51 protein-coding genes and 3 pseudogenes (1 of these 54 running past the window's edge) are annotated in these 57,671 nt (G+C 47.1%); 31 read left to right on the forward strand and 23 right to left on the reverse strand.

Annotated features, from left to right (window positions below; genetic code table 11):
* On the forward strand, positions 1-2,888 hold a 2,888-nt coding region (locus tag IQ257_RS07120), incomplete at its 5' end, for a DEAD/DEAH box helicase (protein ID WP_322744229.1).
* Positions 2,889-3,067: 179 nt separating this feature from the next.
* Here the strand turns inward: IQ257_RS07120 and IQ257_RS07125 are convergent.
* The 9 genes from IQ257_RS07125 to psb29 form a co-directional block, all read right to left on the reverse strand.
* A complete protein-coding gene (locus tag IQ257_RS07125; protein ID WP_193878937.1) occupies positions 3,068-3,223 on the reverse strand; it encodes a hypothetical protein in 156 nt (51 codons plus the stop codon).
* 121 nt (positions 3,224-3,344) lie between these two features.
* Positions 3,345-4,238, reverse strand: a complete 894-nt coding sequence (locus tag IQ257_RS07130; protein WP_193878935.1) for a carbohydrate ABC transporter permease — start codon at positions 4,236-4,238, stop codon at positions 3,345-3,347.
* The gene (locus IQ257_RS07135; protein WP_193878932.1) at positions 4,235-5,200 is read right to left on the reverse strand and encodes a carbohydrate ABC transporter permease; all 966 of its coding nucleotides are present in this window, start codon (positions 5,198-5,200) and stop codon (positions 4,235-4,237) included. The genes IQ257_RS07130 and IQ257_RS07135 overlap by 4 nt, the downstream gene beginning before the upstream one ends.
* Entirely contained in the window at positions 5,197-5,889 is a 693-nt protein-coding gene (locus tag IQ257_RS07140; protein ID WP_193878930.1) for a class I SAM-dependent methyltransferase, read from the reverse strand. The genes IQ257_RS07135 and IQ257_RS07140 overlap by 4 nt, the downstream gene beginning before the upstream one ends.
* Before the next feature lie 139 nt (positions 5,890-6,028).
* Positions 6,029-7,309: an ABC transporter substrate-binding protein gene (locus IQ257_RS07145; RefSeq protein ID WP_193878928.1), complete on the reverse strand. Its 1,281-nt coding sequence runs from the start codon at positions 7,307-7,309 to the stop codon at positions 6,029-6,031.
* A gap of 127 nt (positions 7,310-7,436) precedes the next feature.
* On the reverse strand, positions 7,437-8,717 hold the full coding sequence (locus IQ257_RS07150) for an ABC transporter substrate-binding protein (protein WP_193878926.1): 1,281 nt from the start codon (positions 8,715-8,717) through the stop codon (positions 7,437-7,439).
* A gap of 380 nt (positions 8,718-9,097) precedes the next feature.
* Positions 9,098-10,573: a family 10 glycosylhydrolase gene (locus IQ257_RS07155; protein WP_193878924.1), complete on the reverse strand. Its 1,476-nt coding sequence runs from the start codon at positions 10,571-10,573 to the stop codon at positions 9,098-9,100.
* A 301-nt stretch (positions 10,574-10,874) separates the two neighbouring features.
* Complete coding sequence (gene psb27 / locus IQ257_RS07160; RefSeq protein WP_193878922.1) at positions 10,875-11,276, reverse strand: photosystem II protein Psb27; 402 nt, start codon at positions 11,274-11,276, stop codon at positions 10,875-10,877.
* 758 nt (positions 11,277-12,034) lie between these two features.
* On the reverse strand, positions 12,035-12,760 hold the full coding sequence (gene psb29, locus IQ257_RS07165) for a photosystem II biogenesis protein Psp29 (protein ID WP_193878920.1): 726 nt from the start codon (positions 12,758-12,760) through the stop codon (positions 12,035-12,037).
* A gap of 217 nt (positions 12,761-12,977) precedes the next feature.
* Between psb29 and IQ257_RS07170 the strand changes: the two genes are divergently transcribed.
* A complete protein-coding gene (locus IQ257_RS07170) occupies positions 12,978-13,592 on the forward strand; it encodes a chromophore lyase CpcT/CpeT (protein ID WP_193878918.1) in 615 nt (204 codons plus the stop codon).
* A gap of 92 nt (positions 13,593-13,684) precedes the next feature.
* Here the strand turns inward: IQ257_RS07170 and IQ257_RS07175 are convergent, their stop codons facing one another.
* A complete protein-coding gene (locus IQ257_RS07175) occupies positions 13,685-14,053 on the reverse strand; it encodes an STAS domain-containing protein (protein ID WP_193878916.1) in 369 nt (122 codons plus the stop codon).
* A 369-nt stretch (positions 14,054-14,422) separates the two neighbouring features.
* Positions 14,423-15,469 (reverse strand): oxygen-dependent coproporphyrinogen oxidase, encoded by a 1,047-nt coding sequence (hemF, locus tag IQ257_RS07180; RefSeq protein ID WP_193878914.1) that lies wholly within the window; start codon positions 15,467-15,469, stop codon positions 14,423-14,425.
* Between the two features lie 109 nt (positions 15,470-15,578).
* Between hemF and IQ257_RS07185 the strand changes: the two genes are divergently transcribed.
* The 3 genes and pseudogenes from IQ257_RS07185 to IQ257_RS07195 all read left to right on the forward strand — a co-directional run bounded on the left by IQ257_RS07185 (position 15,579) and on the right by IQ257_RS07195 (position 16,463).
* Positions 15,579-15,722, forward strand: coding sequence for a hypothetical protein (locus IQ257_RS07185; protein WP_193932984.1), 144 nt, complete (start codon positions 15,579-15,581; stop codon positions 15,720-15,722).
* Positions 15,661-15,879, forward strand: a pseudogene (locus tag IQ257_RS07190) (zinc ribbon domain-containing protein); the annotation flags it as partial. The gene IQ257_RS07185 and the pseudogene IQ257_RS07190, both read left to right, overlap by 62 nt.
* Positions 15,880-15,980: 101 nt before the next feature.
* Positions 15,981-16,463, forward strand: a complete 483-nt coding sequence (locus IQ257_RS07195) for an SRPBCC family protein (protein ID WP_193932982.1) — start codon at positions 15,981-15,983, stop codon at positions 16,461-16,463.
* 52 nt (positions 16,464-16,515) lie between these two features.
* Here the strand turns inward: IQ257_RS07195 and IQ257_RS07200 are convergent.
* Positions 16,516-16,860 (reverse strand): annotated as a pseudogene (locus IQ257_RS07200) (zinc ribbon domain-containing protein); the annotation flags it as partial.
* A gap of 134 nt (positions 16,861-16,994) precedes the next feature.
* Between IQ257_RS07200 and IQ257_RS07205 the strand changes: the two are divergent.
* The 5 genes and pseudogenes from IQ257_RS07205 to IQ257_RS07225 form a co-directional block, all read left to right on the forward strand.
* Entirely contained in the window at positions 16,995-18,062 is a 1,068-nt protein-coding gene (locus IQ257_RS07205) for an Mrp/NBP35 family ATP-binding protein (protein ID WP_193873311.1), read from the forward strand.
* 93 nt (positions 18,063-18,155) lie between these two features.
* Positions 18,156-19,409, forward strand: a complete 1,254-nt coding sequence (gene rodA, locus IQ257_RS07210) for a rod shape-determining protein RodA (protein WP_193873312.1) — start codon at positions 18,156-18,158, stop codon at positions 19,407-19,409.
* Between the two features lie 113 nt (positions 19,410-19,522).
* On the forward strand, positions 19,523-19,717 hold the full coding sequence (locus IQ257_RS07215; protein WP_193873313.1) for an NAD(P)H dehydrogenase subunit NdhS: 195 nt from the start codon (positions 19,523-19,525) through the stop codon (positions 19,715-19,717).
* 70 nt (positions 19,718-19,787) lie between these two features.
* Complete coding sequence (locus tag IQ257_RS07220) at positions 19,788-20,456, forward strand: HAS-barrel domain-containing protein (RefSeq protein WP_193873314.1); 669 nt, start codon at positions 19,788-19,790, stop codon at positions 20,454-20,456.
* A 60-nt stretch (positions 20,457-20,516) separates the two neighbouring features.
* A pseudogene (locus IQ257_RS07225) lies at positions 20,517-20,693 on the forward strand (DNA cytosine methyltransferase); the annotation flags it as partial.
* Between the two features lie 7 nt (positions 20,694-20,700).
* Here the strand turns inward: IQ257_RS07225 and IQ257_RS07230 are convergent.
* The gene (locus tag IQ257_RS07230) at positions 20,701-21,042 is read right to left on the reverse strand and encodes a histidine triad nucleotide-binding protein (RefSeq protein WP_193873315.1); all 342 of its coding nucleotides are present in this window, start codon (positions 21,040-21,042) and stop codon (positions 20,701-20,703) included.
* A 208-nt stretch (positions 21,043-21,250) separates the two neighbouring features.
* On the opposite strand from IQ257_RS07230, the gene ebsA reads away from it, so the two are divergent.
* The 6 genes from ebsA to IQ257_RS07260 all read left to right on the forward strand — a co-directional run bounded on the left by ebsA (position 21,251) and on the right by IQ257_RS07260 (position 27,216).
* Positions 21,251-21,625 (forward strand): type IV pilus biogenesis protein EbsA, encoded by a 375-nt coding sequence (ebsA, locus tag IQ257_RS07235; protein WP_193873316.1) that lies wholly within the window; start codon positions 21,251-21,253, stop codon positions 21,623-21,625.
* A gap of 35 nt (positions 21,626-21,660) precedes the next feature.
* On the forward strand, positions 21,661-22,752 hold the full coding sequence (locus IQ257_RS07240; protein ID WP_193873317.1) for a phosphotransacetylase family protein: 1,092 nt from the start codon (positions 21,661-21,663) through the stop codon (positions 22,750-22,752).
* Positions 22,753-22,953: 201 nt separating this feature from the next.
* Complete coding sequence (locus tag IQ257_RS07245) at positions 22,954-23,889, forward strand: lysylphosphatidylglycerol synthase domain-containing protein (RefSeq protein ID WP_193873318.1); 936 nt, start codon at positions 22,954-22,956, stop codon at positions 23,887-23,889.
* Positions 23,890-24,094: 205 nt separating this feature from the next.
* Positions 24,095-24,250 (forward strand): hypothetical protein, encoded by a 156-nt coding sequence (locus IQ257_RS07250; RefSeq protein ID WP_193873348.1) that lies wholly within the window; start codon positions 24,095-24,097, stop codon positions 24,248-24,250.
* Between the two features lie 39 nt (positions 24,251-24,289).
* Positions 24,290-25,774 carry a glycogen synthase GlgA gene (glgA, locus tag IQ257_RS07255; RefSeq protein ID WP_193873319.1) on the forward strand — a complete coding sequence of 495 codons (1,485 nt, stop codon included), beginning with the start codon at positions 24,290-24,292 and terminating at the stop codon, positions 25,772-25,774.
* Between the two features lie 191 nt (positions 25,775-25,965).
* Positions 25,966-27,216 (forward strand): pentapeptide repeat-containing protein, encoded by a 1,251-nt coding sequence (locus IQ257_RS07260; RefSeq protein WP_193873320.1) that lies wholly within the window; start codon positions 25,966-25,968, stop codon positions 27,214-27,216.
* A 13-nt stretch (positions 27,217-27,229) separates the two neighbouring features.
* Here IQ257_RS07260 and IQ257_RS30680 read toward each other — a convergent pair whose 3' ends face one another.
* The 3 genes from IQ257_RS30680 to IQ257_RS07275 all read right to left on the reverse strand — a co-directional run bounded on the left by IQ257_RS30680 (position 27,230) and on the right by IQ257_RS07275 (position 29,265).
* Entirely contained in the window at positions 27,230-27,355 is a 126-nt protein-coding gene (locus IQ257_RS30680) for a hypothetical protein (RefSeq protein ID WP_265584459.1), read from the reverse strand.
* Positions 27,356-27,585: 230 nt separating this feature from the next.
* The gene (locus tag IQ257_RS07270; protein WP_193873321.1) at positions 27,586-27,807 is read right to left on the reverse strand and encodes a hypothetical protein; all 222 of its coding nucleotides are present in this window, start codon (positions 27,805-27,807) and stop codon (positions 27,586-27,588) included.
* Positions 27,808-28,194: 387 nt separating this feature from the next.
* Entirely contained in the window at positions 28,195-29,265 is a 1,071-nt protein-coding gene (locus IQ257_RS07275) for a PDDEXK nuclease domain-containing protein (protein ID WP_193873322.1), read from the reverse strand.
* Between the two features lie 367 nt (positions 29,266-29,632).
* On the opposite strand from IQ257_RS07275, the gene clpB reads away from it, so the two are divergent.
* The 4 genes from clpB to IQ257_RS07295 all read left to right on the forward strand — a co-directional run bounded on the left by clpB (position 29,633) and on the right by IQ257_RS07295 (position 33,841).
* Complete coding sequence (gene clpB, locus IQ257_RS07280) at positions 29,633-32,260, forward strand: ATP-dependent chaperone ClpB (RefSeq protein WP_193873323.1); 2,628 nt, start codon at positions 29,633-29,635, stop codon at positions 32,258-32,260.
* Positions 32,261-32,431: 171 nt separating this feature from the next.
* On the forward strand, positions 32,432-32,635 hold the full coding sequence (locus tag IQ257_RS07285) for a hypothetical protein (protein ID WP_193873324.1): 204 nt from the start codon (positions 32,432-32,434) through the stop codon (positions 32,633-32,635).
* A 111-nt stretch (positions 32,636-32,746) separates the two neighbouring features.
* The gene (locus IQ257_RS07290; protein ID WP_193873325.1) at positions 32,747-32,944 is read left to right on the forward strand and encodes a hypothetical protein; all 198 of its coding nucleotides are present in this window, start codon (positions 32,747-32,749) and stop codon (positions 32,942-32,944) included.
* Between the two features lie 129 nt (positions 32,945-33,073).
* Entirely contained in the window at positions 33,074-33,841 is a 768-nt protein-coding gene (locus IQ257_RS07295; RefSeq protein ID WP_193873326.1) for a ChaB family protein, read from the forward strand.
* Here the strand turns inward: IQ257_RS07295 and IQ257_RS07300 are convergent.
* Genes IQ257_RS07300 through IQ257_RS07310 form a run of 3 tightly spaced genes read right to left on the reverse strand, consistent with a single transcriptional unit; the run spans position 33,838 to position 37,967 of the window.
* On the reverse strand, positions 33,838-34,029 hold the full coding sequence (locus IQ257_RS07300) for a hypothetical protein (protein WP_193873327.1): 192 nt from the start codon (positions 34,027-34,029) through the stop codon (positions 33,838-33,840). The genes IQ257_RS07295 and IQ257_RS07300 overlap by 4 nt on opposite strands.
* A 7-nt stretch (positions 34,030-34,036) precedes the next feature.
* A complete protein-coding gene (locus IQ257_RS07305; RefSeq protein ID WP_322744232.1) occupies positions 34,037-34,795 on the reverse strand; it encodes a hypothetical protein in 759 nt (252 codons plus the stop codon).
* Position 34,796: 1 nt separating this feature from the next.
* Positions 34,797-37,967, reverse strand: a complete 3,171-nt coding sequence (locus IQ257_RS07310; protein WP_193873328.1) for an HsdM family class I SAM-dependent methyltransferase — start codon at positions 37,965-37,967, stop codon at positions 34,797-34,799.
* A 149-nt stretch (positions 37,968-38,116) separates the two neighbouring features.
* Here IQ257_RS07310 and IQ257_RS07315 point away from each other — a divergent pair, with 149 nt between their 5' ends.
* The 4 genes from IQ257_RS07315 (at position 38,117) to IQ257_RS07330 (ending at position 41,084) form a co-directional block, all read left to right on the forward strand.
* Positions 38,117-38,299 carry a hypothetical protein gene (locus IQ257_RS07315; RefSeq protein WP_228060496.1) on the forward strand — a complete coding sequence of 61 codons (183 nt, stop codon included), beginning with the start codon at positions 38,117-38,119 and terminating at the stop codon, positions 38,297-38,299.
* 235 nt (positions 38,300-38,534) lie between these two features.
* On the forward strand, positions 38,535-38,852 hold the full coding sequence (locus tag IQ257_RS07320; RefSeq protein WP_193873329.1) for a hypothetical protein: 318 nt from the start codon (positions 38,535-38,537) through the stop codon (positions 38,850-38,852).
* Between the two features lie 335 nt (positions 38,853-39,187).
* Positions 39,188-39,850: a response regulator gene (locus IQ257_RS07325; RefSeq protein ID WP_193873330.1), complete on the forward strand. Its 663-nt coding sequence runs from the start codon at positions 39,188-39,190 to the stop codon at positions 39,848-39,850.
* A gap of 94 nt (positions 39,851-39,944) precedes the next feature.
* The gene (locus tag IQ257_RS07330; RefSeq protein WP_193873331.1) at positions 39,945-41,084 is read left to right on the forward strand and encodes a sensor histidine kinase KdpD; all 1,140 of its coding nucleotides are present in this window, start codon (positions 39,945-39,947) and stop codon (positions 41,082-41,084) included.
* Between the two features lie 514 nt (positions 41,085-41,598).
* Here IQ257_RS07330 and IQ257_RS07340 read toward each other — a convergent pair.
* The gene (locus tag IQ257_RS07340; protein WP_193873333.1) at positions 41,599-46,524 is read right to left on the reverse strand and encodes a glutamate synthase-related protein; all 4,926 of its coding nucleotides are present in this window, start codon (positions 46,522-46,524) and stop codon (positions 41,599-41,601) included.
* Positions 46,525-47,269: 745 nt separating this feature from the next.
* On the opposite strand from IQ257_RS07340, the gene IQ257_RS07345 reads away from it, so the two are divergent.
* Positions 47,270-49,294 (forward strand): phosphodiester glycosidase family protein, encoded by a 2,025-nt coding sequence (locus IQ257_RS07345; RefSeq protein ID WP_193873334.1) that lies wholly within the window; start codon positions 47,270-47,272, stop codon positions 49,292-49,294.
* A gap of 223 nt (positions 49,295-49,517) precedes the next feature.
* Positions 49,518-49,946, forward strand: coding sequence for a phosphomannose isomerase type II C-terminal cupin domain (locus IQ257_RS07350; RefSeq protein ID WP_193873335.1), 429 nt, complete (start codon positions 49,518-49,520; stop codon positions 49,944-49,946).
* A 265-nt stretch (positions 49,947-50,211) separates the two neighbouring features.
* Here IQ257_RS07350 and guaA read toward each other — a convergent pair whose 3' ends face one another.
* The 3 genes from guaA to IQ257_RS07365 form a co-directional block, all read right to left on the reverse strand.
* On the reverse strand, positions 50,212-51,840 hold the full coding sequence (gene guaA, locus IQ257_RS07355; protein ID WP_322744234.1) for a glutamine-hydrolyzing GMP synthase: 1,629 nt from the start codon (positions 51,838-51,840) through the stop codon (positions 50,212-50,214).
* Positions 51,841-51,987: 147 nt separating this feature from the next.
* Positions 51,988-53,109: a cobalt-precorrin-5B (C(1))-methyltransferase CbiD gene (cbiD, locus tag IQ257_RS07360; protein WP_193873336.1), complete on the reverse strand. Its 1,122-nt coding sequence runs from the start codon at positions 53,107-53,109 to the stop codon at positions 51,988-51,990.
* Between the two features lie 48 nt (positions 53,110-53,157).
* Complete coding sequence (locus IQ257_RS07365) at positions 53,158-53,331, reverse strand: hypothetical protein (RefSeq protein WP_193873337.1); 174 nt, start codon at positions 53,329-53,331, stop codon at positions 53,158-53,160.
* A 340-nt stretch (positions 53,332-53,671) separates the two neighbouring features.
* Here IQ257_RS07365 and IQ257_RS07370 point away from each other — a divergent pair, with 340 nt between their 5' ends.
* The 5 genes from IQ257_RS07370 to tuf form a co-directional block, all read left to right on the forward strand.
* Complete coding sequence (locus IQ257_RS07370) at positions 53,672-53,998, forward strand: HesB/IscA family protein (protein WP_193873338.1); 327 nt, start codon at positions 53,672-53,674, stop codon at positions 53,996-53,998.
* A 92-nt stretch (positions 53,999-54,090) separates the two neighbouring features.
* Positions 54,091-54,462, forward strand: a complete 372-nt coding sequence (gene rpsL / locus IQ257_RS07375) for a 30S ribosomal protein S12 (protein ID WP_193873339.1) — start codon at positions 54,091-54,093, stop codon at positions 54,460-54,462.
* Between the two features lie 288 nt (positions 54,463-54,750).
* The gene (rpsG, locus tag IQ257_RS07380; RefSeq protein WP_193873340.1) at positions 54,751-55,221 is read left to right on the forward strand and encodes a 30S ribosomal protein S7; all 471 of its coding nucleotides are present in this window, start codon (positions 54,751-54,753) and stop codon (positions 55,219-55,221) included.
* 111 nt (positions 55,222-55,332) lie between these two features.
* Positions 55,333-57,408, forward strand: coding sequence for an elongation factor G (gene fusA, locus IQ257_RS07385; protein ID WP_193873341.1), 2,076 nt, complete (start codon positions 55,333-55,335; stop codon positions 57,406-57,408).
* 23 nt (positions 57,409-57,431) lie between these two features.
* A protein-coding gene (gene tuf / locus IQ257_RS07390) for an elongation factor Tu (protein ID WP_193873342.1) crosses the window boundary here: on the forward strand, positions 57,432-57,671 show its 5' end (the start). It continues 990 nt past the right edge of the window; the window shows 240 of its 1,230 coding nt (coding positions 1-240); the start codon lies at positions 57,432-57,434; the stop codon falls past the right edge of the window.

Raw genomic sequence — 57,671 nt, forward strand, 5'->3', positions numbered from 1 at the left:
TTCTATCCCCTTGTCCCCTTGTCCCCTTGTCCCCACTCCCCAATATACAGGTGACTCAACTCCAACCCACCGACTACGCCGCTATTATTCGCGCCGCAAAAAAAGCCAGTCAACAACCTCCTGATTTCCTTGCGCCTGGGAAACCCATTCGTTCCCGATGCTACGGTACGGGAAATGTTGTCGCTCTTCTAGGCAACCGCCTGATTGTCCAATTTAGTGCCTACTCCAATCCCGTCCATTTTTCCGATTGGCAGCAAGCAGTGGAGTCAGGAGAACTAATGCTGCTTGAGGCGTCGATAACTCCTGCGAGTGTTACCAATGACTTGTCCCAACCCTCAACGGAGATTAGTTTAGAAAAAATCCAAGAGATTGACAAGCCGGAATTTCGGGAAGTGGCGACGGAGTTAGCGTCCATTATTACTGATATCAGTATTATTCCCGCCGCTCCGGGTCAGTTGTACCCTATTCCAGAGGATGTACCTCCAGCGTTGAAGCGATCGCTCCAGCAAGTCGGGATTACTGGATTATACGGGCATCAAGTAGAAGCGTTACTGCAACTCAGAAGCGGCAGAGATTTATCCCTAGCCACACCCACAGCTTCAGGCAAAACCCTCTGCTATAATCTAGCGGTTCTAGAATCCTGCCTCAATCAACCCAGAAACTGCGCTCTCTATATTTTTCCCCTCAAAGCGCTGGCGTATGACCAATTGCGGAAACTTCAGCGTATCGTTGCCACCCTTCCTTCTTCTCAACGGCTAAAAGTTGGGCAGATAACGGGGGATACTCCCTATAGCGATCGCAAACAACTCTTTCTCCCCCACCCTCCCCATATTCTGGCAGTTAGTCCTGACTTACTCCACTACCAACTTGAAAAAGTGCGGCGACTGGAGGAATGGCAACCTTGGCGGGAGTTTCTGTTGCGCCTGCATTGGGTAGTCATTGACGAAGCCCATACCTATATTGGTGCATTTGGCGCTCACTTTGCTAATTTAATGCGCCGCTTGCGTCGTGCGGTTGATAGTGTCGGTGGAAATAGCGATCGCCTTCAGTTTATTTGCTCCTCTGCCACCATTGGCAATCCAGCAGAAATGGCACGGCGTTTTAGTGGCAGAACTCACCAACCCGAACGACTGCATTTAATAGACACAAGTGAGGCGACGGCTTCCGAACAAACCATTCTCTGGGCAACCCCCAGTCAAACTGCCAATCCCGATGCTTGTAAGATAATCCTATCGCTGTTGCACCATTCCTTAAGCGGGATTGTCTTCTGCAATTCTAGAGCGGCTGTTAAAAATTTAATTGAATTGGTGCAACGAGAGACGAGCAGGCAAGGGGTTGGCTATTTAGCTAAAAAGGTAGCACCGTTTTATGGTTCTCTCAAAGGCGATCGCCGTCGCCGTTTGATTCAGCAGTTGGGAACGGGGGAGGTTAACGTCATTGTTTCTACGTCAGCGCTGGAAGCAGGGATTGACTTACCGGAACTCGACTGCTGTGTCATTCGCGGTTATCCCGGTTCAATTATGTCATTTCGCCAGCGCTTAGGACGGGTGGGACGGCAGAATCCAGGATTAATTATCTTCCTCCCCGTCGCTCAGAATCCCCTCGATTACTATTACGGACAGTACCCGCAACAGTTACTCTCAGAAACGGTGGAAAGTGCCGCTTTCAATCCTGATTATCCCACGATTTTAAGTAAGCATTTAGAGTGCTGCTGTGTTGAAAGCGGTTTACCTCTAGTTGAGGTAGAACTTAACTTTGGCACAGCCGGCGGTATTGTGGCATCTGGACTGCTGGAACAGCGGAAACTGTTTCTATCATCCCATCACTGCTTATGGGCGTCGGGATATCCCCACCGAGGTGTCAATCTCAGAGGGAATGCACTTTCCAGCGTTGAGTTGGTAGATATTAGTACAGGCGAAACCTTTGAGGAAATGTCCTTAGAGATAGCCTATCGAGAAGTTTTTCCCGGTGCGATTTATACCGCTAGTGATGAGGGGGGGAATTTAGTTACCTATCGCTGTGAAAGCTTGAATTTAGAAAGCAATAAGGCACTGTTGCAACCGCTTCCTTCCAATCCAGGAATTTTCACTCAGGCAGAGACTAGTTTAGAAATTCAATGTTTGGGAAGACTGGAGGAACCTAAGATTATCGCTACCGACTTTCCGGAAGGAAGATTGCGGTTGCGGTTGAATTGGGGGGAAATTACTACTGTTGTGAAAGGATATAAGATATTGAGCCGAGACTATCGGCTGACTTGTACAAATGTTACCTGTCTAAACTATCATCAACCGCTATCGGGGAAAGCTTGCTCAGTTTGCCGCCGTCAACTGTACTATGCAGAAGTAACGCAGGTGAAGGAGGAGGTTCCATTTCAGCAGCCTTATCGCAGTAATTATCAAGCGCCTGTGGTGAAGGTGGAGATTAATCCTGGGGTAGTTGAAGCGGTAGTTGAGAAGGTTAATGTCCTTAAGTCTGAAATTAAAGCAGAATACGGTAATGCGATTCCTGATGTTTTAAAAGAGCTTTGGACGAGTAGTCCTGATTGGGTAGCGTTGCATAGTTTAGGGCATCAAATTATTTTTGCACTGCCGATGGTGGTTCTTTCATCGAGTCAGGATGTTAACTGTGTAGTGGAGAAAGAGGACAAGCGGGTGGTTGGCTATTTCTTCGATACCTGTGATGGGGGAAATGGTGCAGCCGAGGCAATTTTTCAGCAGTTACCTGTATTGGCGGCTAAAGCGAAGTCTTTGGCAAGTATTTGTGATTGTGCTGATGGTTGTCCAAGGTGTCTAACTCAGTCAGGGTGTCCACAACAGAATGCAGGGTTGCATAAGGAGGTGGGGTTGTTTTTGTTGAGAGCTATTGGTTCTGAAGTCGAATCAGCTTGAATACCTGTAATTCAGCTATTCCGCATTTAAATTGCACCAGTGGCAACAACCCGTCAGTGGTTAAAACCACTGTCTCATAGCTTGCATTCGTCTTGCATAGGACTGGATAAGACTTGTAGTCCATTTCAATGGACTTAAGCTATTAGCCCAGAGTTAAAACTCCGGGCTAGTTTTCGGGTTTACTGACAATGGTGCAAGATGTGAGCATAGCGATCGCGTTTCTCGTTCTCCTTGCATCTCACATCATAATCTAAGCGATCGCTCCTTACAGCAGTTCCCGATGTTATGAAGTACAGTTGTCTGAGTTTGCCAGCGCTGGCAGATGGCGTTAGCAATATCTGAGGGTGAAGACAAATGTGCTGAACTCACTGCACCCCCCAATTCCCGCCAGAGAGTGTTGATAGTTCATTGGGTGAGAACCGTGAACCATGGCTACATCAGCGATTGTTGCAACCATCACCCCTTAACCGAACCCGCCAAAATCCCCCGCACAAAATACCGTTGAAGCGCAAAAAATACAATGAGCGGCACAATCATCGTAATAAATGCACTCGCGGTCAGCAAGTGCCAATCCTCCCCGCGAGAACCCACCAATGTAGTTAAACGCATCGTTAAAGGTGCAACGTCTGGTGTCCCTCCCAAGTAAACTAAAGCTACCAACAAATCATTCCACACCCATAAAAACTGAAACACGGCAAACGAAGCGATCGCAGGTAGAGAAAGGGGTATAATTAACCGAGTAAATGTTGTCAAATGAGACGCCCCATCTACGGCGGCGGCTTCAATTAAATCCTTTGGTAACGCACCAATATAATTGCGCAGTAAATAAATTCCCAGAGGCATTCCGTAACCCGTATGGGCTAACCAAATTCCTAAAAACGAGCCTGATAATCCAAACAGATTGTAAGCTCGCAACACTGGAATTAAGGTCATTTGTAATGGTACGACTAATAAACCTACTACCGTAATAAATAATACCTGACGACCCGGAAACTTCATCCAGGCAAAGGCATAGGCAGCAAAGGTAGCAATGGCAATAGGAATTATCGTAGCGGGAATGGCAATGGTAAGACTGTTAAGAAACGCTTGCCCCATCCCTTCGGCAGTGAATACTTCGATATAATTCCCTAACTGATACTGAGTGAAATCAAAGGGGTGTTGAAACACCGTCCACCAACCACTATTCAATAGGTCATCTCGGTATCGTAAGGAACTAATAAATAACCCCATAGTAGGTAATGTCCAGATTAAAGAGATGACAACTACAGCTAAATGAACCGGGACGCTGTTGCAGAATTTCTGAAGACGTTTCACTGAACTATCTTTACGAGAATGTTTCTTAGGCTTCATCGAGTTGCCTCCTGCTGACGGAAGCGGCGGATATTACTAATCATCACGGGAATAATAGCCAGTAACAAGATAACCGCGATCGCACTCCCCCGTCCAAAGTCCCGATAATTGAACATTTCTTTAATCATGCGGCTCGCAACCACTTCTGTACCTTGATTGCCAGCAGTCATCACGTATACAATATCAAAAACTTTCAGTACCATAATCACTACCGTCGTTGCCACCACAGCCAGGGTAGAACGAATCATAGGGATGGTAATGCGCCAGAAAATTTGCCATTCATTCGCACCATCCATCCGTGCAGCCTCGATAATATCGTTGGGAATACCTTTAACCGCAGCGGAGAGTAAAATTAAGCAAAATCCTGTTTGCAACCATATCATAATCGCAATCAGGGCAAAGTTATTAATGGAGCGCTCCACTAACCAACCTACTGGTTCAAATCCCAGACTAGTAACAATACCATTGAGTAACCCAATTTGCTCTGAACCAGATGGACGAAAGGCGTAAACAAATCGCCAAATCACGCTAGCGCCGACAAAGGAGATTGCCATCGGCAAAAAGATTAGAGACTTAGAAATGGGTTCGTAGCGTACCCGATCCATCAGCACGGCTAAAATTAAGCCCAAACCCACACTAAAACCCGTTACGAGAACTAGCCATAGCAAATTGTTACGAAAAGCAACTAGCATGGTGTCGCTGGTAAAGGCAAAAATGTAGTTATCCAGTCCGATAAAATTTTGCGATCGCCTGTCAAAAAAGCTGATGTAAATCGTATTTATAGTAGGGAAAACTAGGTAAGCCGTTAATACAATGAGGGCAGGGGCTAAGTATACCCACGGCAGAATACGCGATCGCCATTTATCAGGCAGGAAATTTACGAGGTAATTCATGCCATAAAATAAGGCGATAATCCCCCCACAACCGAGAATGACGGCAAGGATGACACTAAAAATTTTCATAATTTATAATTCATAATTGCCTGATATTCAATCCGAAGCTGTGTAATCGATGGGTTCTCTTCCTCAATAAAAGTATCCCGGCGGATTTCAGAGAATCCCAATTCCTTAAACTGGGCAAGTTCAGACTCTGACAGGTGCCAGGGAGGACCATCGGGTTCGGCATCGGTATCACGAAAGCGAGTAATCACTAACAGTGTTCCTCCTTTCGTCACCCAAGACGCGATCGCTTCGATCACCTCAGATCGCACATTCAAGGGTAACGCTTGGATGTTGCGCGATTCCACAACCAAATCGAAGGCACGATGCCATTCCGGATTGGGGGCAAACAAATTAGCAACAAGGTAGTTTACTGAAGAATCTGGGAATCGTTTCTGGCACCAAGCGATCGCAGTTGGAGAAATATCAAATGCTGTCACCTTGAAGCCTAACCTAGCCAAGGCTTCAGCGTCATCCCCCAACCCACAGCCGATGACAAGTACACAGCGATTGTCACCCTGGATTTGATAACGATCAAGCCAATCTTGCAGGTAGGGATGAGGCGTCAACTTCGCCCATGGCACTTGTTCTGGATTCTCATTCGCTTCGGAATATAAGACTTCAAACCATCCCGATGGATCAGATTTATCAAGCGCTTCCGTCGCTAACGACTTAACCTTCTGCCGCAAGTTTTCCGGTTGTTGTTCAAACATAGATGTTAGTGGGTAGGGGCGGGTTTAACCAAGCTATTGGTTTTCTCACCTAGATATCGGTAAACCCGCCCTCACGAAATGTGACATATATAGATTCAAAAAAGGGGTTAGGGAGGATCGAACCGATGACATTTTAACCTTAATCAGCAGCCGACCAACTCTCTTCAATATCCTTCAACACCCTATCGACATCCTTCCCGCCAACATAATCAACAATACCCGTCCAAAATGCCCCCGTCCCCACTGCCCCTGGCATCATATCCGAAGCGTCATAGCGTATGATTTCAGCCTCAGCTAAAAGTTTCGCCTGACGCTTAGTGACTGCATTCGGGTAAGCCTCTAAACTCACCTGTTTGTGCGGGGAGATGTAACCCTTAATTCCTGCCAAAATTTCATGGGGTTTGACAGTTGTCAGATACTCGATCAACTGCTGTGCCTCTGGGGTATCGTTGAACATTGCAACCACCTCCCCCCCCACCAACATTGGCACGCCGAACTCTTTTTTAATCCCCGGTAGCGGAAAAACATCAACATCTTTACCCAACATCACAGTTTCGGGGAAAAACGAAGCGATAAACGTAGCTTGGCGATGCATATAACAGCCCGGTGTCTTGTCAAAAAGTGGCTTAGGTGAATCGCCGAAGGGAATGCTAATCGCTCCTGTTGTTCCACCTACTATATAGTTAGGATTAAGGGCAATCTTGCCAAACTCCTCGAAGGCATTTTTAACGGCTGAGTCGTTAAATGGAATTTTGTGGGTCATCCATTGGTCATAAATTTTGGCTCCAGCCGTGCGCAGCATGATATCTTCTACCCAATCTGTCCCTACCCACCCTGTCGCATCACCGCTTGCCATACCCAGACACCAAGGAACACCGCCATCTGCCACAATTTTGTCTGAGAGTGCCATCATTTCATCCCAGGTTGTGGGGACTTTATACCCCTTTGCCGCAAATGCTTCTGGACTATACCAAACCAGACTCTTGGCAAATACCCGATACCAGATGCCGTAGAGTTTGCCATCCACAGTACCTAAGTCAAGCCAGTTTTGAGAAAATGCCTCCGATAGTTGCGATCGCTTCAGAACGGTATCAAGGGGTACTAACTGGCTATCTCTGGCAAAGTCAGCCATCAATCCCGGTTGCGGGAACATGGCAATATCCGGTGGATTCCCAGAGTCAACGCGCACAGGTAGGAGGGTAGCAAAAGCATCCGTTCCCTCATACACGACTTTGATACCCGTTTCTTCTGTAAAAGGCGCTAATACCTGTTTGAGTTCTTCTTCACCTTTGCCGGTTACTGAACCCATAATCGTCACCGTGGGGCTGTCAGAACTTCCGCCAGAGGAGTTGCAAGCAACTAAAAGTATCGATAAACCGAGTAGTAAAGAGAGTAGCTTACCGATTTTTCGTTTGAGCATCTGGATACCGTTTTAATAGATATCGATTATAAACCAGGCAGTTAGGGCAACAAGAAATCCTGTAGAGACGTTGAAAACAACATCTCTACTCTGGGCTAATTGCTCCTCCTCATCCCCTCTATCTCCTCTACTTTTGAGTCCAACTCTCCTCAATATCTTCCAAAACGCGATCGAGTTCTTGCCCCCCCACATAATCAACAATACCCGTCCAGAATGTACCCGTACCTACCGCCCCTGGCATCATATCCGAACCATCGAAGCGCAAAACTTTTGCATTCGTTAAAATTTCTGCCTGCTGCTTGGTAACATCATCCGGGTAAGCCGCTAAACTCACCTGTTTGTGAGGTGAGAGATACCCTCCAAAACCTGCCCAGATTTCATGGGCTTTGGGTGTCACCAAATACTCCATCAACTTCCGCGCCTCTGGGGTGTCGTTAAACATACCAACCACTTCACCGGATACCAGTACTGGCGCACCTACCTCTTTTTTAATAGCTGGTAGCGGAAAAATATCAATATCCTGACCCATCACTACATTATCAGGGAGGAAGGCGGCGATAAAGCTACCTTGGTGGTGCATATAACAACTGGGTGGCTTATCAAAAAGTCCCTTGGGTGAGTCACCAAAGGGCGTACTAATTACCCCAGTTGTGCCACCCACAACATACTTGGGATTGAGGGCAATCTTACCAAACTCCTTAAACGCTGTCTTGACTTCTGGATGATTAAAAGGAATTTCATGAGTCACCCACTGGTCGTAAACTTTCGGTCCAGCCGTGCGTAACATGATATCTTCTACCCAGTCTGTACCCACCCAACCGGTCGCGTTGCCGTTTTCCATACCCAGACACCAAGGTACGCCTCCATCTGCCACGATTTTGTCTGAGAGTGCCATCATCTCATCCCAAGTTGTTGGGATTTTATAGCCCTTTGCTGCAAATGCCCCTGGATTGTACCAAACTAAGCTTTTAACGAAAGCCCTGTACCAAATACCATACAACTTGTTATCAACAGTACCCAAATTCAGCCAGTCTTTGGCATAGGCATCCGAAAGCTGATTTGTATCCATGAAGGTGTTGATGGGCACGAGTTCACCTTCTCTAGCAAAGTCAGCCATCAAACCCGGTTGTGGAAACATGGCAATATCTGGGGCATTTCCAGAGTCAACTCGCACGGGTAGGAGGGTAGCAAACTCATTGGTTCCTTCATACACTACCTTGATACCCGTTGCTTCAGTAAAGGGGGCTAATGCTTTTTGAAGTTCTTCTTCACCTTTCCCGGTGACAACTCCCATAATCGTAACCGTACCGCTTTTAGAAGTCTTATCTTCTGGGGAACCGCAGGCGACTAACAGCAGGGATAAACCCAGCAGCAACGTCAGCGACTGACCGACTTTTTGTCCGAACATCTTGATTTGTTACCAAAGGGAATACACTACACCGTTGCAAGCACCCTAGTTGCAAAGCGAAAAATACTTTATGTTAAGGGGGAATAGCACTGACTTAAGCCGACATACCCCGCCCTGAATTTAAAGATACTGGTGGCGAATGAATAGAGGGGTTAGACCCCTTTCCAACCCCTCTTCTCTTAGGGGAGGGGTTTTCTGAATTCGGCAAGAGTATCATTTATTTCCAGGCGATAGGAGTCAGTGCCATTCATGCTAAGAGCGATCGGCAACTATCAACACCGAACCCTTAACCGTAGCCCTTCCAAGATAACCGCAATCAAAAACCTTCGGCAACCGCTCTATCAAGGTGCATTTTCTAGGTTAACCCATCTCAGAAGAAGTCAATCTAACCGACAGAACTTGCGATCGCGGTCAAATTCAGGGTCTTGCCAAGAATAGGCAAAATGGCTTACCCCGTTGATGCGCGGCGTTTTCTGGCGTAGTGCCTGCATCTGAGCTTCTAAAGAGGGACGATTGCTGACAGATTTACCCCAAGTTCCTGCTAGTGCGGGTATCACTGGTGTGCTGGGGTCGGCTCGATCTGTCACCCGCTTGACTAAATTTTCAATGCAACCGGTGTGACCACAGACACCGTAAGACATCGGATGCCACTCCAGAGACGGCGAAAAATGATCCCAAGGCTGGAGGCGGGAATCATACCCACCCTGACCGACTACCTGGTTGGCATCAGGGAAAAATACCGCTCCTGCTGTTACTCCAGCACGTTGGGCAGGAAGTGTTGCTACTGCCAGAAAGTCCAGAACACCTTGGGCGGCGTGGGCGACACTAAGCTGCCATAGTTGCCAGTTTAGAGATGCGACTGTCTCGTTTTCACTGGGAGTACGTCCCTGCCACAGAGGTGCTCCCTCCGTGGGGTAAAGGTCTTGAACGGCTTTCACATCACTAGCACTAATGGAACCGTTACGAATGTAGCGCTGAATGAGTTCTCGCCCTTGATTGTTAAGACTCCGGTTGTAGAGTGCCTGTTTAGAGGCATCACCGTAAATCCACAAATCCTCTAGTTTGGTGGCGACAGAATCAGCTCCTGACCCGCGCGGATAGCGAATGTAATCGAATAAAATTCCGTCTGGGCGTCGCTTGAGTACAGCTTGAACGAGTTGGTAGTAATCGGTTTTGGCTTGATTGTTGTAGGGGTCGATGAAGACTTGTGACTGGTCGCGGACAAAGGACAAGCTTGTTTCTCCCCGACCATTACGGGCTAGCACTCCTTTTCGGTCGAGGCGTTGGGCATAGGTGTAGCCAAAATTCATTGTGAACATCCAGGCGTAAACCTGTAAGCCCCGCTCATGTCCTTTTTGAATGGTCTGAGCTAACAAGTCTACTTGCTCAGTTCCAGGCGATCGCAAAGCCGAGAGCCAAGGCGTTGGGTTATCGGCTGAGGGAAGCAGTACCTGACCGTCAAAAAATACTTCTAGGTAAACTTTGTTGTAGCCTCGGTTAACGATGCGGTCTAGAATTTCATCAATTCCCCCAGAGCGAGCGTCACAGGGATAGACGCGCAGCCAAACGGCTTGGTCTTTGGGCCAAGTGCGAGAGCGGCACTGCCGCAAGGAATCAGCGTGCTGCTTAAGCAGGGCTTTGTAGCGGTTATCAGAATCGGGATTGCCTTTGAGGGCATTGATGCGTAAGCTTTCTTTTTGAGCGATCGCATCCTTAGAGAAATGGCAGTAGGCTGCTGTTTGAGCCTGAGCTTTCTGAGTCAAAGCATAGGGACTAATTAGACTGCTGCTAGTTAAGGTTGCTGCAACAACACTTCGACAAATATAACGCTGATATCGCGGAAAACCGTTATACATTACCTGCAAACACTACAATATAATACAAAGTGGCTGCCTTTAGTCTTAACAGACGGCTTAATCAATGGGCAAAATTATATAGGGTTTGGGCTGCATTCTCTGTCTTCAGCGATTTTTCTGGCTATTCCGGACGTTTGCTCCGAAATTTCTCAGTGTTTCCTTGAGTTTGCCATTTTTTTTAAGTAGAGACGTTGCAGGCAACGTCTCTACTTAGCTTCAGCAAAAAATTGAGAAGGCGGAGCGTAAACCCAAGATTGATGGCTAATAACTCCATGCTATTAGCCATCAAGCGTCAAAACCTTTAAGCACCCCGCTGCAAAGCTCTCTCTACCTGCCGAAATTCCTGTTCTAGCCGTTTCTTTAGTTTTTCCGGCAGAGGACGGTTGGGATAAGAACTGTAATGACCGGCTAAGGAATTCAAAGCAGTTCTCATGGTAGTAAAGGAACTGAGGTTTGCCACAGAGCCATCTCGCCGATAGCGAGAGGCAAATTCATTGATGTTTTGACGCGCTTCTGACTGAGCCGCAGCCTTATCTGGCGCATCTTTGGGTAATTCAATGGCGGCTCTCAGAGTATTCAGCAACGTCAAGGTATCCTGGCGGTAATCCCCAGTGAAGCCTGTGGTACTGCTTGCTGAACACCCCATTAGACCAATCATAACAACTAAGACAAGGGCAACAAGACGGGATAAGTAGCGCTTCATAAGTATGATTCACAACAGACGGATTTTCAAAATTAGAACTGATCCTAACCCGGAATGGTGCATCGGGGATCGTCTCTAGATGACGGATTAGGATAGGGCTTGGAGTTTTCGCTGATAGCTATTCGCTCAGAGCGATACTTAGAGCTTGAGCAATTTTTCAGAGTTTGACCGATCAATAGGAGTGTAACGGCACAGGCTTTATTCAATTGATAGTTTATTCTTATGATTACTATTCAAAATAATTATCCTTAACGCCGATAAAGACATAAGTGGCATTCTTAAACGCAATCCTCAGATAGTCTCTCTATCCTGCTTAACACATCAGTTTTACCTAAAAGTATTACTTTTGTTGTTTTCGTTTTTCAATCGCTTCTCGCAGTCGTCGAGCTGTTTCCTCTTGAGCTTTCTTCTCTCGTTGAGATTGCTTATCGTTATTGCTCTCTCCCATGATTAAAGCTCCTAACCATTCATTATGTTAATTCGATAATTAACGAATGGGGTAGAGCTGAGGATGAGGGGGGGGAAACACCCCTGATAGCAATCCTTACGAAAGGACTGACGCCAACAGCCACATTTCTTGAGGTAATAAAAACCCCACTGGGATGACTGGGAGTGGGGTCGGGAATGAATGAAACTGCACTGTTGATCTTACGGGTTTGCCTTTGAAAAAGCATCACCCATTCTGTTCATCCAGGTGGGTGATGCTAGTCATTGAGGTACTTCACAAGCATGAGAACTGCTATATTCATGCTTCATAATTACGATGCCTTGGTCGATTCTTGTGAATCACTCGCAGAGCTTTCGGCTTTATTTTTCTCTTGAGCACGCTGTTCCCGTTTTTTGCGATCCGCTTGAATGGCATCTTGTATAGCAATCTGCGCCTGAGCCATTTTTTCTAGGTTACTGCGGTACAACTCCAAATCTTTTTGCAATTTTTCTTCGGGAAGATGCAAAGCTTCACCTATTTGCCTGAGTGTCTCGGTAACTTGCTTTTGGTCTTTGACCAACTCCGAGTCAGCCTCTTCTAGGAGGCTATACAAGCCAATTGCAAACAGACGACTGTATTTAAACTTAGGGTTGTCCGAGATACCTACCATAGTGGTATGCAGATCCGGAGCGCTATCTAAGGGCGTTGGCGAATTCAACCAGGAGATGAATTGTTGCCCCGACCAAGGCTCTGCCGCTGTTTTTAACCGTAGAGCATCTTGCTGGTATTGCTGTGGGTTATCCCCAACTGCCTTACAAAGGGCTTCAAAGATGGATTCTTTATCTCGTTCCGGTTGATAGCCTTGCATGAAGCGGTTAAAGGATGTTACGACTCCCAATGCATAAATTGGATCGTAGTGGAAATCCACATTCACCGATAACAGATGCATCTCTACCATCAACTCTTCTACCACTCGTCGGTAAATTGAGTTAATCGGACGGGTGTGATAGTTATAAAAATCTCGTTTGGTATCCGAGACTGTGCGAAGATTATCCACAAAGCCGAATTGATTTGGTATTTGATCCCATTGTCTCCCTTAAGGACACGTTTGCCAAGGTTATCTATTCTAGAGGGACTCAACTCGAGGATCGCGTAGCATTAGCGATGGGGGGCAGTTAACATTTAATCCTAGGCGGTTCTGATGCTACCTCTAGCGTTAGCGAATGGCTGCTATCGCCCGAAATCCACCACGATAAAAGCGTTAATAAACATCAATGACTTTTCCGACAGAGCTAATTACCCTGGCACGCTACATGGCTGGCGAATTCGACAACCAAAAGCAAGCACTTGCCGAACCTGCCTGGTACGTTCACCTCCGCCTCTGGCAACGACCTGTACCCCTATTTACTGAAGATAGCTTAACTCTCTTTGCTGAACAAGCCAGTATTGTTAACCTTGATCACCCCTACCGTCCCCGCATCCTGCGGCTACAGCTAATCGAGACAAATCCTGTCTTATTGCAGGTGCAATATTACATGATTAAGGAGCCAGAAGCGATTGTAGGGGCTGGTCGTAACTTAGAGATGTTAAAGCAACTCACAACCGAACAAATCGAATTTTTACCGGGCTGTGTTCTCAAGGTTCAACCGCGCCAAGTTGGATTAAATTCCTATGAGTTCTCCGCTTCATCGGCAACAGGTAGCCCTTGTCGCTTTAGTTATCAAGGCAACAACTACCAAGTTTCTCTTGGTTTTGAGGTGACAGAGGCAGAATTTCGCAGCTATGACAAGGGCATCGATCCCGCAACCGGAAAAGCCATTTGGGGAGCCTTACTCGGTTCATTTCGGTTCACCAAGCGTCAAAATTTTGCGGCTGAACTCCCCGTTTGATTGTCACTTGTCAGCGAGTGGCAAAGGATGGGAGTAACGGATGTAATGGATAATTTATCAATTCTCATTTACTAATGACTAATGACCAAATGTCAGGTTGCTATGCTCCGGGGAACCCCCTCAAGAGCTTCCTCCTCGGTTTCAAAGATTTCAAATACTGAATCCATCATAGTTACTTCAAACACCAGCTTGGCTTCGGGATGAACATTACAGATGCGGAAGCTACCTTTAACTTTGTCAGCATCTCGCATTCCTGCCACCAAGGATGTTAAACCAGAACTGTCAATAAAATTAACTTGACTGAGATTGACGACCACATGGCGACTGAGCTTAGAAATAGATTCTTGCAACTTGAGACGAAATTGCCAAGCTGTAGTAATATCTAAGCGTCCCATAGGGGCTAAGACAATAACAGTCGTTCCCTCTTTTGTCGTATACGTTTTTTGATCAATATGAATCATCAGTGACCTCCTTCCAGCAGCAGCTCCTTTCGATCGTCAAGAGGAGTCATGTAGCTTAGGGTTGTTCCCGCTCGCGTCAATGAAGGCTCGAACACTCCATTTGAGCCACGAAGCTCGATCCAGTTCAGATAAAGTCAACTCAACCCCTCTCCCAGCCAGCACGCTTGTCCCGTTTTCCTTTCTGGGTAAGAGGGAACAGGTAGAGTCAGACTCCTCCTTAGTTACCCCCCTTACAGAGAAAGATAGGTAGAACGGTTTTACGCACAGCCTGCGCGAAGGAAAGAAGTTGGAAAATAGGTGAACCGAACCGTATTGCAACAAGTACCTCGATCGAGCAGCCTTCGCTACTTATCCCCCCCGTAGTTTAACTCAGATATCTTCTGAGGTAGCAGGTATCCAGTTCGCCCAATCTTGAGGTTTGAGGAAGGTTTGGTACAACTGAGCTTCTGGAGTATTGGGTTGGGGTTGGTAGCCGTATTCCCACCGGACTAAGGGAGGGAGAGACATGAGAATGGACTCAGTACGTCCATTGGTTTGCAAGCCAAAGATGGTGCCTCGGTCGTAAACCAGGTTAAATTCTACATAACGACCCCGACGATAGAGCTGGAAGTTTCGTTCACGATCGCCATACTCGAGCCCTCGCCGCCCCTCAACAATGGGCAAGTAAGCGGGTAAAAAAGCATTACCACACTCCTGCACAAAAGCAAATAGTTCTTCCCAGGGGCGCAAATTTAACACTCCAACTTGATTGCTATAAGTTGCTGCTTCGCCCTCGAGGTGAGGACCCCGATACAGTGTTCCCCGTCCATCTTGATAGTCAAAAAACAGTCCACCAACACCCCGCATTTCTTGGCGGTGTTTCAGATAGAAATATTCATCGCACCAGCGCTTGAAGACGGGGTAATAGTCAGTGTGGTGAGCGTCGCAGGCGGTTTTAAAGGTTTTGTGAAAATGAGCTGCATCTTCGGCGAAGGGATAGTAAGGGGTTAAATCTGCGCCGCCGCCAAACCACCAAACCGGTCCAGCCTCAAAATAGCGATAATTTAGGTGAACTGTGGGGATGTAAGGATTGCGGGGGTGCAGTACCATGGATGTGCCAGTGGCAAAGAAGCCATGTCCGGCTGCCTCTGGGCGCTGGGTTAAGATTGAGGGCGGAAGCTGAGTGCCCCATACTTCCGAAAAGTTTACCCCTCCCTGCTCAAAGACAGCACCGTCCCGAATAACACGGGAACGCCCGCCGCCGCCTTCTTCTCGCTCCCACGTATCTTCTTTGAAGGTACTAACACCATCTACCAGGGTGAGAGCCTCGCAAATCGAGTCTTGTAGCTGCTGCATAAACAGCTTGACTCGTTCCCTAGAGTTAGTGGGAGGTAAAGAAGTAGTGGGGGTCGTTACGTCTGTCTGAAAAGCTGTCATAATTTCAAGTCAATGCAGTTAAATCAAAAACGAATAGCTGCTAAAAGAATAGTTTGATGGTTCAAGGGTTTATTTTAAGCTAAGTGCGTAACGGTGTTCTAGCACCACCATGCGATCGCTTCCCTGTCTGGAGAATCTTGACCGAGTTGTTTTATCAAAAATCTTGGGTCTAAAAGCCCGTCGTGCCAAGTCAGTTCAGGAAATGGCTAGAGCATTTCGGGGTCAAGTTCGGCAAGATAACCGTAGCGGTTAATCCGGCATATACCTCCCAGGAATGTTCTAACTGTGGTGCGATAGTCAAAAAGTCTCTGTCAACGAGAACCCACATCCACAGACGTGGGTTTGTTCTGGATAGAGACTGGAACGCCGCCATCAACATCCTGAAATTAGCCTTGAGTATGGTTAATTATCCTTAGAGGAGTTGCCAATCCATTCTGTAGTAGGATGTTTAGGCAACACCCCTAACCTAAGATAAAAGATTTGCCAGAGGGTCGCTACAGGAGGTGTGGTTGTGATTCTTAACTTTTCCTTCAAGTTAATTGCTGGTCGAGAGGGGATTTTGTGCAAGTTTTCCCTCTTGAGAACCTATCGTGTTTTAAGTAGCGCTCCGGTAGACGTACTCTGGCAAAAATTAATCAATCTAGCAGATGTTTCCTGGCATCCCCTCTTCTCCAGCACCAATGCACCTCAAGGGCTAATCGCCAAACCCGGTTTGATTTATCAAGTGGTGACTCGTTTGACCCCAATTCCGGTGCGAATTTTTGTTGAACGGGTACTACCGGGCGAACTACTCAGCGTCCGTATCCTGGCAATTCCTGGCGTAGAGAATCGAGTAACCTACCGAGTTGAATCTGCGGTTTGCGGTACTTACGTATCTTACTCAATGACACTGCGGGGTTGGTTGTCTCCGTTACTCTGGTGCTTGATTCGTCCCTACGCGGCGCGTGTGGCATCTGAATTAGCTCAGGCAGCCGAGCAAGCGGGAGTCCTTTAAAGGGTTTGTCCTTTGTCAAATCAAGGACCAATCACTTTTGACACTCCCCTGGCTAAAGCCGAAGGGATTCTTCGTTCATAAATCCAACTTGCCCTGACAGGACTTCGACAACGCTCAGTCCAACCGGAGTAGAGGTCGAATCTCCCGAAGCGTTCGGATCTAAGATCCAAGTTCCAGTATGCCCTACCGTACTCAAGGCTAGTTTCAGGATGTTGATGGCAGCGTTCCAGTCTCTACCTAAGATGAATCCACATTCACAAACATGGGTTCTCGTTGACAGAGACTTTTTGACTATCGCACCACAGTTAGAACATTCCTGGGAGGTATATGCCGGATTAACCGCTACGGTTATCTTGCCGAACTTGACCCCGAAATGCTCTAGCCATTTCCTGAACTGACTTGGCACGACGGGCTTTTAGACCCAAGATTTTTGATAACTAATGACTTATGACCGGAACCCATTAAGATCTATGAAGAATCGAGGAAGCAATTGCTCCTGGGTTGTCTGTAGGCAGGAATGGGAACGTTACTATGGTTGATACTAATTCAGTTTTAGAGGTATTGAGACCCGTCCAAGACCCCGAACTCCGCAAGAGTTTGGTGGAATTGAACATGATTCGCAATGTCAAAATGGACGGGAGTACGGTCAGCTTTACGTTAGTGTTGACAACTCCGGCTTGCCCTTTGCGAGAATTTATCGTTGAGGATTGCCAGAAAGCGGTTAAGCAGTTACCGGGGGTCGAAGATGTGGTGGTGGATGTGACAGCCGAGACACCTCAGCAAAAATCCCTACCGGATCGCACAGGCATTGAGGGCGTAAAAAATATTGTTGCCGTCTCTAGTGGCAAGGGTGGCGTCGGCAAGAGTACTGTTGCAGTGAATGTCGCTGTGGCACTAGCACAGTTGGGTGCTAAAGTCGGTCTAATTGACGCGGATATTTACGGACCCAACTCAGCGGCAATGCTGGGGTTAGGAGACGCTAAAGTAAAAGTGCAACAAAGTCCCCAAGGTGAAGTACTCGAACCCGCATTTAACCATGGGGTTAAATTGGTATCCATGGCGTTTTTAATTGACCCAGACCAGCCAGTTATTTGGCGAGGACCGATGTTAAATGGGATAATTCGCCAGTTTCTCTACCAGGTCAATTGGGGACAATTGGATTATCTGATTGTGGATATGCCACCGGGAACGGGCGATGCCCAGCTAACGATGTGTCAGGCGGTGCCAATGGCTGGGACAGTAATCGTGACGACACCGCAAAACGTGGCGCTGCTAGATGCTCGTAGGGGTTTGAAGATGTTTCAGCAACTGGGGGTATCGGTGCTGGGGATTGTGGAAAATATGAGTTATTTTATCCCGCCGGATTTACCTGATCGCCAGTATGATTTGTTTGGTTCTGGTGGTGGCGAGAAAACCTCGCAGGAACTCGGTATCCCCTTGCTCGGTTGCATTCCCCTAGAAGTTTCCTTGAGAGAGGGAGGTGATCGGGGTTTGCCGATTGTGGTGGCTGAACCTGAGTCAGCGTCAGCTCAAGCAATCGTCGCGATCGCTAAAGCTATGGCTGCAAAAGTCTCGGTTGCTGCTCTGGGTAGCAGTTAGTCTTTTTAGAGTAAAATCTCTTTCAAAATTCCTGACTGTTACATTCGATCTACGCTAATTGCTAAAAGACTCCAATCCCTAGCCACTTGTTTTATGTTGCAAAGGTCAATTACTGGTATTCGCTGGAAGTCATTCCTAGCCTCGTGGCTGGAGATGGACTGGCAGTTATTAATTATTAGTGTTGGGCTCACCTTCCTTGGAGGGGTGATGATTCACAGCGCTGAACTCAACGATGCACTGTCAGACTGGTGGTGGCACTGGCTCATTGGTGGCATTGGCTTGGGGCTGGTGCTATTGATTGCGCGATCGCGTTACGAAGCCCTTCTCCAATGGCACTGGTTTGTTTATGGCTTTACCATCTTCTTCCTGATTGCGGTGAGATTCATTGGTACTGATGCCAACGGTTCCCAACGGTGGATTAACATTCTTGGCTTCCACGTTCAACCCTCTGAATTCGCCAAGCTGGGATTAATTATCACCCTAGCGGCGCTTCTCCATTCTCGACCGGCATCAACCTTGAGTACGGTTTTTAGAGTATTAGGGGTAGCCTCAGTTCCCTGGCTCCTCGTATTTTTGGAACCTAACCTGGGAACTTCACTGGTATTTGGTGCAATTACTATGGGGATGCTCTATTGGGGTAATGCCAATCCTGGCTGGCTATTGCTAATGATTTCTCCCATTGTCTCGGCAATTCTGTGCAACGTGTTTTTGCCAAGTTGGTTTGTTTGGATAGCAGCAATGGCAGTTATTGGCTGGCGCACCTTACCTTGGCCCCTGTTGGGTTCCTTGGGGGCTTTGGTCGTTAATGCCGTCTCAGGAGGCTTGGGAAACCTGTTGTGGGGGCTGCTCAAGGATTACCAAAAACAGCGACTCACGTCCTTTTTAGACCCCGATAAAGATCCTCTAGGCACCGGATACCACCTGATTCAGTCGCGGATTGGTATTGGTGCCGGTCAGCTTACAGGCAGGGGGCTTTATGAGGGGACTCAAACCCAACTCAATTTCATTCCTGAACAACATACAGACTTTATTTTCTCTGCCATTGGGGAAGAACTGGGTTTTGTCGGATGTGTATGCGTCCTATTTGCTTTCTGGTTACTTTGTTTGCGCTTGGTGATTATTGCTCAAAACTCTAAAGACAACTTTGGTTCTCTAATCGCCATTGGTGTTCTATCGATGATCGTGTTTCAGACTGTGGTGAATATTGGCATGAATATTGGCTTGGCTCCGATTACGGGGATTCCGTTGCCTTTGCTGAGTTTCGGAAAAGCGGCGTTGCTAGCGAACTTTATAGGTATTGGGTTGGTGGAGTCTGTTGCCAATCACCGACATCGATTGCGGTTTTAGTCATTGGTTCTTCGTCATCAGTCATTTCTGAATAAGCGTTAGCAATAACCAATGGCTGGTGACTCATAGTAAGCTAATAAACGGACACTCAGTTGAAGCAACCGAAGTAACCTATGATTCTTCCTGGCTCGATTGTGCGCGTAACCAATGCCGACGACATCTATTACAAATTTGAGGGGCTAGTCCAGCGTATTAGCGATGGCAAGGCTGGCGTCCTGTTTGAAGGCGGCAACTGGGATAAAATCGTAACCTTTAACCTGTCAGAATTAGAAGAAGTAGACCTGACGGCAGGAAAAAAAGGAAAATAGTTATTAGTCATTTGCCCTTGCTGATTGGTAATTCCGAAGGACTAAAGACAAAGGACAACGGGCAAAACCTATGCGTCTTCCCCTACCCCAATTTGCCATTGGCGATCGCCCTGACCATCATATTGCTGAGGTGATCGAAACTGCAACTACAGAATTTCTGGCTCAGTGTTTGGAACCAGAAGATTTGAGTTTTCCTGTTATGCCTCCCTTTGGCAGTTGGTTAAAGTCAGTGGATGAAGAATCGGGGAATCAAGTTATAGCAGTGGTTTACCACGCAACTACTAGCCCGATTGATTCCGTTCACCGGGCGGTAGCACTAGGATTGTCGCTGGCAGAATTACGGGAGCAGCAGCCTCAGATTTTTGCCATGCTCAAAACGGAGTTCCGCGCTGCCATTGTGGGATTCACGCCTCCGACTGAAGGGAGAAACGGTGCGCAGCCGCCTCTGGGTTCAGTATATCAATACCTGCCACCCCGCCCACCCCAAATTCACCAAGCCGTCTACAGGTGCCAACCCTCAGAAATTATTCACTTCAGCGAGGAGTTGGATTTTTTGCGAACACTCTTACAGGTGAAGGGAGCACCCATTGAGGCGTTAACAGCAGCGGCGATTCGAGAAATTTATCAACTGCGTCAGGGCGATCGCAATTGGCTAGTGCAGGCGGGACGAACCCTGAGCATTTTGTTGAAGGATGACTACGATCGCTTGCGGTATATTTTGAGTCAACTGCATTGGTGACCATTTAATGGGAATCGAGTTCAGAACCAATAGCCCCCAAAAAAAATAAGCCCAACTCGTGCAATTAGGTATTTCTCGGTACGTGAAAGCGCACGCCTGCAAACATTTCCTGATGATTATCTCATACATGGCTCTTGGACAGAGAGTATGAGGCAGTTAGGAAATGCTGTTCCTGTTCGACTAGCCGAAATTGTAGCAGCAAGTGTCCGAGAGCAGATACTCAGAAAAGTTGGATAAGAGCCACTTAACCGGGGGGCCATTGCATCTGGCGTCCCCCTAAGATATGTAAATGTAAGTGATCAACCGTTTGACCGCCATCAGACCCGTTATTAATCACTAGACGATAGCCGTTTGTCAAACCTGCTTGTTCAGCAACACGCTTGGCAGTTAGCAGCAGGTGTCCCATTACAGCATGGTCTTCTGACTCCGCCGCTGCTAGTTGGGGGATGGGTTTTTTGGGAATAATGAGAATGTGAACGGGAGCTCGAGGGGCGATATCTTTGAATGCCAGGACTAAATCGTCTTCGTAGACGATGTCAGCCGGAATTTCTCGACGGATAATCTTACTAAAGATGGTTTCACTCATCCTGACTCTCTATTCGGTATAAATGCTTACCACATAAATGCTTACCACGAAATTATCACAGACTGGAGGAAAAAGCGTAAGATTGCATAAAAGATAATTAAGAAATTCTTCGTTTACGACCAACTCCAGCATAATCTGTTGTCTGAATCCCTTGACCACTCAATAATAGTTTTTCACACTGAAATCACAGAAGTAGAAAAATCTGCCCATGTCCATTGAAAAACTTCAGCCTGCCGACAAAGGTGCTGTTGGCGTTTATATGCCGTACTACCAGGGAAACAAGCGCACGCTACTGCCCCTGGCAATCAGTCTCTACCAACAAGGCTCCTTAGAGGGGCAGCGCCAGATTGAAGGGGGTGATAGCATTCCCTTTGTAGCAACCTGGTATGTCTCAAAGCTGCCTTCGGAATTAACTCGGTGTCGGTTCCAGTTTGATGGCAATGCGGAGCTGAGTTACGAAATCATGATGGCAAATTCTGAGTTCATCAATTACTTAATCGAAGTGATTATGCATTTCAAGCGATCGCGGGCGACGGATTTTTCGCAGACGTTTTACCGAAAACTGCTACGGATTGAGGAGTAAACTCGAGTTGAAATCTTACAGGAGTGAAATCAGGGGTGGCAAAATCTGCTAAATATTTATTGGTCGGGTCAACAGAAGCTTACAGCGGCAAGTCAGCGACAATTCTGGGAATTGCCCATCAGTTACAAGAAAAAGGAATCGATATCTCCTACGGTAAGTTACTGGGAACCTATCGCCAAGGCAGGCAACCGGAAGCAGAAGAAGAAGATATCGGGTTTATGACGAAAGCACTGAACTTGCCTTCAAATCGAGTATGCTTTCCCCTACTGTCTTTAAATACCGAGACAATCCAAAAACGCCTGAGCAAAAAGAACTCAACCCGTTATCGTCAAGAACTCAAAACCTATCTCCAGTCCCCCAGTAGCGACATGATGTTGATAGAAGGACCGGGTACTCTGTGGGAGGGTAGCCTCTTTGACTTGTCATTGCTCGACATCGCTGACGAAATTGATGCCGCAGTCCTGCTGGTTGCTCGTTTTCACCCCGTCTTACTGGCAGACGCTTTATTATCTGCCAAACAACAACTTGGCGATCGCTTGCTGGGAGTTCTGATTAACGCAATTCCCCCTAACCAGCAGTCAATAGCTCAATCAACAGTACAACCTTTTCTCGAAGAGCAAGGAATTCCAGTATTGGGAATGCTGCCCACTAGCGACTTACTGCGCAGTGTCAGCGTTCGGGAACTTGTCCGTCAGTTGCAAGCAGAAGTACTCTGCCGTAGCAACCGATTAGATTTGATGGTAGAAGGCTTGACAATCGGTGCAATGAATGTTAATTCTGCATTAAAGTATTTCCGTAAAGGCAGGAACATGGCAGTAGTGACCGGAGGCGATCGCACTGACATTCAGATGGCAGCCCTTGAAACTTCCACTCACTGTCTCATTCTCACAGGTCACTTGCCACCGCAACCGATTATCCTCAACCGTGCCGAAGAGCTAGAAATCCCAGTTCTATCCGTTGACTTAGATACGCTCACCACCGTTGAGATTATCGACCGAGCGTTCGGTCAAGTTCGCCTCCACGAACCAATTAAGGTTCAGTACCTCCAAAAGTTAATGGTCGAACATTTCGACATCGAGCGATTGATGAATCAGCTCGGTTTGGAGCCAGCCGTATCCACCCATTGAAATTCCCTTGATGCGATCGGGAAAAACCCTGTAGAGACGTTCCATGGAACGTCTTTACATTTATAGCGGTTATAGCAGTTCTCACTTACCTGAGATACAGTCCCATTCCCTATTCCCCACTCCCTACTGCCTACCTTCATCAGGGTGTACCTCACCAGATAGAGAAACGCTATATATGCTGACTTTTCCTGCAAACGTTTTATGAATCGACGCTTTTCTCCGCTCGGCTTGCCCCTTTTAGGCTTACTCCTATTTAGTCTATCCCTCTGGGTCATCCATAAAGAGCTGCGAAATTATCACTACAGCGATGTGCTCAACAGTTTGGCAGGAATACCAAAAGGCAATCTAGTTTTAGCGCTAGCATTCACCATCCTCAGTTATCTAGTTCTAACCAGCTACGATCTCTTGGCATTCCGCTACCTTCGCCGTCCCATAACCAAGGGTTTCATTGTCTTCACCGCCTTCATTAGCTACGCTGTCAGCAATAGCGTCGGGTTTGCTATTCTAACTGCCAGTACGATTCGCTACCGCCTCTACTCAGCGTGGGGAATATCTGCTGGTGCAATCACTCAGATTATTGCTTTTGGGAACCTCAGCTTTTGGCTGGGACTGTTTGCTGTCAGTGGGGTGGTATTTTTAATAGAACCCCTAGTCATTCCAGATTTACTTCATTTACCCATTGTTTCGCTACAGCCCATTGGTCTTATTTTCCTGCTCGTGGATGGAACGTACCTTTTAGGGTGTCTTTTGAGCAGGCGACAGTTCAGAATTTCTAGGTGGGTATTTTCGCTACCCTCTCCGAAACTTGCGATTAGTCAGATTGGAGTATCTGCCTTAGACTGGGCGCTAGCTAGTGCCGTACTTTACGTGTTGCTTTCTCATACTATACTGCTATCCTATCCAAGCTTTTTCAGTATCTATGTATTAGCTGTGACTGCGGGTGTTGTGAGTCACGTGCCTGGTGGGTTAGGCGTCTTTGAAACTGTAATTCTCTTGCTATTAGGCTCTAAAGTTCCAGCCGCAACAGTACTGGGAGCGCTATTAGTGTATCGGATAATCTATTTTTTGCTGCCATTGATTGTCGCTGTTGGACTACTGGGACTCTATGAACTCCATCAGCGGTTGAAGGAAAAGTAGGGAGTAAAGTAGGAGACAGGTGATGGCGAGAAAAATTACTTCCTTTAGGCGCTCATCTGGGAAATAAGTTTTTGAATCTTGATTCAACATTTCTGCCCTAAAGTATCCTAATTTGCTGAGAGTTAAACTTAAAGTCTAATACCTCCTGGCTTAATCACTTTCGTTCAATGCAACAGCCCTACACCCACACCTTTGACAATCACCTCTGGTTGAAGAATTGAGAGTGACTGTCGTAGATGGGGGTACAGATGCTGGCATCATGGGATTTATTGGTCAAGCTCACACCCGAATTGCTGCCACGTTTCCTTTTATTCCGAAAGATCGGGTTGCATATTTGCCCAAAAACTATATACTTTCGTGAAGTTAAGACAATATCATTTGCCTTTTGTGAGGAGTAGCTATGTACATCGTACAAATTGCCTCTGAATGTGCTCCCGTCATCAAAGCTGGAGGCTTGGGGGATGTCGTTTACGGTCTGAGTCGGGAGTTAGAAAATCAGGGTCATTGCGTCGAACTTATTCTGCCGAAGTACGATTGCATGCGCTACGACCATATCTGGGGACTCCACGACGCCTACCTCAACCTGTGGGTACCCTGGTATGGTGGTGTAATTCACTGTTCTGTCTATTGTGGTTGGGTACACGGGCGACTGTGCTTCTTCATCGAACCCCACTCCCAGGATAATTTCTTCAATCGAGGCTGTTACTACGGTTGCAACGACGACAATATGCGGTTTGCCTTCTTCAGCAAAGCCGCTTTAGAATTTCTGTTCAAGAGCAACAAGCGCCCCGATGTTATCCACTGCCATGACTGGCAAACCGGCTTAGTCCCTGTCATGCTCTTCGAGAACTATAAATATGAAATGGGCAATCAGCGGGTTTGCTACACCATCCACAACTTTAAACATCAGGGTATGGGAGGAGCCGAAACGCTTTGGGCAACGGGTCTAAATCAAGAAGCATATTTCTTACAATACGATCGCCTGCGCGATAACTTCAACCCCTTCGCCTTGAACTTTATGAAAGGAGGCATCGTTTACTCCAACGCCGTAACAACCGTGTCACCCAATCATGCTTGGGAAGCTCATTTCAGCGAGGTGGGTTGTGGCTTAGGTCACACGTTACATATGCACCAAGATAAGTTTAAAGGGGTACTCAATGGCATCGATAATGATTTTTGGAGTCCTGAAGTTGACCGCTACATTCCCTACCACTTTACGAAAGAGAACCTGGAAGGAAAGGCGAAAAACAAACAAGCCCTGCGCGAACGTCTCCTGCTGCGCGATGTTGATAAGCCCCTGATTTCCTACATTGGTCGTTTAGACGATCAAAAAGGGGTTCACCTCGTCCATCATGCAATTTACTACGCCCTCCAAAAAGGAGCGCAATTTGTTCTGTTAGGTTCAGCCACAGAATCCGGAATTAACGCTCATTTTTGGCACGAAAAACAGTTCTTGAACGATAATCCCGACGTTCATTTAGAACTGGGTTTCAATGAAGAATTGTCCCACCTGATCTATGCTGGCGCTGACATGATTATTGTCCCCAGTAATTACGAACCCTGTGGATTAACTCAGATGATTGGCTTGAAATACGGCACCGTACCTATTGTCCGAGCAGTCGGCGGTTTAGTCAATACCGTCTTTGACCGAGACTACGACGAAAACCACTTACCTGAGGAACGCAATGGTTACGTGTTCCATCATACCGACCCTCACGCTCTGGAATCAGCAATGGATCGGGCAATTGGATTGTGGCAGGACTATCCTGAAGAATTCCGCAAACTTGTGCTTCAGGGTATGAGTTATGACTACTCGTGGAACTACCCAGCGAAGGACTATCTAGAAATTTACAGATCTATTCGACACAACCAACTTATCCCCTAGTTAAAATACGGGGGATTCCGAACGTTGTTAAGCAACAGAGTTGAGGGAATGGCACTGACTTAAGGAGTTTGTAGTCAGCAATGCGATGCCTACGATTCTGGCACGCTTTGTACTGACTAGGAACTAAGTTAGGTCAGTGCCATTCTAATTAGGTACACATCGACGCCAGTCAACAGGAAACCTGAGAACCCGTGACCCAGTTAACGTTACTCTTTACTGTTTCTTTTATAATCAGCCAAGGATTTGCTGTCGCTGTGAAAGCCGCTAATCCTGAACACTTAGAACGGCTGAAAAGAACTAATACTTGTTATGAGTGTGATCTCACAGATGCTGATTTAACAGATGTAAATCTCCAGAAAGCAGACCTAATAAATGCTAAATTAGACGGTGCTAAACTATCGAATGCTAACTTAACCGAGGCAAACCTAACGGGTGCCGAGTTGTCAGGAGTCCAACTTTCTGGGGCTAATCTGAAAAATGCTAATTTGAGAGAAGCAAAATTAGGAGTTAGACAGCAAAACGATAAAATGGTGGTTTCTGATTTGCAGGGAACCAATCTTCAGGGGGCTAACTTACACGGGGCTGTCCTGACTCGTGCTATGTTAACTCGTGCGGACTTGCGAAACGCCCAACTTAGCTATGCCAACCTATCATCTGCCAACTTGGAGAATGCTAACCTTACTAATGCTAACTTAGTGGCGGCTAATGTAACGGAAGCAAATTTAAAAGCGGCACGAATGGAAGTTGCTGATATTAGTGGGGCTAACCTTACAGGAGCTAATCTCAATAGTGCAAATCTGGATACGGTGAATGCAGATAATGCTAATTTGAGTAGTGCCGATTTGAGTCAAGCTTATTTGAATCAAGCTGACTTGAATGGTGCAGTACTTGCAGGAACAAAACTTCCTGGGGCGGTTCTAACTGCCGCCAATCTCCAGATTGCCAATTTGAGTGGTGCTGATTTTAGCGGGGCGGTGTTGAAGGGTGCAGGTTTGAATCGGGCGAATCTAACGGGGGCGAATTTGGAACGTGCAGATTTAAGCAATACTAAATTTGCGATCGCAAACCTCACCAAGGCCCAACTCGCAGGTGCCAAACTTCACTCCGCTTACTTGCACAGCGCAAAACTTACTAACGCTAATTTAAACGGTGCTGATGTACGGCAGGCAGTACTACGAAATGCTGACTTAACCAATGCAACCCTAGTGGGTGCTACTTTAGAAAATGCCCGTCTCATCAGTGCCAAGCTGACAGGTGCTGATTTAACTTACAGCAACTTAACACTATGTGATTTGCGAGGTGCTAACTTGACGGGGGCAAATTTGAGTTATGCTAACCTGAGTCAGGCAGATTTTGGGTTAGCATCCTTGATTGATGCAAATCTGAGCGGTGCTAATTTGAATGAGACGAATTTCAAAGGGGCAGTCGGAGTTAATCGTTAAATATAAGTAACTGTTACACTGGTACAATGGCGATCGCTGAGGGGAAGCGATCGCGTAAATTTGTCAGACCCTGACTGAACAACAATTGGATTTCTTCCTGGGATAATATTTTTCCCTTGCCATGCCTGTCTCGTTTCACCCTATGACCCCCATCATGATGTCCCTGATTTAACTCCTCTGGGGTAGAGTCTGTCCAGTGGGAGTCGGAGCAATCTTAGCCAACGAGTGAGACTCTTGAGACGATTAAGCCAGAGGGATGTCAGGACGGGTGAGTGCCTAAAAACACTGAGAGCGCCTAGATATAGCAAACAAAAGTTAAAACCTAGACATTAAAAAGCCGTCAGCAGTGACGGCGGAAGATACCTAAACCTATTCAGATGGTTTGTCTACTTTCTCTTTTTTCCTCTCAGCTTTCGGCTTTGTAGGCTCCGGCTTTACTTGCTCTACTAGGGTTATTCCCCATCCAATCACGCTAATCATTGTCTTCGCCGTTTTAAGGGCTACTGGGTCGCCTTGGCTAAAGAACAGCATAGCCGTCAACAAACCGTTTACTAAAGTGAGGCTTAGTTTCACTAACTTGATGCGGGTCATGTAGAGTTTCCTCTCTGCTAGTGAAAGCAGCAAGGCGCTCTACACGCCTTCTCATTTAAGTTAGTTATTCCACCCTTTAACCTCTCTTCCTCCTACTTGCGCCATTCTTTCCGCCATTCTTTCCGCGTGAACTTTTGGCATTACTTGCCCTGCCACCGTACTTATGGGTACTTATGGGACTTCAGGGGATTCGCGTCTAGGGGTTGTAACACCTTAGTTGGATGCTTGTAAAGCACCCCGCTAACTTTCGGTGTACATCTTGATAATAAAAAGCTTTTATAAGAAGTGCCTGATATTTTCCGTACCCCCCTTTTAGGGATAACCGAACGAATTAATATTCGCTAAAGCGACTTCATTAGAGCAGACAAACAGATGCATTTTTCTGCTCTACTCTTGATCTTGAGGTCTGGTAATTTCAGCCTCCATCTCTGATGCCATTGTATTCAACTCTATCTCTAGCTGTTCTAGGGTTGGTAGATTGCCCTGGAGTGTTTGAGGCAGAGAATCCTTCAGTTTATAAGTCGAAATGCCAATGGGCTTGTTGAGATCACGCAGGGCATATTCGGCTACTGTCTTCTTTTTCCCTCTGCACAAGATGATGCCGATGGTGGGTTGGTCATCTGAGTGACGTAGCAAATCGTCCACGGCTGAGATGTAGAAGTTCATCTTGCCCGAATACTCCGGCTGAAACTCTTTCATTTTCAGATCGATGACCACATAACAGCGCAACCGCAGATGGTAACATAACAGGTCGATGTAGAAATCGTCTCCTTCGATTTCTAGGTGATACTGGCTCCCTACAAACGCAAATCCTACTCCTAACTCCAGCAAAAAGTCACGGATGTGGTTGACCAAAGCACGTTCTAAATCTCTTTCCTGGACTTCCTCACCAAGACTGAGAAACTCGAAATTGTAAGGGTCTTTCAATAGCTGCTGTGCCAGATCGGATTGAGGCTTGGGGAGTGTTCGCTCAAAGTTGGTGAGTGCAGCGCCCAATCGACGGTGTAAACCCGTTTCAATTTGGTGAACGAGAACATTACGGCTCCAGCCGTGTTCGACGGTTTTCTGGGCGTACCACAGCCGCTCCTCTGGCGATTTCAACTTCTCAATCAGGGCGATGTTGTGATACCAGGTAATTTGTGCAAGCACCTCTTGCACAATTGGTTCATTCGGGTAAGCTTCAGCAAAAGCTCTCATGTACTTGAGGTTACGTGGCGAGAACCCCTTCATATCAGGGAATTCCTTCTGTAAGTCACTCGCTAGCCTATCGATCACCTTAGCTCCCCATCCCTGCTGTCGCTGCCTGGTCAGGATATCTTGTCCAAGTTGCCAGTAGAGCAGCACCAATTCCCGGTTGACTGAAAGGGCTGCCCGCACCTGGGCGCTCCTAATGCGTTCTTTCAGGTCATGCAAGAAGTCATCATAGTTCTCTGGGATGGGAGATGGTCGCTCCGACACAGTACGAGTACCTTACAACTCAATATATTGCAAGTACACTAGTACACACGGACGTAAGTTTACCTACCATTAAGCTGCTAGCCGATTGAATATTGGTGTCATTGAGAAATGGTAGGCGTATTGACGCCAGCCTGCACTAGTGGTTCATGTCATTAGTTCTGATGGGTTAATTGAGGCTGAAACTTCCTTAATTAGGTCAATCCTACCTTTCAACATTAATGCGATATAAAGGTCAGCTCCTCAAGACGGCAATACCCCCTACCGAAGGGGTGAACACCGATCCTAGCGATCGCATCCGGCTTTTTACAATTGGGGCAGTTAGAGGAATTATCTAAGTCATAGGTTCAATAGTAAGCGATTTACGACGATGCAACCGACTAATCCTAATCAATTTACAGAAAAAGCCTGGGAAGCGATCGCCCAAACGCCAGATATTGTCAAAGCTTCCCAGCAACAACAAATCGAGAGCGAACACCTGATGAAAGCGCTACTCGATCAAAATGGACTCGCTACCAGCATTCTCAGTAAAGCTGAAGTATCCGTGCAGCGAGTGCGCGAAGCAACCGAAAGCTTCATCCAACGCCAGCCCAAAGTATCTGGTAGCAGCGGTTCTGTCTACCTCGGACGCAGCCTTGATACCCTGTTAGACCGAGCTGACTCCTATCGCAAAGAACTTAAAGACGACTACATCTCGATTGAGCATCTGATGCTAGCGTATGTCAAAGACGATCGCTTTGGCAAAGCCTTATTCCAAGAATTTAAACTGGATGAAAAGAAGCTTAGAAGCACGATCACCCAAATTCGGGGGAACCAGAAAGTGACCGACCAAAACCCAGAAGGCAAATACGAAGCACTGGAAAAATACGGACGTGATTTGACAGAGGCGGCACGGGAAGGCAAACTTGACCCAGTAATTGGGCGGGATGATGAGATTCGCCGCACCGTGCAAATTCTCTCTCGCCGTACCAAAAATAACCCGGTACTCATTGGGGAACCCGGAGTGGGTAAGACTGCTATTGCCGAAGGATTAGCACAGCGCATTGTTGCGGGTGACGTGCCTCAGTCTCTCAAAGATCGGAAACTGATTGCCCTAGACATGGGCGCACTAATTGCAGGTGCCAAGTTTAGAGGTGAATTTGAAGAACGCCTGAAAGCGGTACTCAAAGAAGTCACCGACTCCAAGGGGCAAATCATCATGTTCATCGATGAAATCCATACCGTCGTCGGTGCAGGTGCTACCCAAGGGTCAATGGATGCGGGGAACTTGCTCAAACCCATGCTGGCTAGAGGCGAGTTGCGCTGTATTGGTGCTACCACCCTAGATGAGTACCGCAAGTATATCGAGAAAGATGCGGCATTAGAACGGCGGTTCCAGCAAGTCTACGTTGACCAACCTAGCGTTGTCGATACTATCTCAATTTTGAGAGGACTCAAAGAACGCTACGAAGTTCACCACGGCGTTAAAATTTCTGACAGCGCCCTAGTTGCTGCAGCGACCTTATCAACGCGATATATTAGCGATCGCTTCTTACCCGATAAAGCCATTGACCTCGTTGATGAAGCGGCGGCACGGCTGAAAATGGAGATTACCTCCAAACCCGAAGAACTTGATGAAATCGACCGTAAAATCCTCCAGTTGGAAATGGAGAAGCTGTCGCTGCAAAAAGAAAGCGACCCCGCTTCTATTGAACGGTTAGAACGGCTGGAAAAAGAACTGGCTAACCTTAAAGAAGACCAGCGCACCTTGAATGCCCAGTGGCAGTCGGAAAAAGACGTAATTGAGCGAATTCAGGGCATTAAAGAAGAGATTGACCGAGTTAATCTGGAAATTCAGCAGGCAGAGCGCAACTACGACCTCAACCGAGCGGCTGAGTTGAAATATGGCAAATTAACTGAGTTGCAAAAATCTTTGCAGGCAGCAGAAACCAATTTAGCTGAAACCCAAACCAGTGGTAAATCGCTGCTACGGGAGGAAGTGACTGAGTCTGATATTGCTGAAATTATCTCCAAGTGGACGGGTATTCCCATCAGCAAGTTAGTAGAGTCAGAGAAAGAAAAGCTACTGCACCTCGAAGATGAATTACATCAGCGCGTAGTAGGACAAGAGGAAGCCGTTGCTGCGGTTGCCGATGCGATTCAGCGATCGCGTGCAGGTTTGTCTGACCCCAATCGCCCAACTGCTAGCTTCATTTTCTTAGGTCCGACGGGTGTAGGTAAGACAGAATTAGCGAAGGCGCTAGCGGCTTATCTATTCGATACCGAAGACGCCATGGTGCGGATTGATATGTCCGAGTACATGGAGAAGCACTCTGTCTCCCGCTTGATTGGAGCGCCTCCAGGATACATTGGTTACGAAGAAGGCGGTCAACTTACTGAAGCCATTCGCCGCCGTCCTTATGCGGTGATTCTGTTTGATGAAATCGAGAAGGCGCACGCCGATGTCTTCAACGTAATGCTGCAAATTCTTGATGATGGTCGCGTCACCGATGCTCAAGGTCATACGGTGGACTTTAAGAACAGCGTCATCATTATGACCAGTAATATTGGTTCCCAGTACATCTTAGATGTTGCTGGAGATGATTCGCAGTATGACGAGATGCAGAGTCGGGTGATGGATGCGATGCGGACTAACTTCCGTCCGGAGTTCCTGAACCGGATTGATGAAGTGATTATCTTTCACGCTCTGCAAAAACATCAGTTGCGCAATATCGTCCTACTGCAAACTCAGCGCTTAGAACAGCGGTTAGGGGAGCGCAAGATGTCTCTGAAGCTCTCGGAAGCTGCCATTGACTTTTTGGCAGATGTAGGGTATGATCCGGTATTCGGCGCACGACCACTGAAGCGAGCCATTCAGCGAGAGTTGGAAACCCAAATAGCTAAAGGCATCCTGCGGGGTGAGTTTAATGATGGCGACACTATTTTTGTGGATGTGGAAAATGAACGATTGGTATTCAAGCGCCTGCCAGCAGAGTTGCTGACCACTCACTTAGGCTAATTTCCAGGCTAGATGCTAGGCTAGAACAGGTTGTGTGGTGACGCAGCCTGTTTTTCTTTTTCTTCTTCTGAAGCCAGATTAGGGCGAAGTAACCTTGAGGCTGACAAATAAGGCTACTGCTTATGTAAAAATAAGTGCCGTAGTTGTCCAGTTATTTCAAGGAACTCGATTGTGAATCAACCCCCCGATCAAGGCACAAAAGTCTTTTTGTATATTGTTGGCATTGCTCTTGGTGTCGGATTGCTGCTGGCTGCCTTCGTTTTGCTTTTGCTGGGACTTGGTGTGGTTAAGCAAATTCCGATCTACATCATTTGGGCAATTATTCTCTTTGCGATTGGTTTAGGTATCCTTGGCGGTATCAGTGTAAGGCGTTAATCGTCAATACTTTAGGTTTTTAAGAGCTTATCAATATCTGTTCGCACTCCCACACCTAACATTTAGCTCAAAACCTTCTCTCCCGAAATTTCAACTCTAAACTTTAAGATTATGAGTTCCCATCCTCGCTCAGAAACTCTACTCTATGCTTACATTTTTGGCACAACTTTGGCAGTTACTCTTTTGGTTTATCTGCTTAGAGGCTTTGGCATTCTCACGTTTATGCCAGGTGGCATCCTTTTACTATTAATTTTCCTCTCCATTGGTACAGGAATTGTTTATGGCGTTCAAAAAACCCGCCGTTATTGAGGGCAGTCTGATCAAATTCGATACACAGCAAGCAGCTTATCAACCTTAAGGGCGATGTAAGGAGATTGTTGCCTTGAGTAGCCTTCTATAGGCAGTGGTGCCAAAAATTAATGCTTATGGAGGGTCTAGATGGCTGACGAGTACAGAGCAGAACGCACGGTTTCCGCCGTATTTAAGAAACAAGAGCAAGTTGATGGGGTAGTGCGGCGACTGATGGAACGGGGAGTTCCTCAAGACCATATTTCGGTAATGGGTAAGAATTTCCAGTCCCAAACTCGGATTGCCGGATTTATCTCTAAAAAGGATGTAATTTTAGGGGGACTACGAACAGGGGCAGTTTTTGGCTCTTTGTTCGGGTCTATTTTGAGTTTACTTAGCGGTGTCGGTGTATTATTTATTCCCTTTGTGGGTCCGGTGGTAGCTGCTGGTCCTGTGGGTGCAGTGCTGCTAGGGGCAGCTAGTGGTGCGCTAGCTGGGAGTGCAGGTGCAGGGCTAGTGTCAGTTTTCGTAGCGATGGGAATGCCAGAAGAAAAGGCAACAGTGTATCAAACTCGTCTGGAAGCGGGTGAGTTTCTGGTGATGGCAGAAGTTCCGGCAGGTAAATCTGGGCAATACCAGTTGTTGATGGAAAGTGCAGGTGGGGAGGAAGTGCATACCAGCGATATGACTTTACCTCGTCCCTGTCCTGGCAAGTGTAATGATGCCAATGACTTGTCGCCTGAAGTTCGTTCTCATCTCTCTGAAGATGCTCAGAGGACGTTTATTGAGCGTTACAACACCGTCTATGATGAGAATCAAGACCCCATCCAGGCAGAACAAGCCGCTTGGGAAATCATTCATCAGCAGTATGAAGAAGATGAAAATGGGGTTTGGTCGAAGCAGAAGGTAACGGCTTAGAATTCTGTCAGACTCAAGTCTGGGGCTATATAAATATAGATGCCTGCTAGGGCGGCTTTCTGTAGGGTAGCGTGCCTAGGTAGGCTTTTTATTTTTCTTATCTTTTCTGGTTTGGAGTTGGCGTAAGTTTCTATTGCTATCCACCCATCGGCACCACTAATCACTGCTAGGAAAGCGATCGCCTCCAAGATTGCATCACGGAGGTGGTGAGCTTTGACAATCGTTGACAGGATTACCGGGTATAGATTGAGCCGTATTGTCTGGCAGCGCCTGTTCCTCATGTATATCCCCAAAAATCTGTAGAATCAGATGGTGACAACGAAAATCACGGGGGTAATTTTTGCCTTCTGGAACTGTGCGCTGATGGTCTGAGGTTTTGTGGTAGCGAGTTGGAAATCGCGGATGGTGATTTAGCTCACAATCAAGCTTAGCTTGAATACTTCTAAATGCCTTGTTTGGTTCGCTTGAAAGAAGATAGCCCAACATTCCCCCCTCACTGGAAAACGGTGCATATCGACATTTAAGGAATTCATTTTTAATGTCTTTTACATAGGGAGCAACTGCCTTTACAGAACGCAAAACTTTAGCTTCTAAAGGCCACATAATTCCTGGTTTATCATACAGAACAAACGCAATATCATACTGTGGCGATTGCGCTGGTGGTGGCATTCGAGTCTCAAATTCGTAGGGACCATGCTCAACTGAAAATGGCTCATCTCCCGTCATCCGTTTGCGAATCATTGGCACAAAACGTTGAGTTATACTCCTTTCCAACTCCTCATAGTCTTGATTCCAGTTAATTTGCGATAGAACTTCATGCAGCAGATCGTATCCGTCCCAGACAAATGCAAGGAGAATCATTGACGCATCTCCACACCACTCTTGAGCTAATTGAACAAAGTCAGGTGTATTTGGTAATCGCACTTCCAGTATCGTTGGTCGTCTCCTAGCCACGCTATGACTTCTCCACGACCTGCAATTCTCTATCCAATTCCGTGCGCGACATCATAATATCTGCGGCAACCTCATCAGCATCTCGTAAAGCCATAGAGCGAGTCCAGTAACGGATTTTGTCAGGCTTGATTAAATAGATAGTGGGAACTGTTAGCCCATTCCATTGAACAGAATCATATACCTTGGCAACACGCTGATAAAATATTCCACCATCTTCTGTATTCCCTTTCTCCAAGAACATTTGATTCAACCTCTCCAATCGTTCCAATAACTCGAGAGAATCAACAGGCTCTATATTTACCCCTTCACAGTTAGGTCTGTTGAGATGAATTGCTACTAAGCGGACAGGAAGGTGAGTTATGTTCTGCTCCTGAAAGATAGTAGCGCAGACATTCTTATCCTGACCGAATCCTGCTTTGAGGACTCTCAAGAAATACTCGCAATATACACTCAACTCTGGCTCAATCTGTCTGTGCGACTGCCTTTGAGCGCTGCGGCAAGTTTTCTGCCGCCCCGGAGAAGAACCGTCCCCTTTAAAATCTGGCAATGTGTAATTAAAGAGATCCTCAATCAGTATCCACTCACTGTCTTTAAAGGAGAATGCTTGACGGATGCAGCGATCTACATCGTCAATCGTCTCAATGTTCTGTACTAATCCTGGGCGAGGATCGGGAATTGGTACGTGCAATAAGTCTCCTGGCTTAACTTCTGGAATATAAGATGCAAAACGACCGCTTGAAAGTAGTAGATAATACACTGATAGCTTGCTGTTGTAACTTAAGCAGGCTGCTTCTAAAACTGAAATATCCTCCTCATAAACATGAACGCTGACGTAACTTTCAGAGCAAATAATACCTTTATTTGTCTGTCGATCCAATTCAGCTATAGCAGATTGAAATCTTTTAGAGTCTGCCTGCCAACTTTGTTTTATTATCAACTGTGGTGACTCAAAAGCACTTGACTTCTCTTTTCTTGGACGCTCTGCATATGGATCTTCGTTAATATCAAGAAGTTCTGTATTAAGGTAAATAAAAGTTCTATCAGGAAATTTTTTTTCTTTTAAAATCCGTCTTTCCAAAAGCGCTTCATGCCGCTCTTTACGATTACCTCTAATAATACCTTGAGCAGACACAGCGATCTGACTATTTTCCAGCTTTGCCAGACTATTTAGTTGCTTCAATCTCCGAAGAAGAGCTAGATCGCGTCTTCCCCCCCACATTAACGCTGTCCACACTAAAGGATCTATTATCGCCTCTTGCTGGTAAATTATATTGATATCTTGTAGCTCCATAACTATGCGATAGTCATCTTCATTTGTGCGAACTGGCTTTGGACAGATGTATGTCAAAGGCTTATCATCTGGAGGTATCGAGGACATTGTGATGATGCAAGCAGGCGAAATAGCTTCTTTGAAGAGTCCAAAACGCAATGCGGCTAAGTTAACTATTTCCTCAATCTTAAATTCTGAAAACAGCTTTTCTCGGAATTTTTTAGCCGTCGTAACCTGATTAAAAATCAGGGCAAGAGCAGGTTGCATCATTGAGATTTTTCCACTAGCCTTAGTCAAGGCAGCCGCTTTGGACAAAAAGAGGGGACCGATATTGCCGTAAGGACTGATCCATTCATTTTCTTTTGCCCAAGACTTGGCAAGTGAAGTCATACTATTCTTGCCCCAAGGTGCATTACCTATGACCAAATCGTACTTTGCAGCATCTGCAACTGTACGGAAACCTTCTATATCTTCTCGAAAGAAGTCTTTATCTATCAATCGTCGCTTTCGTAGTATTGGAAAGTGAACCTCCTGCCAATAATGCCGAGGATCGATTTCATCGCACATAGTCAGGTAGAGACTAAAAGATGCAACCCTTACAGCTTGACGATTGACATCAACACCAAACAGATTACACTCAAGCAGAGATTGCAAGATATTTGATGTTATTTCCTCACCCGGATGAGCTTTCTTCCAACGATGAATTAGTCGTTGAAATGCTTTTACTAGGAAAATCCCCGATCCACAAGCAGGATCGAGAATCTTCACATCCCAAACTTCACTATCCCAAGGAAGAACACCATCAAGGATAAAGTCAACTATGTGTCCCGGCGTGTAGTGAACACTTATATCAGAATCATTTTCTCTAACGAATTCTTCATATATACTGCTGATAAAATCTAGCGGTATTGCATCAAAGGAATACTGGGGCCAAAGACAACGTTGTCCACTTTCCATCTCCAACTCACCACTAACAAACTCTGTAAGTAGATTGAGGTGTCGCTGAGTAACCTTTCGTTCCTCTGCTTGCCATTCAGCTTCACGTTCCGTTTCTGTAGCTCCTTTTCCGGGGAATAAATCTCCATTGAATTTATCGTTTAACCAGCGAAAAAACTTATAAGTGTCTCTGTGGTTTTTTAAGATTTCAGGTAAATCACGGTATCTAACAGATAATTCTCCAATTTCATGCAAGTGAGCAAGAAATTCTGCATTCAGAGCAGGATTGCCCTGAGAGTCTTTCCGATCGAATAGGAATTGAATGAAAATAATTCTTGCTAGTAAATCGTGGATAGTGTCGTAATCGAGGTTCAGCCTTCTTAGTTGCCGACGGACACTCTTGAGGTTGCTTAGTAGCATCTGGTCAGCAGAATGGCTTCGTTGAAACCGCTCTTTATGTTCTTGGAAAAACTGACCAGACACCAAATCAGCCCAGTGGAGGCGTAGGGTTTCAGCAGCCTGTTGTGAGAGAGAGGGTTGACCGAGCGATTCAAGCTCTCTCCTTGAAATTTCATCGACTGGGGTGAGGATATCAGACTCAGTTGGTGGTTCTTCGTAACACGTCCAAACTCTTAAACGGTCTGGCTCTGACGTGATCAATGAGGGGGATCGGGAGAAACTCCATGCGAGTCTATAGGTTTCTCTAAGGGTAGCCTCTGATACTGGTCTTTGGAAATCGCAGACTACAGCAATAGGCGCTTCAGTTTCGTCTCCGTTAGGATTTGCTGCCAGCACTCCTACTTGTACACCAGCCCCATCTGGAAGGTTTCTGATAGTTCTTTCCAGTTTTTCTCGAGCAAGCTGCGCATAAATACTCGATCCAGCCCCAGATGGTTGCCAAATTTGACTGGGATTGGGCCAGTAAAGCTTCTCATGAGCCAGTTCTAGTAGTCCAGACTGCGGCATACGATTGGTTCGCGGTAGCAGAGTGTAACTTTACCTTAAGGCTATCTTTGCCACCTGAGTCATTGTTCTCTGCTACTAAGCTACAGTATCCTCCTTAAGATGATGAAGTCTTCTGGGTTCAGCAAGATTGGAAAGACTTTCCGGAGAAAATGCCATTAGCCCTCAAGGTGGCGGGGAATAAGGGCAAAGATGTAGGTCAATACATCCTGCTGGTAATACCCCCACTGTCTGAAATTGTTAACGAAGTCTGGGAAACAGCAGAAAAATCTCCAGGGGTGGATTTTGAAAGTTTTAAGCAACGGGCTAAAGCTAACTATACCAAAGTGGCATAGTAGAAAAGATGGTCAACCTAACAGCATCTCAGCTCAATTGCCATGAAATCTGCTACCCCTAAAGGAGAGATTGTCAGCAAAGCTGGGAAAATCTGCCCAAATTTCCCTCTATACCCCCGCAGAGAGGATATCACCTTCACTCAGAGACGAGACAAAAGCCGAGTTTTTGTAATATCATCCTTTAGAGAGATGTATAGTTTCTGCCTCTGCCTCCACCAAGCAATTTTCTGGAAGTATGGATAATCAAACCCTGAGCCTTCAGCTAGACAAGCGAGTAATTTCCTTATGGCTTGATTCCTTAGATAGTCTGCACAGGGAAGCGCTGCAACCCTGCGAAATAACACTTGAAACCTACAAACTGAAAAATAGCTTAGGAGTGTTATTACAATATCGCACAATCCGGATTGAATGCTTCGCTGAAGCATTGCGAAATGCCTTAATGATTGGATACCGCTACTATGCAACCAAATCTCATAGCTTGGGATTTGATGTCTGCTTGAGCGTGAATGGGGAATGGTCTGTGGCTTACAATGGCGGAGCGCTCACTAACTAGCCGCCAAATGCTGAAGAATAGGCAAAAGGGCAAGGGAACACACCAACACCCCTTTGCCCGATTCAATGGGGAATAGCGCTCTTTTGTCACTCTAGGCGGAGAAAAAGTGGAAATCGGCAGCATTGTGATTGAAGAGAATAGCGCTAGAGGATCGATTTATAAAAGAAACTAATCGGGTAAAGCCCACTTCTAACACCACAATAGGAAAGACTTCTAACCCAAAATTAAAAAGATTGAAACCAATAAAGGGTTGTAGAAATAAGTAATGCTCGTCCATTTTCCCCAATCTCCTGAAACAATAAAAGTGTGAGTTAAACACTTAGGAGATTGAGACAATGGCGAATGCCAGGATTTTAATCGTGGATGATGAGAAAAATATTCGGCAGGTGATCGCTCAGTCGTTAGACCCCTTAGACTATCAGATTATGACTGCTGTTGATGGTGAGGATGCCCTCAAACAGTTACAAACCGAAGACTACGACCTAATTCTGCTAGATCTGAGAATGCCGGGAATGGATGGCTTAGAGGTACTGCGACGTGTTGTTGAGATGCAGTCGGATATCCAAGTCATTATTATTTCGGGACACGGTACAGTTGAGAATGCCGTCGAAGCGATGAAATTGGGTGCAGCGGATTTTTTGGAAAAACCCTTTACCCCACAGGAACTGCGCAACTTGGTTGCTGATGTGTTAAAGCGCGAATCTCTCAGTATGGAGCAGAATGCTGACTATAAGGGTGCTATGAAACTCGCAAAAAGCTGGGCTAACAAGCAACGATTAGATAAAGCGATCGCCCATGTTAAACAAGCAATTGGCTGTGACCCATCCCAATCTGAAGCTTTTACTCTTTTGGGCGAATTGCAGGAAGTCGATGGCAATTTCTGTGAGGCTTTAAAGAATTACCGAGTGGCAGTCAGCCTCGATCCGACCTACAAACCCGCGCAAAACAACCTCGATCGAGTTTCGCGATCACCTAAAAATCGCCCAACAATGAAATAGCTCATGGGATTATTAATGAAAAGCATCACTGTGAGTATTTAATTTACCTAATGCATAAGCTTATTGTCAGGTATACTATCTTAATTTTATCAAAATGATTAGTAAGGACAAACTCATTGAGCAGTCTGCTTCATCTGCCTCTTACGAACCCCCGATAAGCAGTCGAGGAAAGCATCGAATGTATATTGGTATGGCTCCGGGGGCTGGCAAGACTTACCGAATGTTACAAGAAGCTCACAAACTGAGGACACAAGGGATTGATGTTGTCATTGGTTTGCTGGAAACTCATGGACGCCAAGAAACCGCAGAAGTGGCTGAGGAACTGGAAACTCTACCCCTATTGAAAATCCAGCAAGACAACACCACACTGACGGAAATGGATACCGATGCTGTTCTGGCGCGTCAACCGCAACTCGTTCTCGTTGATGAACTGGCGCATACCAACGTATCCGGTTTGCCCCGCGAAAAGCGCTACCAGGATGTTGAGATAATTCTGGCAGCCGGAATTAATGTCTTTTCCACCGTTAATATCCAGCACTTAGAAAGCCTCAATGACTTAGTGGCAAAAATTACCGGGGTTGTCGTCCGAGAACGGATACCCGATCGCCTTTTAGACGAGGCGGATGAAGTAGTTATTGTTGATGTGACACCAGAAACGATAAAAGAGCGATTGATAGAAGGCAAAATCTATGCCCCTGAAAAAATAGAACAATCCCTCCAAAACTTCTTCCAGCGGCGCAACTTAGTTGCCTTGCGGGAGTTGGCGTTGCGGGAAGTCGCTGACAACCTCGAACAAGCAGCCGAATCCTTGACACCAAGCGATCGCTATTGCAGCGTCCACGAGCGGGTTTTGGTGTGTGTTTCGACTTATGCGAATTCGTCTCAACTTCTGCGACGAGGAGCGCGGCTCGCTAGCCAAATGCGATCGCGTCTCTATGCCTTGTACGTTGCTCATCCAGAGCGTTTTTTGACTAAGGATGAAAGCCTGTATATCGAGATGTGTAAGCAGTTTTGCCAGCAATTTGGGGGTGAGTTCCTGCGGGTGACTAGCTCAAATACTCCGAAAGCGATCGCTGATACGGCATTCAAGTACCATATCACTCAAGTTGTGCTAGGGCAAAGTCAAAAATCTCGCTGGCAGTTATTATTGCGCGGTTCTACCGTTCAACAGTTGACGCGGTATCTCACAGATGTAGATTTGCACATCATTGCTACACAAAAATCTCGTTCCTAAGGAATTCGCAAAATTTTAATTAGTCCAAACTCGAATTTCAAAAGACTTTAGGCTTATCTCCATTTTTGATTAAAAAGCTACGCCTTAGTGACTCAGAGCAGCCGTTTTAAAAAAATGAAAAATTTAATAATATTTCTCACAACCTCCTTTATTGTGAGGGTTTTTATTTGGGTTCCCCTAAGGTTTTGGTTCCTCAGAATTTTTGGGTTGTATGTGGGAAGTCATCTCTTTAATTTTGTCGGAGGACTTTTAGTCCTCTACTTTCTAGAGAGATTTTTTGTCCTCTTCCAAGTAGATGATGGACGGGGTTTAGTCGGAGTGTTCATTCCTGAGTGGGTTGAGAAACCCGTCACTCTCTTTATTTTCAAGGTTACTCGACCTTTTAGGAAGCAGTGGTTCATCTTCAAAAACCGCTATCCCCCGCAATAATTGCGTGCAGGGGTGCAAGGGAGCAGGGAAGATGGGGGAATTTTAATCCCTACTCCCTACTCCCTACTCCCCACTCCCTACTCTGTTACTGAACCGAACTCAACTGCCGTTCTTTCACTGCCTCAGGATTTGCTTCTGGAGTATCTTCCTCTGAAGGCGGCACGACTTGCCAGAATTTCGGTAGATAGTCAGACCAGTTTGCCAGAATTAGCTTGGCTTTAGCGCTACCCGTTCGGTCAGCATGGGCTTGAATCAACTCTTTGAGCTGTTGCTCCCCAGCCGATGTTGTTACCCGTTGCATCTTGACAATTTCCGGGTTAACTTTTGCCGGGAAACTGCCATCTTCATCCAAGAAGTATGCCAAACCGCCGGTCATGCCAGCACCAACATTACGACCGACATGACCCAAAACCACAACAACACCACCGGTCATATATTCGCAACAGTGGTCGCCAGCACCTTCAATGACAGCTTGACCTTTGGAGTTGCGGACGGCAAACCGCTCACCTGCACCACCATTGGCAAACAGAGTACCGCCAGTAGCACCGTAGAGGCAGGTATTGCCCACAATCACATTTTCGGCGGGGTCGTAGGTGGCATCGGCTGGAGGCTTGATAATAATCTCACCACCATGCATACCCTTGCCGACGTAATCGTTGGCTTCACCGGTCAAGATTAGCGTCATACCGGGGAGATTAAAGGCACCAAAGCTTTGACCAGCAGCACCCTTGAAGTTAAGGGTAATTTGCCCCTCAAAGCCAGTGTTTCCGTATTGCTTGGCGATCGCACCCGCCAACCTTGCTCCTACGGTTCGGTCAGTATTGACAACGTTTAGAGTCTTAGTCACAGACCCTTGGTTGCAGAGGCAAGATTGAATACCCTCATCTGCCAGCAGTCGATCGTCGAGGACGGGTCCGTTGCTGTGAACCTCTTCATGCTGAAGCCAACTACGCTCACTCCGGGTATCGGGTAAATCAGTTAGGCACTTCACCGTCAACGTTGAAGTCTTGGTCAGCGTAACATTCTCCCGCGCCTTCAATAAGTCAGCCCGACCGATGACCTCTTCTAATTTCCGATACCCCAAGCGTGCCAAGAGCGATCGCACTTCCTCGGCTACAAAGTAGAAGAAGTTCACCACATTCTCTGGCATTCCCGTAAACCGCTTACGCAGGTGTTCCTGCTGCGTAGCAACCCCAACCGGACAGTTATTGGTGTGGCAAATTCGCGCCATGATGCAGCCTTCGGCAATCATCGACACGGAACCAAAGCCATATTCTTCAGCTCCCATCAACGCTGCCATCACGACATCCCAACCCGTCTTGAAGCCCCCATCTGCCCGTAGCAGAACGCGATCGCGCAGTTGATTTTCCATCAACACCCGATGCACTTCCGTCACACCCAGTTCCCAAGGCACTCCAGCGTGCTTAATAGAACTCAGCGGAGATGCCCCGGTTCCGCCATCGTGACCGGAAATTTGGATGACATCGGCATTCGCCTTGGCTACCCCAGCCGCAACTGTACCGATACCGATTTCTGCCACTAGCTTCACCGACACGTGAGCTTGGGGATTGATTTGGTGCAGATCAAAAATCAATTGCGCCAAATCCTCAATAGAATAAATATCGTGGTGAGGGGGTGGTGAAATCAGCGGCACTCCTGGCTTAGAGCGCCGTAGCATCGCAATATAAGGGCTAACCTTTTTACCCGGTAACTGACCCCCTTCTCCCGGCTTGGCACCCTGAGCGATTTTGATTTCCAGTTGTTTGCCACTCATCAGGTACTCCGGCGTCACCCCAAAGCGACCTGATGCCACCTGCTTGGTTGCTGAACTTGCGGTATCTCCATTCCGCAAACCTTTCAGATGAGGCAGGGTGGGAGAATTTCCGCTTTCATCCACATCATCCAGTATTTTGAAGCGAACAGGGTCTTCGCCGCCTTCACCAGAGTTGGACTTGCCACCGATACGATTCATTGCGATCGCTAAGGTTTCATGTGCCTCCCGCGATAGGGAGCCCAGAGACATCGCACCCGTACAGAACCGCTGCACAATATCCGCCACGGGTTCGACTTCCTCAACTGGGATGGGAGTGCGATCGCTCTTGAAGTCCAACAAATCCCGCAACGCCGTTACGGGACGTTCTTCTAAGTATTTCTTGTAGACTTCGTAGTGGTCGTAAGCCTCCTGTTCTGAAGCGGTTGTCTGTTTACCGTTACTCGTAGACTGAACCCTGAGCGACTTGTCCTGAGCGACTTGTCCTGAGCGATGTCGAAGGATGTCGAAGGAAGCCGAAGGGTTAATGCTTCGGCTTCGCTCAGCAGAGGAAACAGCCTTATGCAGCGCCTTCGCCATTTCCGGGCTATTCATGTGATATTCCCCACCCGGACGGTACTGGATAAACCCGAAGTTTTCCAGTTTCTTGCCACTCAATTCCGGGAAGGCTCGCTGATGGAAGGAAATAACTTCCTGTGCCAACTCAGCAACGCTCAAACCACCCAAGCGGGAAGTCGTACCAGCAAACGCCAGTTTTAGCAAGTCTGAACCAATACCAATCGCCTCAAAAATTTGCGCTCCTTGGTAAGACGACAGCAAGGAAATGCCCATCTTCGAGAGAATTTTCAACAAACCGGCTTCTACTGCCTTGCGGTAGTTTTTCTGAGCTTCTTCGATGGTGATGCTCTCCAGTCTGCCCCGTTCCATCAGTTTCTGAGTCTTAGAATCTGACCACCAACTGCGCACGGATTCCCAAGCGAGGTAGGGACAAATTGCCGAAGCACCGTAACCAATCAAGCAGGCGAAGTGATGGGTACTCCAGCATTGAGCCGTTTCCACCACAATCGATGCCTTCATCCGCAGCCCCTGGCGGATTAGGTGGTGGTGAACAGCACCCACTGCCAATAGAGGTGGGATATAACTGTGGCTTTCCCTTGCACCGCCGTTAATGCTGAGCGAAGCCGAAGCATTGACCCTGAGCGACTTGTCCTGAGCGAAGTCGAAGGAAGTCGAAGGGTCAATCTTATCACTCAGAACCAGAATTTTAGACCCGGCTTTCACGGCTTCTGCCGCTTGGTCGCGCAAACGGTGTACGGCGACTTCGAGTCCCCCTGGACCTGTGGCAATTTCAAACAAGGTAGACAGTTGGGTTGTCTTAAACTCGGAGGTTTTCACCACCTCCAACTCTGCCTCGTTGAGTACAGGACTCTTCAGCTTCAAAAGTCGAGCATATTCGGGTTTGGCTTCGAGTAAATTGCCCCGTTCACCTAGCTCAATGCTCAGGGACATTACCAAACTTTCCCGTAGAGGGTCGATGGGTGGGTTGGTGACTTGGGCAAAGCGTTGCTTGAAGTAGTCGTAGAGCAAGCGTGGCTTATTAGAGAGTACCGCCAAGGGAATGTCATCGCCCATGCAGAAGGTGGCTTCTTTTCCTTGAGCGACCATGGGCTGGAGTATCATCTCGATATCCTCAGCCGTATAGCCAAAGGCAGTTTGTTGGCGCAGTAACTCTCGCTCTTGAAGCTGGGGAGTTGATTCAAAGGATTGCGGCTGCAAAACCTGGCGGTGCTGCGCCAGCCATTCCCCATAGGGCAGGGCTTTTGCTACTCGCTGTTTGATTTCCCAGTTTTTGAGAATTTCGTGGTTTTCTAAGTCCACAGCAATCATCTGCCCTGGTCCAAGCCTACCCTTTTCGATAATTTCGGCTTCGGGTAAGTCTACAACCCCAGCTTCTGAGGATACGACCACATAACCATCCCGCGTAATGCTATAACGCGCTGGTCGCAGTCCGTTACGGTCAAGGGTTGCTCCTACGGTTTTTCCATCGCTGAATACTAATAGAGCTGGACCGTCCCAGGCTTCCTGAATACCGCTGTAGTATTCGTAAAAATCGATAATCTCCGGGTAGTTTTCCAAATCCGGTTGATTTTGGTACGCCTCTGGCACCATAATCATCAATGCTTCTACAGGGCTGCGTCCGGAACGCACCAATAACTCCAGCACGTTGTCTAAGGTTGCCGAATCACTGTTGTCAGGATTGACAATGGGTTTAAGGTCTTCTAATTCTGTATGAGGGGCTTCGGCAGGCATTTCCAGGGCTGCTTCTTGAGTCCTGATTTCTGACTCTTGAGTCGGGCTTCCCCATAGCGGATGGCTTAAATCTGCTTCACGAGCCATCATCCAGTTGATATTTCCCAACAGTGTATTAATCTCGCCGTTGTGTCCCAACAGTCGCATGGGTTGAGCGAGGGGCCACTTGGGCATTGTGTTGGTACTGAAGCGTCGGTGATAAACGGCAAAGGTGCTTTGGTAGTCAGGATTTTTTAAGTCTGTGTAAAATTCTCCTAGCACGACTGAACGCACCATGCCTTTGTAGACAATTGTGCGGTTGGAGAACGAGCAAATGTAAAAATCGTCAGACCACTTTAGTCTTCCTTCCGTTTCTAAAGCTTTGCCAATTTGACGGCGAAATCTAAACAAAGTTCGCTCTAGATCATCGCCCCGTTCGCCCATGGAACTCACAAACACCTGCTCGATTTGGGGCAGATTTTCTCGCGCTTGCGAACCAACAACCGACTCTTGCACGGGAACTTTTCGCCAGCCTAAAACAGTCAAGTTATCTTGTTTTAATACGTTCTCCACTGTTTCGCGGGCTTTCCTCACAAGCGTTCCATCTCTGGGTAGAAACACCATACCCACTCCCAACTGCTCAGTCGGTGGCATGGTAATTCCTTGCTCGGCAAACCAAGGCTCGAATAGTTTCCAGGGAATGGCAGTCATTAAACCTGCACCATCCCCAGAGTCTTGGTCAGCACTACAAGCTCCTCGATGTTCCAGGCAACCCAGAGCAATTAATGCCTGTTCGATTAACTTGTGGCTGGCAGTACCTGCGGTTGAAGCAATAAAGCCAACGCCGCAGGCATCTCGTTCTTCGACCAACCATCGTTGACCTGGATAAGGCATATCGCCTCGATTCCCAAGATGATCGTATTGATTTTTGGTGATGCTCCTGTTTTCCATCGGATGATTCACGTTGTTTTTGTTGTTTTTACTGATACAAATTTACAGATTTTCAGGCGGTTAACCCTCTAACAGAATTAAGCTTGACTGCTACAAGACTTGAAGAAATTAGAAACAATTTACGTTAAAGGAGAGTCTAGGGAATACAATCTTGTGTTGATGATGGATGCGCACTAGCGTCAGTGTCTGACAAGAAAGATACATCCTCAAGTTACGCTGGATGCAATTCGACTGGAGAGGCTTGACGCTTGGAACAGCACAGAAAATTTTCAATTGTGGGTTTAGGGCTTGGGTCAACCATCTGGCGGCTGACCAGAGTGGTAAGCAGCTCTAGTGCTTGCTTCAAACTATTACAGCTCCCCCCAGATACGGACACCCTCCTAAGTTGGGAGATTAGACATCTTACTAGGAAATACTCTCCTATCGCAATCCCCCCTATTTAGGAGTGACTACTGTAACTTTCACTACAGAAAATGATGTACTTTACTGTATCCGTGACTTAATCGACTAGGTTTACCCTCGGTAAGACGTTTCCAATAGCAGCCCTACTGTACTGACTAGGGTAATGCCGCAGGAGGGGCAAGTTGAGCAAGCTCGGGGAAACCTCCGAAGGTGTCTTACTTAACTATTATGAAGCTCAAGCTAACAAGACGAGTGCTATTAAGTCATTATTTCTTGATATGCTGCCGAAAGCTTCAACCACCAACTTTTACAAGACCAGATTCTGGGTCAAAGAGGCTGCTAGATGATTCTCAGAGTAACGCCCAAGACGGGCATGGGTAATGACAACGGCTGGATAACTCAGCTTAAGTGGCAAATTGCCCTTTTACTCCTCACGCTTTCCCACTCATCTCCTTCCCTGGCAGCTACGCCAACTCAAACGACTAAACTCCTAGTTTTGCAAAGCTTGCAAATGCAGGAATTTGTGCAAATTTTAGCCGTCCGTGCCACTGCCGAACTAGAACGCCAACTGGCAGAAGACCAAGTGTTGAAGGAGAAAGCGCCTCCGCGTCAGGTAACATTCTTGTCTCAGCAGCCACCCCAAGTCATTGGGCAAGGCACCAAGTTGTCGGTAAACGGTCGCACATTAACCGTTGCTTGGAAACAATGGCAGGTAGGAGGGTCGGTGCGCACGGGCATCAGTGATGTGGGAGTGCAGCAAGCTCTAGGGATAGAACTCTTGAGTACGGGCGATTTCACTCGACAGCCGATTCAGTGGTTTTCTGCTTCACCCACGACACCCCTAGTTCTCCCTAGTCAGCTTAGTGGTGCTTATCGCTATCTGGATATTACCGATTTTGCCAGACAGGTTGGCTGGCAGTTGCAAGTTGAAGGGGATACATTACGCCTCTCTTCGATACCCGCACGGGTGCAGAATATCAGAATGGGGGTTCAACCGTGGGGCTTTCGGATTGTCATCGATTTAGATCGTCCAACTCCCTGGCAAATCAGCGATCGCCGCACAGAAGGCTCAATTAACCTGGAAGCCCTAGCCGATCCCTCACTGGTTGAACGATTTACTCCTCCCCCAACCGAACAGGTGCAAGGGCAGGAAGATACAGCACCGATATCCGTTGGGGCGCAAGAGGATGAACCTGTTATCCGACTTGAAAACGGTCAGAACCAAACGACTATCCGTGTCGATATTCCACAGGGACAGCGGATGCAGGTTTTTAGTGTACCGAATCCCAATCGTTTGGTGATCGACCTGCGACCGGATGCCATGGTGGAAAAGAATATCCTTTGGGCACCGGGAATCCAGTGGCATCAGCGCTACGTGAATCTGGGGGATGAACGATTTCCAGTGGTGTGGCTAGAAATTAACCCTAAAACCTCTGGTACACTTTTCAGACCGATTTGGAGCAATCCGAGTACCCAGGTAGGAACTGCTCCCCTGATTCAAACCGCTCAGTTATGGCAGGCAGTTGCAGCCATTAACGCTGGTTTTTTCAATCGCAACAACCAATTACCTTTGGGGGCAATTCGCCGCGATGGGCGCTGGTTTTCAGGTCCAATTCTCAACCGGGGTGCGATCGCTTGGACTGATCAAGGTCAATTTCAAGTCGGACGCCTCAGCCTCAGCGAAACCTTAGTCACCTCCGGAGGAGCGCGTTTCCCTATACTTTTTCTCAATAGCGGCTACGTTCAAGGTGGCATATCTCGCTATACACCGGAATGGGGAGCCACCTACACCCCCCTGGTTGATAATGAAGTCATTTTTGTTGTTCAAAACGATCAGATCATGACTCAGCTACCAGGAGGGGTGGCAGGCACCGAAACCTTTGCCATTCCTACTAACGGCTACCTCCTAACCCTACGCTCTAACGGTACGACTTTCGATACTAATTTGCTCGGCATTGGAGAGGGTTTGCGAATAGAGAGCAGCACCGTACCGGCTGAGTTCAATAGCTATCCGCACATCCTGGGTGCTGGTCCTCTTTTAGTGCAAAACGGACAAATTGTTTTGGATGCCAAAGCCGAACAATTTAGTGATGCCTTTATCCAGCAAGCTGCGGTCCGCTCTAGCATCGGTACTACCGCCCCAGGCACTCTAATTATGGCTGCCGTTCACTATGGCACAGGCGGGCGCGGTGTCACTCTCATGGAAATGGGTCAGCTTATGCAACAACTCGGAGCTGTTGATGCCCTTAATTTTGACGGTGGCAGTTCAACGGGACTTTTTCTGGGAGGTCATCTCCTTGACCGTTCTCCTGATACGGCAGCCCGCGTTCATAATGCTCTGGGACTCTTTCGTTCCACTCTTCCTTAAGGAGGGGTTAATTATTTGAAGTTTTTGTAAAGCCCCATCGTCTCAATGTAAAGAGTTCATATAATTTGACTAATTCACCCCGCCAACTAGTGACAGGAGATGAATTTAGTTTGCTATGGTTAATTGTGGTTGGCTTTTTTCTGGTTTATAACTTGCCATAATACTCACCTAGTCAACAAATTTTCTTTAAATTGATTTTGTAGCCATTTTCAGGAGAAAAATTATGAGTCACTCACCAGCCATTTCTGAAGTTTCGACTCTCACCCTACCTGCATCCATGACTGTCGAAGGTGCAGCCGCTACAGAGCTGCGTCCTTGGGGTTCGTTTACGATTTTGGAAGAAGGGCGAGGATACAAAATTAAGCGTATTGAAGTGAAGCCGAATCATCGTCTTAGCTTGCAGATGCATTACCATCGCAGTGAGCATTGGATTGTTGTGAGTGGAACCGCTAAGGTCATTTGTGGCGATAATGAACTGATCGTTCACCAAAATCAGTCTACCTACGTTCCTCAAGGTCACGCGCACCGATTGGAAAATCCGGGCGTTATTCCGTTGGTACTCATTGAAGTTCAAAATGGCGAGTACTTGGGCGAAGACGACATTATTCGGTTTGAGGATGACTACGCCCGTAATAAACCTGAACAAAAGTAAGCTCAGATCTTGCACCAGTCTCACTAACCGCCAGTGGTTTAAACCACTGTCTTATAGCTGGCATTCGTCTTGCATACGACTGGATAAGAGTTTTAGTCCACGCTTTGTGGACTTAAGCTATTAGCCCAGAGTTAAAACTCCGGGCTAATTTTCGGGCTTATCGACAAAGGTGCAAGTTATTCAGTTGAAATGGACTTAAGCTATTAGCCCGGAGTTTTAACTCGGGGCGGGTTTTCGGGTTTACCGACAGTGGATTAGAGAAATATTATTCCCACTCAATAGTTCCAGGCGGCTTAGAGGTGATGTCGTAAACCACCCGATTAACGCCCTTAACTTCATTAACAATGCGGTTGGAAATAAGTTCCAGTAAATCGTAAGGAACCCGCGACCAGTCAGCCGTCATTCCATCCTCACTAGACACAAAGCGTAAGACAATCGGGTAAGCATAGGTGCGCTGATCCCCCATTACTCCTACACTCCGCACCGGCAGCAGTACAGCAAAGGCTTGCCAAAGCTCATGGTATAGTCCATGCCGATTAATTTCCTGACGAACGATGTAATCGGCGTCACGCAAGATATCCAGCCGTTCCTCAGTGACTTCGCCGATAATCCGAATTGCCAATCCTGGTCCTGGGAAGGGATGGCGCTGAACAATTTCCCCTGGTAAGCCAATCGAGCGACCCACTTTGCGCACTTCATCTTTAAAGAGTTTGCGCAAGGGTTCGACTAACTTGAAGCGCAAGTCTTTTGGCAAACCGCCAACATTGTGATGGCTCTTGATTTTTACTGCCACTCGCTCCCCAGTTTTGGGATCGACGTTAGTATCGGCTGATTCAATCACGTCAGGGTAGAGCGTACCCTGAGCTAGATAATTAAATGGTCCAAGACGTTTAGACTCTTCTTCAAAGACGCTAATGAATTCGTGACCGATGCACCTGCGCTTTTCTTCTGGGTCAGTGATGCCGTTGATTTGAGTTAAGAAGCGATCGCGAGCATCTACATATTCTACCGGAATGTGGAACTGCTCCTGAAACAGCTTCAGCAACCGCTCTGGCTCACCCTTGCGCATGAAGCCTTGATCGATGAACATACAAGTGAGCTGGTCGCCAATGGCTTTGTACAGCAAAAAGGCAAGGGTGGAGGAATCGACACCCCCAGAAAGGGCTAGCAGCACCCGTTTTTCTCCCACCCTGGCACGAATTTCCCGAATGCTTTCCTCAACGAAGGCTTCCGTCGTCCAAGTGGGTTGACAATTGCAGATGTGGTAAACAAAGTTGCGGATTAGTGCCAGACCTCCAACCGAATGTACTACTTCCGGGTGGAACTGTACGCCGTACAGCTTTCTCTGGTGGTGCGCGATCGCAGCACAAGGAGTATTCTCAGTATGCGCTAAGACTTCAAATCCTTCGGGCAATGCCTCACAGGAATCGCCGTGGCTCATCCACATGGTCGAGCCTTCTTCCACGTTAGTCAGTAAATCAGTGGGGTCGTCAATGAGTAACGATGCCTTGCCATATTCAGCTCGTTCGGCACGGGTAACTTTTCCACCCAGTTGCTGCACCATTAACTGCATCCCGTAGCAAACTCCCAGCACGGGAATGCCCAGATTCCAAATCTCTGGGTCACACTGGGGAGCAGCCTTGTCATAGACAGAATTGGGACCGCCGGACAGTATAATTCCTCGGGGGCTAAGTTGCCGGAGTTGTTCGGCAGTGGTGCGATAGGAAATAACCTCTGAATAAACTTGGGTTTCGCGGATGCGACGTGCAATTAGTTCGGAGTATTGAGAGCCAAAATCCAAAATGACGATCATCTGGCGATTTAGCTGCTTTTGTAGAGAGGCAGTCGGTATCCTCTCAACGTTGGGAGATGCTTTTTCTGTCTGTAGTGTCACTGCTGTTGTCCGTGATACCAATCGTGGGAATATGCAATTATCTCGCTGCCAAAATAAACTTATGAGCGGCGAGAATCTATTGCAGTCAATAAATCGGTCAAAACCTTATGGCTTTTAGAGAATTAGCCTATAGATATTCTTACCAAGTTAGCATAATTGTCCTAGTAACGTAGCACCGATTTGACTAGTGGTGACGATCTGGCGATCGCGATCAAATAGCACTGAACCAACTTGAACGCTTTGTTCTGAATGCTTGCGGATGTAGTCCTGGGAGCGTTGATCGATAGCAAAAGCGATCGCGCCATAAACCTGTTCAACCCAATTACTACCTTCAGCGATATCTAATTGCCGGAGATATTGCAGCGCTACTTCCGTTGTCGGACTGGTAAAGATTACCTGTAACACTGAGGTTGGTAAACCCACTTGAGCGCAGTGAGCTGTAAGAATTTCTAACCGTCCATCGGCGAGGTGGTGGTGGGTGTGAAAAATGCCGCCTGCTAATTTGATTAACTTACCGTGGTAGCCAAATAGCAAAATAGCCGGAACATGCTGCAATCCGGCGGTAACGAATAACGGTCCGAGCCAATTCGCTGTTTTAACCAACTGCTCTGGATTTATTCCTAAATTTCGGGCTAAATCTAAACCATTTTCCCCGACGCAGAAGACCAAACAATTAAAACGGCTGGCTTTCTCTTGCAATTCTTGCCGATAAGCTTCTAATTGCTCAGGAGAACTTAAGGGTTGAGAAATACCCGTCGTTCCTAGCAACGAGAGTCCTTCGACCACCCCAAAGGCAGCATTAGAGGTACGTTCTGCTAATTGGCGTCCTGCTGGGAGAATAAAGGTGACTTGAATTTTTTCTGCTGCTGCTAGTAGACGGCTCAGGTTGTCTTGCAGTAGACGCTGGGCGTAGGAGTAGATTGCTGCCTTGCCCCCTGCATTCATTTGCCGTCCAATTCCTTCACCCCCCAGTATCCGTACTTGTTCGCATTGATTGGGTTGCCCCCATTCTACTAATGCCCAAATTGGAGTATTGCGCGTGAGGTCGAGGTTATCACCGGGATCACTGCGCGTGATGGCTAGTGCTATACCTTCTCGGAGTCCTGCCACTTGCTCAATAGGAATGCTGACAGTTTCAGGCGGTGCGATTAAATCTACGGATACGGCGTTTAGAGGTTGGGGTTGGCGCAACCAACGCAGGGCAGCAATAGCTGCGGCACAGGCAAAAACGGGTAAGGTGTAGCCTGATTGAGGTTGGGAAGCAGTCATTCAAGGGGAAATCAAGGGGTACTGTTAGGCGATCGCTCCCCTGCCCTATCAATGGGCAATCAAACAGGAGTTCGATCGCTGGATTGACAGCAATTGAGTAGGGCAATTGGGCAACTCTCGCAACGATTTTAAATCCTTGTTGCTTAACTCTCGCTCAAACAACACATTTAGAAAAATTGCAAAGACAGTGGGGTAGGCTAACAAAACTAATAATCCGATCATAAAAATCACCTCCACTATTAAATACGTCCAGTGAGTTGGAGATTATGCACATTAGTTTCAATTCTTTACATTTAGATAATGTACAGAATGAATGCTCTTGATCACAAAGGCAGCGGAGATAGGATCACCAAGGACTGATGACCTAAAACGATGCCTCTTTATCAGAAGCGATCGCAAAATAGGGAGGTTGCACTAGACCTGACCGACCCGCCAGAGTTGGCGGTTTTTTTTAGAGTACCGTTTGCGGGTTGTTGTTTACCAGTCCTAGATTTGAGAAACTAAGTTGGCTCATTACCTAAAGTGCAGTAGCATAAGCTAGTTTGGGTTTTGTAAGAAACTGATGATTCATCTGAGTACAGTGGCAGCCAAAGAGATCAACCGCTTGCAGTTGAAGCACCAGCAGCTAGAGGCACGACTGCGCTTGGGAGTTCAAAAGGGGGGCTGTGCTGAGTTTTACTACACCCTCGATTTTGATGAAGGCATCAACCCAGGCGATCGCATTTATGAGTGTGGTGGAATCTCAGTTATCGTAGATGAGCAAAGCGTCCATTACATCGCTGATTTGACCCTAGAGTACTCAGAAGACCTGATGGGCGGCGGATTTAGATTCCATAACCCGAAGGCACTAGAAAGCTGTGGTTGTGGCAACTCTTTTCGAGCTGGGTAAAGTTTAAATTGGCACTTTTGCCAAAATGTCGGTATAATCAGAATTTGTCGATTGTTATGATAGTGAAAAGAAAGCTTTACGCGCCGTAACTCATGCCAACTATTCAGCAGCTCATTCGTAGCGAACGCTTCAAAGCTAAGAAGAAAACTAAGTCGCCTGCGCTGAAGCAATGTCCGCAGCGTCGCGGTGTGTGTACGCGAGTTTACACAACAACACCTAAAAAACCGAACTCAGCCCTGCGAAAAGTGGCAAGAGTGCGTCTGACATCTGGTTTTGAAGTGACGGCATACATTCCAGGTATCGGTCACAACCTCCAAGAACACTCAGTCGTGATGCTCAGGGGAGGTCGTGTTAAAGACTTACCCGGCGTTAGATATCACATCATTCGGGGAACCTTGGATACTGCCGGAGTTAAGGATCGACGTCAGGGTCGTTCCAAGTATGGAACAAAGCGTCCCAAGTAAGCTACAATCCGTCTGCCCCATTCCGAGTTACAGGATGCTAGGGTAGTGTCCTGAACTCATTCTGGTTTTAGCTAGACTGAGAGGCTGAAAAAATCAGGTTAAGTTTACTACCAAAGTAAAGCTTGTTGTTGAGATGCAACGAGATAAAACCTGTGCTGGTTGAGGAAACTATGAACTTAATAGTGAGTTAAATAGACCTGAATCAAATCATTAGCAGCCTAGGGGTCAGTTGCGTCCGCTAGGTATTTTTCAACGTTTGCAATTGTCTATATTTTTTAAGGCTTAACTATGTCTCGTCGTACAGTTGTAAAAAAACGTCCTGTCCCCCCTGATCCGGTTTACAACAGTCGCCTGATCAGTATGATGGTGCGACGGATTATGCGTAGTGGCAAGAAATCCCTTGCCTATGGGATTATCTACGATGCCATGAAAATCATTGAGGAGCGAACGGGCAGCGAGCCTCTTGCTACATTTGAGAAAGCCATGCGGAATGTAACGCCGTTGGTTGAAGTAAAAGCCCGTCGCGTGGGAGGGGCGACTTATCAAGTACCGATGGAAGTCCGCTCTGACCGAGGCACCAGTTTGGCAATGCGCTGGCTGATCCAATTTTCAAGGTCTAGAGCAGGTCGGACAATGGCTAGCAAGCTAGCCAATGAACTGATGGATGCTGCTAATGAAACCGGTAATGCTATTCGTAAACGGGAAGAAACCCATCGAATGGCAGATGCAAACAAAGCTTTTGCCCATTACCGATACTAACGACGTTCTCTAGCAGATTTAGGTACACAAACGCCTAAAAATTTAAACAAAGTATAGAATTGTAAAGAGATAGCAACGTGTAAAATTGCGGCGCAGACGAAGGAGGTAGCTGTGGCACGTACCATCCCGCTTGAGAAAGTACGCAATATGGGCATTGCAGCCCATATTGATGCGGGCAAAACAACAACAACGGAACGAATCCTGTTTTATTCAGGAATTGTTCACAAAATCGGTGAAGTCCATGACGGAACAGCCGTAACTGACTGGATGGAACAAGAGCGGGAGCGAGGAATCACCATTACTGCCGCTGCCATCAGCACTAGCTGGAAAGACCATCGAATCAATATTATTGATACGCCAGGTCACGTTGACTTCACAATTGAAGTCGAACGCTCAATGCGGGTTTTAGATGGCGTGATCGCTGTGTTCTGCTCAGTGGGAGGTGTGCAGCCACAATCGGAAACTGTGTGGCGGCAAGCAGACCGCTACAAAGTGCCGAGAATAGCCTTCGTCAATAAGATGGACCGCACCGGAGCCAATTTCTTTAAGGTTTACGAGCAAATTCGCGATCGCTTGCGGTCGAATGCCGTCGCGATTCAAATTCCCATCGGCAGCGAAACTGAATTTAGAGGAATTGTAGATTTGGTCAGGATGCGAGCCAAAGTCTACAACAACGACTTGGGAACGGATATTGAAGACGTCGAAATCCCTGAAGACATTAAAGAGCTGGCTCAAGAGTACCATTCCAAACTCGTTGAATCGGTGGCTGAAACCGATGAAAGGTTACTAGAAAAGTACTTAGAAGGCGAGGAAATTAGCGAAGACGAAATCCGCAAAGTTCTGCGCAAAGGCACCATTGCAGGCACAATCGTACCTGTACTGTGTGGCTCTGCATTTAAGAACAAAGGGGTTCAGCTTCTGCTAGATGGTGTTGTTGATTACTTACCGTCTCCCACCGAAGTACCGCCAATTCAAGGAACCTTACCTGACGGAACCGTGGCAGAGAGAGTTGCTGATGATGAAGCCCCTCTATCAGCTCTGGCATTCAAAATCATGGCAGACCCCTACGGTCGCTTGACATTCTTGAGGGTTTACTCGGGAATCCTAAAGAAAGGCAGCTACGTCCTCAACTCCACTAAAGATCAGAAAGAACGCATCTCCCGCTTGATTATCTTGAAGGCAAATGAGCGGATTGAGGTTGATGAACTGCGGGCTGGTGACTTAGGAGCTGCCATTGGCTTGAAAGACACCATTACAGGCGATACTATTTGCGGCGAAGAGGCTCCAGTTGTATTGGAATCCCTCTACATTCCAGAACCCGTAATCTCCGTGGCAGTAGAACCCAAAACTAAACAGGATATGGAGAAGCTTTCCAAAGCGCTCCAATCCTTATCGGAAGAAGACCCGACATTCCGCGTCAGTATTGACCCCGAAACTAACCAGACTGTAATTGCTGGAATGGGCGAACTGCACCTGGAAATTCTGGTAGACCGGATGCTGCGGGAGTTTAAAGTTGAAGCGAACGTCGGTGCGCCCCAGGTGGCTTACCGCGAAACGGTTCGCAAAAATGTTAAGGCGGAAGGCAAGTTTATCCGTCAAAGTGGCGGTAAAGGTCAGTACGGTCACGTCGTGATTCAACTCGAGCCAGGAGAACCCGGTACTGGATTTGAGTTTGTCTCCAAGATTGTTGGCGGTTCTATACCGAAAGAATTCATTTCGCCAGCAGAGCAAGGGATGAAAGAGGCTTGCGAGTCCGGCATTCTAGCTGGATATCCGGTCATCGATCTCAAAGCCACTTTAGTAGATGGGTCTTATCACGATGTAGACTCTTCAGAGATGGCATTTAAGATTGCTGGCTCAATGGCAATTCGAGAAGCCGTGATAAAAGCTTCACCCGTTCTGTTAGAGCCTATGATGAAAGTGGAAGTTGAAGTGCCTGAAGACTTCCTAGGGGATGTCATGGGTGACCTCAACTCCCGTCGGGGTCAAATTGAAGGGATGGGCACTGAAGAAAGTATTGCCAAAGTCACTGCGAAAGTTCCACTAGCAGAGATGTTTGGTTATGCTACGGATATCCGCTCGAAGACCCAAGGTCGGGGTATCTTTTCGATGGAGTTCAGTCACTACGAAGAGGTGCCTCGCAACGTGGCTGAAGCTATCATTGCTAAGAGCAAAGGGAACGCATAACTAGGAAAAGGAAAACGTAATTCATGGCACGCGCAAAGTTTGAACGAACTAAACCCCACGTCAACATCGGCACAATTGGTCACGTAGACCACGGCAAAACCACGCTAACTGCTGCTATAACCATGACCCTGGCAGCATCAGGTCAAGCGACAGCCAAGAAGTACGAAGATATTGATGCGGCTCCTGAGGAAAAGGCGCGGGGTATTACGATCAACACTGCTCACGTTGAGTATGAAACAGGTAATCGGCACTACGCTCACGTC

The sequence above is a fragment of the Coleofasciculus sp. LEGE 07092 genome, assembly GCF_015207375.1.
GTDB lineage: Bacteria > Cyanobacteriota > Cyanobacteriia > Cyanobacteriales > Coleofasciculaceae > LEGE-07092.

Bases quoted from the DNA above. Each gene is read 5' to 3' on its own strand.
- rpsL (WP_193873339.1), top strand. From the start codon at position 54,091: ATGCCAACTATTCAGCAGCTCATTCGTAGCGAACGCTTCAAAGCTAAG.
- IQ257_RS07150 (WP_193878926.1), bottom strand. From the start codon at position 8,717: ATGTTCGGACAAAAAGTCGGTCAGTCGCTGACGTTGCTGCTGGGTTTA.
- IQ257_RS07350 (WP_193873335.1), top strand. From the start codon at position 49,518: ATGAGTCACTCACCAGCCATTTCTGAAGTTTCGACTCTCACCCTACCT.
- IQ257_RS07155 (WP_193878924.1), bottom strand. From the start codon at position 10,573: ATGTATAACGGTTTTCCGCGATATCAGCGTTATATTTGTCGAAGTGTT.
- rodA (WP_193873312.1), top strand. From the start codon at position 18,156: ATGTTGCAAAGGTCAATTACTGGTATTCGCTGGAAGTCATTCCTAGCC.
- IQ257_RS07220 (WP_193873314.1), top strand. From the start codon at position 19,788: ATGCGTCTTCCCCTACCCCAATTTGCCATTGGCGATCGCCCTGACCAT.
- IQ257_RS07315 (WP_228060496.1), top strand. From the start codon at position 38,117: ATGCCATTAGCCCTCAAGGTGGCGGGGAATAAGGGCAAAGATGTAGGT.
- rpsG (WP_193873340.1), top strand. From the start codon at position 54,751: ATGTCTCGTCGTACAGTTGTAAAAAAACGTCCTGTCCCCCCTGATCCG.
- IQ257_RS07325 (WP_193873330.1), top strand. From the start codon at position 39,188: ATGGCGAATGCCAGGATTTTAATCGTGGATGATGAGAAAAATATTCGG.
- IQ257_RS07135 (WP_193878932.1), bottom strand. From the start codon at position 5,200: ATGAAAATTTTTAGTGTCATCCTTGCCGTCATTCTCGGTTGTGGGGGG.
- ebsA (WP_193873316.1), top strand. From the start codon at position 21,251: ATGTCCATTGAAAAACTTCAGCCTGCCGACAAAGGTGCTGTTGGCGTT.
- IQ257_RS07370 (WP_193873338.1), top strand. From the start codon at position 53,672: ATGATTCATCTGAGTACAGTGGCAGCCAAAGAGATCAACCGCTTGCAG.
- IQ257_RS07170 (WP_193878918.1), top strand. From the start codon at position 12,978: ATGACTTTTCCGACAGAGCTAATTACCCTGGCACGCTACATGGCTGGC.
- IQ257_RS07295 (WP_193873326.1), top strand. From the start codon at position 33,074: ATGGCTGACGAGTACAGAGCAGAACGCACGGTTTCCGCCGTATTTAAG.
- IQ257_RS07185 (WP_193932984.1), top strand. From the start codon at position 15,579: ATGCGATCGCTTCCCTGTCTGGAGAATCTTGACCGAGTTGTTTTATCA.
- clpB (WP_193873323.1), top strand. From the start codon at position 29,633: ATGCAACCGACTAATCCTAATCAATTTACAGAAAAAGCCTGGGAAGCG.
- IQ257_RS07270 (WP_193873321.1), bottom strand. From the start codon at position 27,807: ATGACCCGCATCAAGTTAGTGAAACTAAGCCTCACTTTAGTAAACGGT.
- IQ257_RS07340 (WP_193873333.1), bottom strand. From the start codon at position 46,524: ATGGAAAACAGGAGCATCACCAAAAATCAATACGATCATCTTGGGAAT.
- IQ257_RS07345 (WP_193873334.1), top strand. From the start codon at position 47,270: ATGATTCTCAGAGTAACGCCCAAGACGGGCATGGGTAATGACAACGGC.
- IQ257_RS07145 (WP_193878928.1), bottom strand. From the start codon at position 7,309: ATGCTCAAACGAAAAATCGGTAAGCTACTCTCTTTACTACTCGGTTTA.
- cbiD (WP_193873336.1), bottom strand. From the start codon at position 53,109: ATGACTGCTTCCCAACCTCAATCAGGCTACACCTTACCCGTTTTTGCC.
- IQ257_RS07330 (WP_193873331.1), top strand. From the start codon at position 39,945: ATGATTAGTAAGGACAAACTCATTGAGCAGTCTGCTTCATCTGCCTCT.
- IQ257_RS07230 (WP_193873315.1), bottom strand. From the start codon at position 21,042: ATGAGTGAAACCATCTTTAGTAAGATTATCCGTCGAGAAATTCCGGCT.
- IQ257_RS07320 (WP_193873329.1), top strand. From the start codon at position 38,535: ATGGATAATCAAACCCTGAGCCTTCAGCTAGACAAGCGAGTAATTTCC.
- IQ257_RS07310 (WP_193873328.1), bottom strand. From the start codon at position 37,967: ATGCCGCAGTCTGGACTACTAGAACTGGCTCATGAGAAGCTTTACTGG.
- glgA (WP_193873319.1), top strand. From the start codon at position 24,290: ATGTACATCGTACAAATTGCCTCTGAATGTGCTCCCGTCATCAAAGCT.
- IQ257_RS07245 (WP_193873318.1), top strand. From the start codon at position 22,954: ATGAATCGACGCTTTTCTCCGCTCGGCTTGCCCCTTTTAGGCTTACTC.
- IQ257_RS07365 (WP_193873337.1), bottom strand. From the start codon at position 53,331: ATGATCGGATTATTAGTTTTGTTAGCCTACCCCACTGTCTTTGCAATT.
- IQ257_RS07290 (WP_193873325.1), top strand. From the start codon at position 32,747: ATGAGTTCCCATCCTCGCTCAGAAACTCTACTCTATGCTTACATTTTT.
- psb27 (WP_193878922.1), bottom strand. From the start codon at position 11,276: ATGAAGCGCTACTTATCCCGTCTTGTTGCCCTTGTCTTAGTTGTTATG.
- IQ257_RS07205 (WP_193873311.1), top strand. From the start codon at position 16,995: ATGGTTGATACTAATTCAGTTTTAGAGGTATTGAGACCCGTCCAAGAC.
- hemF (WP_193878914.1), bottom strand. From the start codon at position 15,469: ATGACAGCTTTTCAGACAGACGTAACGACCCCCACTACTTCTTTACCT.
- IQ257_RS07175 (WP_193878916.1), bottom strand. From the start codon at position 14,053: ATGATTCATATTGATCAAAAAACGTATACGACAAAAGAGGGAACGACT.
- IQ257_RS07215 (WP_193873313.1), top strand. From the start codon at position 19,523: ATGATTCTTCCTGGCTCGATTGTGCGCGTAACCAATGCCGACGACATC.
- IQ257_RS07140 (WP_193878930.1), bottom strand. From the start codon at position 5,889: ATGTTTGAACAACAACCGGAAAACTTGCGGCAGAAGGTTAAGTCGTTA.
- IQ257_RS07130 (WP_193878935.1), bottom strand. From the start codon at position 4,238: ATGAAGCCTAAGAAACATTCTCGTAAAGATAGTTCAGTGAAACGTCTT.